The following is a 57671-nucleotide window of genomic DNA, read 5'->3' on the forward strand; positions in this document are numbered from 1 at the left end:
CCGCCCCCCCCCCCCCCCCGCCGCCCCCCCCCCCCCCCCGCCCGCCCACCGCCCCCCCCCCCCCCCCCCCCCCCCCCCCCCCCCCCCCCCCCCCTGCCGCCCGTCCGTCAGAGGGCGGCGACCTCGTAGGTGTGCCCGGCCGCGCGCAGCCGCTCGACCAGCACGTCGCCGAGCGCCGTCGCGGGCGTGAGCGACCCGGCGCGGTCGGGCAGCCGGTCGCCGTCGAGGGCGAGGCCGAGGGCCACCTGCCCGAACATCACCGACGTCGCCGCGTACCCGGGATCCCCCTTCCCGGCCGCGGTGGCGCGGTAGCGCCGCCCGCTCTCGGTGTCGGCGTCGACGACCATGCGGAACCAGCCCTTCTCCCGCTCGGACTCCGACGGGCCGGTGCCCGGCTCGGGCAGCACGCGGTCGACCAGCGCCCGCGTGGGCGGGAAGGTCAGTGCGCCCACGGCGGCGGCCAGGCCGGTGGTGACGCCCGCGGCGGTGAACGCGCCGGTGATGCCGCGGCCGGCGCTCATCGACTCCCCGTAGCGCAGGCCCCGCCCGTAGGCCCACTCCTGCAGCGCGTTGCTGCGCCGCACGATCCGGGTGTTGAAGGACGCCATGACGAACGGCGCGGTCCAGCGGCCGTCGGCGGCGAGGGCGGGCAGTGCGGCATCCGAGGGCTGGCGGGTGTCGGGCTCGGCGGCCCGGTCGGGGGAGAGGGCGAACGGGTCGGCGAGCAGGCGGCGGACGGCCCGGTCGCGGGCCGCGTCCTCGATCATCCCGCGCATCGTGGCGACCGTGCCGCCGCTGGCCCCGCCCCGGAGGCTGGCCACCAGGCGGACGTCGGTGAGCCCGCCCGCGCCGTCCGCCCGCGCCCGCTCGGCCAGGAGCAGCACCGACAGGTCCGAGGGGATGGAGTCGTAACCGGCCGCGTGCACCAGGCGGGCGCCGGTCTCGCGGGCGACGGCGTCGCAGCGGTCGATGGCCTCGCGGACGAACAGCACCTCGCCGGTGAGGTCGGCGTAGTGCGTCCCGGCGCGGGCGCACGCCTCGACCACCGGCAGCCCGTAGCGCCGGTAGGGACCGACGGTGGTCACCAGCACCCGGGTGCCCTCCGCGAGCCGGGTCAGCGAGGCGGGGTCCCCGGTGTCGGCCTCCAGCAGCGGCCACGAGCGGCCGGCAGCGGGCAGGTCGGCGGCGGCCGCGGCCAGCTTCTCCCGCGAGCGGCCGGCCAGCGCCACCCGCAGGTCGGGCGGGGCGGCCTCGGCCAGGTAGCGGGCGACCAGCCGGCCGACGAAGCCGGTGGCACCGAAGAGGACGACGTCGTGCTCACGCTGGGGTCCGGTCACCGCCCGATCCTGCCCCGGGAGGGTCCGGGCCCGCCCGTCAGCCCCGGGTCCCGCGCCGCCGCCGCGGCGGACGGTCGGCCCGCGAGAGCCGGTTGCGTGCGCGTCCGGGCAGGTCGACGGCGACCGGGGCCTCCCACCCGCGCCACACCGACAGCACCCGCAGCCCCGAGACCAGGGCGATGACGACCAGCGCGACGGGGATCGGGTCGAGGCCCAGCGGCCCGGCGAGCACGGTCAGCGCCGTGGCGCCGATGAGCGCGGCGACGGCGTTGTAGGGGCCCGGCTGCACGATGTCGGCGCGCTGGCCGAGCAGGACGTCGCGGATCACGGCCCCGCCGACGGCGGTGAGGGTGCCGATGAACACCACCGAGGCGCTGGGCAGGCCGGCGAGCTGGGCCTTCTGCGCGCCGATCACGGTGAACAGGCCGAGGGTGAGCGCGTCGAGCACCACGAGCAGCGCGGTCAGCCGAGACAGCCAGCCGGAGAACCAGAAGGTGACCATCGCGGTGATCGCCACGGCCGGCAGGTAGGTCCGGTTGGTCAGCGCCACCGGCGGGCCGGCGGCCAGCAGCACGTCACGGATGAGCCCGCCGCCGAGGCCGCCGCTGACCGCCAGCAGCAGCACCCCGGAGACGGCGAAGCCCTCCCGCGCGGCGAGCAGCCCGCCGGTGAGCGCGCCGACGACGATCGCCGCGAGGTCGATCGCGACCGGGACGCGCAGGGTCTCGACCGCCGCCGCGAGGGTGCTCACGGCTGCCCATCCTCCCGCCGGGGGGACGGCGTCCGGGGCAGGTGTACCACCCGGACGGGGGAGGACCGGTCCTGTGGCGGAGGTCACCCCTCAACCCGCGGACGATCACGTCCGATACGAGCGGCATGCGTCGGTCCTCGTCCCCCGGGGTGGCCGGCACCCGGCTGTTCGCCGTGTACGCCGCGGCCAGCCTGGTGCCGGTCGTACTGCTGGGCGGTGGTCTCGCGGCGGGCATCCGGCAGGACGCCGTCGACCGCGCGCTGGAGTACGGCCACGCTCAGGCGGCCGTGGTCGAGGAGATGGCGATCGCGCCGGCGCTGCGCGGCCAGGACCTCGCCACCGGGGTGACCGGTGCCGAGCTCGAGCGGCTGCGGGCGGCCACCGACCTGGCCGTCTTCCGCGGCTCGATCCTGCGGCTGCGGCTGCGCGACTTCTCCGGCGCGGTGGTCTTCGCCGACGACGGCGCCACCGGCCCCGAGGCCGCGCTGCCCGACTACCCCGCCGGTGAGGACGTCGTCCAGGCCGCCGACCCCGCGTTCGCCACGGCCGCGACGGGGGGCACCGACGTCGCCCTCCTCGACGACGACGGACTGGCCGTCGGGCGGATGATCCGCGTCCTGCAGCCCATCGTGGCCGACACCTCGGGCCGCTCGGTCGGGGTCCTCGAGCTGCTGCTGCCCTACGACACCGTCGCCGCCGAGGTCGAGGCGGCGACCACCCGCACCTACTGGCGCCTGGGCGCCGGCCTGGGCGCGCTCTACCTCGTGCTCGCCGGGATCTCCTGGTCGACCACCCGCCGGCTGCGCCGCCAGGCCGCGCAGGCCGCGCACGACGCCCTGCACGACCCCCTGACCGGGCTGGCCAACCGGGAGCTGTTCGCCCGCCGGGTGGCCGCCGAGCTCGGGCGCGGCACGCCGGGCGCCGTCGTCCTCGTCGACCTCGACCGGTTCAAGGAGGTCAACGACACCCTCGGCCACCACGCCGGCGACCAGCTGCTGGTCGAGGTGGGCCGCCGGCTGACCGCCACCGTGCGCGCGGAGGACACCGTGGCCCGTCTCGGCGGCGACGAGTTCGGCCTGCTGCTGCCCGGGATGGACCGCGCCGCCGACGCCCGCGAGCTGGTCCAGCGGGTGAGCGACGCGCTGTCGGTCGAGACCGTCGTCGAGGGCGTCCCGCTCGCCGTCGAGGCCAGCTGCGGCATCGCCATGCACCCGGCCGACGCCACCGACGTCGAGACGCTGCTGACCTGCGCCGACGCCGCCATGTACCAGGGCAAGCGCGGCGCCACCGGCGTCGTCGTCTTCGACCCCCGCGCCACCGCCCCCTCGCCGTACTCGCCGGTCCTGCAGCACGACGTGCGCCGGGCCCTGGAGGACGGCGACCTGCGGCTGCACTACCAGCCGCAGGTGGACCTGGCCTCCGGCCGCACCGCCGGCGTCGAGGCGCTGCTGCGCTGGCAGCACCCCGAGCGCGGGCTGATCGGGCCCGGCGGCTTCCTGCCGGCGCTCGAACAGTCCGGCGTCATGGGCGCGCTCACCGAGTGGGTGCTGCGGCAGGCGCTGGCCGACTGCGCCGCCTGGAGCGCCGCCGGCGAGGACTGGACGGTGTCGGTCAACGTCTCGGTGCGCAACCTGGAGACGCCCGGCTTCGCCGCCACCGTGGCCCGGCTCGCCGCCGAGGCCGGTGTGCCGCCGGCCCGGTTGCACCTCGAGGTCACCGAGACCGCGCTGCCCGCCGACCTCGCCACCGCCTCGGCCTGCCTGGCCGAGCTGGCCGCGCACGGCTTCGGCGCCGCCCTGGACGACTTCGGTGTCGGTTTCGCCAGCCTGTCGCACCTGCGCTCCCTGGCGCTGACCGAGGTCAAGGTCGACCGGGCCTTCGTCACCGGCGTGGACGTCTCGGCCGAGGACGCCGCCGTCGTGCGGTCGCTGGTCGAGCTCGCGCACGGCCTGGGGCTGTCGGTCTGCGCCGAGGGCGTGGAGACGCCCGAGGTCGCGGCCTGGCTGCGGGCGGTCGGCTGCGACCGCGCCCAGGGCTGGTTGTTCTCCCGGCCGCGCCCGTGGCCGGAACTCACCTGCGCGGCCGCAGGGGTGTCCGCGCCCTCTGTGGAGGTCCTCGCGTGACCCGCACCCACCGTGCCCTCATCGGCACCGCCGTCCTCGCCGTCGCCCTGGTCACCGCGGGCTGCGGGACCTCCGGGGACCCGGCCGCACCCGCGTCCGACGCGGCGCCGGCCGTGACCGTGGACGAGCGGCTGCACGCCGCGCTGCCCGAGGACGTCCGCGACAGCGGCGTCCTGACCGTGGCCAACGACCCGTCCTACCCGCCGGCCTCGTCCTTCGGCCCCGACGGGCGCACCATCGTCGGCTTCGAGCCCGACCTCGGCGCCGCGCTCGGCGACCTGCTCGGGGTGGAGGTGCAGTTCGAGGCCTCTTCCTTCGACACCCTGCTCGACGACCTCGCCGCCGACCGGTTCGACCTGGTGATGAGCGCGGTCACCGACACCGCCGAGCGCGAGCAGCAGGCCGACTTCGTCAACTACTTCCGCGCCGGCTCCTCGATCGTCGTGGCGCGGGGCAACCCGCACGGCATCCACGACCTGGCCGGGCTGTGCGGGCGCAGCGTCGCCGTCGAGGCCGGGACGGTGCAGGTCGGGCTGCTCGAGCGGGCGCAGGCGGCGTGCGTGGGGCGGATCGACGTCCACGAGCTGCCCACCAACGACGACGCGCTGCTCGAGCTGCGCACCGGCCGCGCCGACGCCGTCGTCGCCGACTACCCGCCGGCGGTCTTCGTGACCACCGACCCGCGGACCCAGAACAGCTTCCAGCTGGTCTCCGACACCCAGTACGAGCCTGGGCTCTACGGCATCGCCGTCGCCCCCGACCGCCCGGAGCTGCGCGACGTGGTGACGCAGGCGCTGCAGCGGCTCGTCGACGACGGCGTCTACCAGCAGCTGCTCGACCGGTGGGAGGTCGGCCACGGCGCCGTCGACGCGGTGACCGTCAACGGCGGCCTGCCCCCGGTGGACTGACCGGGCCGCCGTGCCCCGACGCCGTCCCGGCGGTCAGCGGATCCGCCGCCCGGCCGCCCACACCGCCGTGACGGACCGGTCCGCCGCCAGGGCGACGACGTCCGCCGCGTACCCGGGCGCGAGCCGGCCGAGCCGGTGCCCGAGGCCCAGCGCCCGCGCCGGGGTGGCGGTCAGCGCGGTGACCGCGGCCACCGGGTCGACGCCGGCGGCGAGCGCGGCCCGCAGCGCGGCGTCCTGGGTGAGAGTGGACCCGGCGAGCGTGTCGGTGCCGGTGAGGACCGCCCGGTCGCCGCGCACGGTGACCGCCCGCCCGCCGATGCGGTGCTCGCCGTCGCCGCTGCCCGCCGCGGCCGTCGCGTCGGTGACCAGCGCGACCCGCCCCGGCGCGCCGGCCACCAGCAGCGCGGCGACGACGGGGTGCACGTGCACACCGTCGAACACCAGCTCGAGCGTGACCCGGGGGTCGGCGAGCGCCGCGCCGACCGGGCCCGGGTGGCGGTGGTGCAGGCCGGGCATCGCGTTGAGCGCGTGCGTGAGCAGCCGGGCACCGGCGTCGAAGGCCGCCGCGGTGAGCGCGGCGTCGGCCTCGGTGTGCCCCACCGCGACGACGACACCCGCGGCGGTGAACGCGCGCACGGCCTCGAGCGCGCCGGGCAGCTCGGGCGCGATGGTGACCTGCCGCAGCGTGCCCCGGGCGGCGGCCAGCAGCCGGGCGACGTCGCCGGGGGTGGGGGCCCGCAGGTGGCGCGGGTCGTGGGCGCCGCAGCGGGTGGCCGCGAGGAACGGGCCCTCGAGGTGCGCGCCCAGGACCGTCGGCTCCTCCTGCGCGAGGTCGGCGATGCCCGCCAGCGACCCGGCCAGCTCCTCGACCGGCGCGGCGACCAGGCTGACCACCGACCGGGTGGTGCCCGCGGCCCGGTGCACGGCCAGCGCCCGGCGGACCGCACCGGGGCCGTCGTCGAAGGAGTGACCGCCGCCGCCGTGGACGTGCAGGTCGACGAAGCCCGGCACCAGTTCCGCGCCGGCGAGGTCGACGGTCTCGTCGGCGTGCGGACGGGGTCCGGTGCCGGTGGCCGCGACGGTGTCGCCGTCGAGGAGCACCCAGCCGCCCTCGACCGGCCCGCCGGCGTCGAGCAGCCGGTCGCCGGCCAGCAGCGTGCGCACGGACGGGGATCTCCCCGCCCGGGAGGTCGAGGGAACGTAACGATCGGGTTCTCGTTCGGCGCGGACACGGCGACAGGGCCAGGGTCGGGGGCGGACGACACCGCCGAACCCCGGAGGTCAGCGTGCGCACGACACCCCTCCTGCCCCTCGCCGCCGCGGCGGCCCTGGTCCTCACCTCCTGCGGAGGCGGGGAGAGCGTCGACACCGGCGGTGGCGGCGGAGCCGACGAGAACGTGCTGGTCGCCGCGGTCAGCGCCCAGCCCGACCAGTTCGACCCGCACGCCACCAACGCCTACGCGAGCTTCCAGGTGCTGGAGAACGTCTACGACACCCTCGTCGTCCCGAGCGCCGAGGACCTCACCATGCAGCCGAGCCTGGCCGAGTCGTGGACCACCAGCCCCGACGGCCTGGCCTGGACGTTCACCCTCCGCGAGGGCGTCACCTTCCACGACGGCAGCGAGTTCGACTCCGCCGACGTCGTCTACAGCTACCGGCGGATCATCGACGAGGAACTGGCCAACGCCTACCGGTTCGCCACCGTCACCGACGTCGCCGCGCCCGACCCGCGCACCGTGGTCCTCACGCTCAGCCGGCCCACGCCCAACCTGCTGGAGCTCATCGGCTCGTTCAAGGGCATGGCGATCGTCCCGGAGAACGCCGCCGACGACCTCGACCTGCAGACCGAGGCCAACGGCACCGGGCCGTTCCGGCTGGAGAGCTCCGACGCCAACGCCACCGTGCTCACCGCCTTCGAGGAGCACTGGGCCGGTGCGCCCACCGTCGACGGGGTCGAGTTCCGCTACGTCGCCGAGCCCAGCGCGGCCCTCACCGCGCTGCGCAACGGCGAGGTGCAGTGGACCGACAACGTCCCGCCGCAGAACATCGAGTCTCTGCAGGGCGAGGAGGACGTCGAGCTCGGCTCGGTCACCAGCGTCGAGTACTACTACCTGTCGATGAACTACGCCGTCCCGCCGTTCGACAACCGGGACGTGCGCCGGGCGATCGCCACCGCGATCGACCGCGAGGAGGTCACCCAGGCCGCCCGCTTCGGCGCCGCGCAGGCCAACCAGACGGCGATCCCCGAGGGCAGCCCGTGGTTCCTGGACTACGCGCCGTTCACCCCCGACCAGGAGGCCGCCCGGCAGCTGCTCGCGCAGGCCGGCGTGCAGACGCCGCTGACGATGGGGCTGATGGTCACCGACGAGATCCCCGAGACGGTGGCCGCCGCCCAGGTCATCGCCAGCCAGCTGCAGCCGATCGGCGTCGAGGTGGAGATCCAGGAGGAGGACCTCGCCACCTGGCTCGACCGGCAGGACCAGGGCGACTTCGACGCCTTCCTGCTCAGCTGGATCGGCAACATCGACCCGGCGGACTTCTACGAGAACCAGCACCTGTCCACCGGCGGCAGCAACTACCAGGGCTACAACAACCCGCAGGTCGACGCCCTGCTGACCCGGGCGGCCACCGAGCCGGACCAGGCCACCCGCAAGGGCCTCTACGACGAGGCCGCGCGGATCGTCGTCGACGACGTCAGCTACCTGTACCTGTACAACCCCGACGAGGTGCAGGCCTGGTCGGCCGGGCTGACCGGGTACCAGGTTCGGCCCGACGCGGCGATCAACTTCGAGACGGTGCAGCTGCCCTGACCGGGTTCCTGCTCCGGCGCGCCGGCCAGGCCGTGGTGGTCCTGGCCGGCGTCAGCGTCCTGGTCTTCTCGCTGATCCACCTCGTCCGGGGCGACCCGATCCGCCTGGCGCTGGGCACCCGGTACTCCCAGGAGACCTACGACGCCCTGCGGGAGCGCAGCGGCCTGGACCTGCCCCTCGTCGAGCAGTACCTCACCTGGGCCGGGCGGGCGGTGACCGGTGACCTCGGGGTGAGCTTCCGCAGCGGGGAGACGGTCACCTCACTGATCGCCGAGCGGCTGCCGGCGACGCTGACCCTGGCCTTCGCCGCGCTGCTGGTGGCGCTGGTCATCGCCGTGCCGCTGGGCGTGCTCTCCGCGCTGCACCCGCGGTCGCTGGTCGACCGGCTGGCCACCGTCGTCAGCCAGATCGGCATCTCGGTGCCCGACTTCTGGCTGTCGATCATGCTGATCCTGGTCTTCGCCGGGACGCTGGGCTGGTTCCCCTCGGGCGGCTACGTCCCGCTCACCGAGGACCCGCTGGGCTGGCTGCAGCGCCTGGTGCTGCCCGCGGTGGCCACCGGCGTCGTCTCCGGGTCGGTCATCACCCGGTTCGTCCGGTCCAGCGTGCTCGAGGCGCTGGGCTCCGACCACGTGCGCACCGCGCGGGCCAAGGGCGTGCCCGCCCGGCAGGTGCTCACCTGGCACGTGCTGCGCAACGCCCTGCTGCCGCTGGTGACCGTCACCGGCGTCCAGCTGGCCTACCTGCTGTCGGGGGTGGTCGTCGTGGAGATCGTCTTCTCCTGGCCGGGCCTGGGCCAGCTGGCCTACCAGGCGGTGCGCGACCGCGACTTCCCGGTGCTGCAGGGCGCGGTGCTGCTGTTCGCCCTCGTCTTCCTGGTCGTCAACCTGCTGGTCGACCTGCTCTACGGCCGCATCGACCCGAGGATCACCCGCCGATGACCGCACTGCCCACGCCGGGTGCCACCCCGGCGCAGCCCCCGCCGTCCGGGCCGCTGCCGACGAGCACCCCGCCGCGCCCGCGGTGGCGGGAGACCCTCGGCCTGCTCGCGCGCAACCCGACCGCCGCCGTCTCCGCCGTCGTGCTGGTGGTCATCGTGCTCGTCGCGGTCTTCGACGAGACCCTGGCGCCCGACGGGCCCAACGACCAGGACCCCTCGCGGCAGCTGCAGCCGCCGAGCTGGGAGCACCCGTTCGGCACCGACGAGTTCGGCCGCGACGTGTTCAGCCGGGTGGTCCTCGGCGCCGGGACGTCGCTGCGGGTCGGCTTCCTGTCCGTGGCGTTCGCCCTCGTCGTCGGCACGGTCATCGGGCTGCTGGCCGGCTACCACGGCCGGTGGGTCGACGACACGCTCATGCGGATCATGGACGTGCTGTTCGCCTTCCCCGCCGTGCTGCTGGCCATCGCGATCGTGGCGATCCGCGGCGCGGGGCCGGCCAACGCCATCCTGGCCATCGGCATCGTCTACGTGCCGATCTTCGCCAGGGTCACCCGCGCCAGCGTGCTCGGCGTGCGCGAGGAGGTCTACGTGCGGGCCTCGCGGTCGGTGGGCGCGTCGGACTGGCGGCTGGTCACCCGGCACGTGCTGCCCAACGCCGCGCCGCCGATCATCGTGCAGACCTCGGTCAGCCTGGCCTTCGCCGTCCTCGCCGAGGCCGCGCTGTCCTTCCTCGGCCTGGGCCCGCGCCGGCCGGAACCGTCGTGGGGGCTGATGCTCGCCGACGGCCGCGACTTCATCGACCAGGCCTGGTGGTACACGGTGTTCCCCGGCCTGGCCATCGTCGTCACCGTGCTGTGCTTCAACCTGCTCGGCGACGGGCTGCGCGACGTCCTCGACCCGCGCCAGCGCACGCTCATGGCCGGGGGCGGCCGGTGAGCGCGGCCGCGGACACCGCCGTCGAGCCGGTCCTGGCGGTGGAGGACCTGCGCGTGGACCTGCGCACCCCGCGCGGGACGGCGCACGTGGTCAACGGGCTCTCCTACACGGTCGGCCCGGGGGAGACCGTCGCCGTCGTCGGGGAGTCCGGCAGCGGCAAGAGCGTCTCGGTGCTCGCGCTGGTCGGCCTGCTGCCGGCGGGGACGGCCACGGTGACCGGCCGGGCGCTGCTGCGGGGCGAGGACCTGCTGACCATGCCGCCCGAGCGGCTGCGGCAGGTGCGCGGCCCCGGCGTCGGCATGGTGTTCCAGGACCCGATGACCTCGCTCAACCCGGTGCTCACCGTGGGCCGGCAGCTCACCGAGGGCCTGCGCGCCCACGGGCCGGTGTCCCGGGCCGCGGCGCGCGCCCGGGCGGTGGAGCTGCTCGCCGAGGTGGGGCTGCCCGACCCCGGCCGGGCGGTGGACCGCTTCCCGCACGAGCTCTCCGGCGGCATGCGGCAGCGGGTGGTGATCGCGATCGCGCTGGCCAACGCGCCGGCGCTGCTGGTCGCCGACGAGGCCACCACCGCGCTCGACGTCACCGTGCAGGCGCAGATCCTCGAGCTGGTCGAGCGGCTGCAGGCCGAGCACGGCACCGGCGTCGTCTGGATCACCCACGACCTCGGCGTCGTCGCCGGGATCGCCGACCGGGTGCTGGTCGTCTACGGCGGGCGCTGCGTGGAGGACGGCACGGCCGACGACGTCCTCGAGCGGCCGGTGCACCCCTACACCCGCGGCCTGCTCGGCGCGCTGCCCGACCTGGCCGCGGCCGGCGACGGCGACCTGGCCACCATCGCCGGCACCCCGCCCCCGCCCACCGACCTGCCCGCCGGGTGCGTGTTCTGGCCGCGCTGCCCGGTGCGCGGCGACGCCCGCTGCGAGACCGAGCAGCCGCCCCTCACCCCGGTGACGAGCCTTCATCGCGACAGAGGCCCGCGTGGCCTGCCGCACCGGGCGGCGACGTGGTGCGCGGAGGGGGAGGCGTCGTGACGTCGACGGGCGAGCGCGAGGTGCTGGTCTCCGCCCGCGGGCTGGAGGTCCACTTCCCACTGCGCTCGGGCGGGCCGCTGCGCCGCGCCGCCGGCGCGGTCCGCGCGGTGGACGGCGTCGACCTCGACGTGTACCGCGGCGAGACGCTGGGGCTGGTGGGCGAGTCCGGGTGCGGCAAGTCCACGCTCGGCAACGCGCTGCTGCGGCTGGTGCAGCCGACCGGCGGCACGGTGACCTTCGACGGCGCCGACGTCACCGCGATGTCGCGCCGGCAGCTGCGCGACCTGCGCCGGCGCGCCGGGATGGTGTTCCAGGACCCGTTCGCCTCGCTGGACCCGCGGCGCACCGTGGCGCAGACGGTCGGCGAGCCGCTGGAGGTCCACGGCCTGCACCCGGGGCGGGCGGCGCGCGCGGCCCGGGTCCGCGAGCTGCTCGAGCTCGTCGGCCTCGACCCCGCCGTCGCCGCCCGCTACCCGCACGAGTTCTCCGGCGGGCAGCGGCAGCGGGTCGGCATCGCCCGGGCGCTGGCCGGGGAGCCGGACTTCCTGGTCTGCGACGAGGCGATCGCGTCCCTCGACGTCAGCGTGCAGGCGCAGGTGCTCAACCTGCTGCGCCGGCTGCAGCGGCGGCTGGGGCTGACGCTGCTGTTCATCTCCCACGACCTGGCGGCGGTGCGGCACGTGTCCGACCGGATCGCGGTCATGTACCTGGGCCGGGTGGTCGAGGTCGGGCCCGCCGCCGCCGTCGCCGCGGAGCCGCAGATGCCCTACACGCGGGCGCTGCTGTCGGCGGTGCCGGTGCCGCACCCGGAGCTCGAGCGCTCCCGGCGGCGGATCGTGCTGCGCGGCGACGTCCCCTCGCCGGCGCGGGTGCCCAGCGGCTGCCGGTTCCGCACCCGCTGCCCCGACGTGTTCGGGCCCTGTCCCGACGTCGACCCGGCGCTGCAGCCGGCCGGCGCCGCGCCCGGCCACCTGGCGGCCTGCCACCTGCACGGCGTCACCGGGACGCCGGTGCAGCGGGAGCGGCCCGGCGCGCCGGTCGACGCCGGCGACCCCGCCCGCTGACCAGCGGCACCGCACCGGCTCGTTTCGTCGTGCGGCCGTCCGGCTAACGGGCGCCGGGGAGGCGGCGTACACGGCGCCGCTGCGAGCGGGGAGCGCGTGATGGCGTCGAGCAGGACCGACCGGGGTGCCGTCACCACCGGTCTCTACGGCAGCAGGATCGGCCCGCGGGTGGGGCGCCCGGCGCTCACCGAGTTCGTCGGGACGGCGATCCTGGTGTTCGTCGGGACCAGCGTGGTGGTGGCCGGGCCCGCCACCGGCAACGGCGTCTACGACCTCCTCGCGGTGGTGCTCGCCTTCGGTCTGACGCTCACCGCGCTCGCCGCGGCCCTCGGGCACGTCTCGGGCTGCCACCTCAACCCCGCGGTCACGCTGGGGCTGGCCGTGACCCGGCGCTTCCCCTGGTCGGCCGCCGGCGCCTACGTCGCCGCCCAGCTCGCCGGCGGGCTCGCCGGCGCAGCGCTGACCTGGGCGCTGTACGGCCAGGCGGCGCGGGACGAGGCGCGCCTGGGCGCCACCACGCCACAGGAGTTCGTCTCCACCGGCCAGGCGTTCCTCGCCGAGGTCCTGGTGACCTTCGTGCTGGTGCTCGTCGTGGTGTCGGTCGCCACCGACGCCCGCGCCGAGAACGCCATCGCGCCGGTGGCCGTGGGCCTCGCCCTGGCCGCCGGCATCTTCGTCGCCGGGCCGCTCACCGGCGGCGCGGTCAACCCGGCGCGCGCCTTCGGACCCGGCGTCCTGGCGGGACAGCTGTCGTCGCTGTGGGTGTACCTCGTGGCCCCCGTCGTCGGCGGCGTCCTCGCGGCCCTCGTGTACGACCGCCTGCTCTCCACGGGCGAGCCGCCGGAGGCCTGACCGCAGCGCGGCCCCGGGCCGGTCAGCCGCGGCCGCTGCGGGTGGGCCGCCGGCCCTGCCGGGAGCCCGACCGCGGGACCCGACGCCCGCCGCGCCCGGTGTCCCGGCCGCCGGCGCGGGGGTGCCCGTCCCGGGCCCGTCCGCGCGGTGCGCTGCACGGGCGGCAGGTGGAGAACCAGGGGGCGATCGCGGTGCCGCACTCGACGCACGCGCTCGACCGGCTCACCGCGATGGCGTCGGGCAGCAGCTCGCTGATCGCCTCGGCGCACTCCTCCTCGACCCAGGCGGCGTCGTCGCTGCTCAGCCCGGCCACGCCGGGGAACTGCCGCAGCAGCGTCTGGGCGTCGCGCGCGGCCGCGGCGGCCTGCTCGAAGTCCTCGACACCGCCGCCGACCGGGACGTCGGGCAGCACGAGCTCCGGCCGGACCGGCAGCCCGACGGCGTGCCGCAGCGCCGCCCGGGCCAGCACCAGCCAGCGGGTGCGCCGCGGCGGGTCGTAGTCGATCGGGAGGCTCACCAGCCGCCAGACGGTGCGCAGGTCGCCGGCCGCGCCGAGCGGGCCGCGCAGCATCGGCAGCAGCGCCTGCACCCGCAGCACGAGGGAGCTGACGTCGTCGGGGGTCATGGCCTGGTCGCGGGTGGCCGCGCGGGCCCAGGCCTGCCAGCGGACGAGGGCCTCGGGCAGGTCGACGGCCTCGAAGGCACCGAGGTCCTCGAGCTCGGGGCGCAGCCGCGGCCGGCGCCCGGGCAGGTCGCTGGGCCGGTCACCCCGGGCGACCTCGGCGCCGACGGCCACCAGCGCCGCCGACGGCCGCAGCTTCGGCACGCCGGTCAGCACGCCCACGGTCCCGTGCCCGGTCAGGCCGTAGCGGCCGGCCCGCCCGGCGATCTGCGCGGCCTCCCAGCTGCGCAGCGGCCGCAGCTCGATGCCGTCGAACTTCGTCGTCTCGGCGAACAGCACGGTGCTGGCCGGGACGTTGATGCCGTGCCCGATGACGTCGGTGGTGACCAGGACGTCGAGCTCCCCGGTGGTGAACCGCTCGATGACCTCGCGCCGGGTGGCCGGGGGCAGCGCGCCGTAGAGGACGCCCACCTTCCCCGGCCGGTGCCGGTCCAGTTCCGCGGCGACGGCGTAGACGGTCTTGCGGGAGAAGGCGACGACGAGGGTCTGCGGGCGGACGCCGGTGGTGCGGACCGGCGCGCGCAGCACGTCGAGCCGGGACAGCCGCTGGTGGTGGACGACGTCGACGGACCCGGCGTCGGCGACCAGCGGTGCCAGCAGCGGGTGGGCCTCGGCCGCCGCGATCAGGTGCATCTCGCGGTACTCGCCGGTCAGCAGCAGCCGCGCCCAGTGGTGGCCGCGGTCGGGGTCGGCGACCCAGTGCGACTCGTCGAGGACGAGGAGCTCCCCGCGCATCGGGGCCTTCTCCACCGTGCAGCAGACGACCGGCGCGGAGGGGTCGATCTCCTCCTCACCGGTGGACAGGCCGACGGTGCCCTCGGGCAGCACCGCCGCGAGCTTGGCGTAGGCCTCGTGGGCGAGCTGGCGCAGCGGCGCGGCGTAGACCCCGGAGCCGGTGGCGGCCAGCGCCTGCAGCGACTCGTAGGTCTTGCCGGAGTTGGTCGGGCCGAGGTGGAAGACGACCCGCTGGGGCGGCGTCGCGCGGACGGGCAGCTCCGGCGCGGCGCCCTCCACCCACAGCTGCTGGGCGCGCCGCTCGGCGCGGGCCGCCTCGCGGTCGGCCTCCCGGTCGGCACGGCGGTCGGCCTCCCGGTCGGCCGCGGGAGCGACGGCGGGGAGCTCGTCGGCGGGGCGCCGCCTCCGGCGGCGGACGGTGGACGTCGGGGGAGCGGTGTCGGGCAGGGGAGGTCCTCGGGTCGGTCGTGCAGGGGTGCGCGGCCGCCGCGTCTCTCGCGGGGCGACTCCGGGTCAACACCGGACCGGCCGCGGACATGCCCGGGCGGGCTCAGTCGTCGCCCTCCCGGTCCTTGTCCCTGTCCTTGTCCTTGTCCTTGTCGTCCCCGTTGCCGTTCCCGTTGCCCTGGTCGCCCTCGTCGCCGTTGCCGCCGCCCTCGTCCTCCTGCTCCGCCGGTGCCGGCACCGGGGCAGGGGCGGGGGCCGGAGGAGGGGCGACGGCGTGGGTGAGGGTCACCGACTGGCCGGGCAGCAGCTCGCCGACCGGGTCGACGGCGATGACCTGCCCGTCCGCGACGTCGCTCGTGGTCAGCGGGCGCCGCTGCACCTGCAGGCCGAGGGTGACCAGCTCGGCCTCCACGTCGGCGACCGGGCGGCCGACCAGCGCGGCCGGGTCGAGCCGGACCGTGCTCGGCGGGGCCGGGGCGCTCGTGGTCGTGGGCGCGGCCGTGGCGCGGTCGGGCGTGGAGGCTGCGTCCCCGTCCCCTCCGCCCAGCAGGCCCGAGACGCCGAGCACGACGACGAGCGCCGCGACGGCCGCGCCGGCGAGGGCGGCCCACGTCCTGCGCCGGCGCGCAGGGTCCTCCGTTCCCTCCGCGACGGTGGTGTCCCCGGTGCGGTCCGCCGGGAGCAGGGGAGGCGCGGCCGGGCCGGTCGCCGTCGATGCCCCGGTCAGGGGGAGCACCGCCGTGGCGTGGCGGTCCACGTCGGCGCGGGGTGCGGCCGGGGCCAGTGCGTCGACGGCGTCGCGCACGGCGGCACCGTCGGCGAGACGGGCCGCGGGGTCCCTGGCCATCATCCGCGCCACCAGGTCACGGACGCCGGCGGGCACGTCGGGCGGCAGGGGCGGGGCCTGGTCGCGGATCTTCAGCAGCGCGATCTGCACCGGTGACTCGCCCTCGAACGGCAGCCGCCCGGCCAGGCACTGGTAGGCCACGACCCCGAGGGCGTAGACGTCGCTGGCCGGGGTGGCGGGCACGCCGTCGGCCTGCTCCGGGGACAGGTAGTGCGCGGTCCCGAGCACCTGGCCGGTCTGCGTCAGCCGCTCGCTCGCCGCCGACCAGGCGATGCCGAAGTCGGTGATCTTCACGCCGCCGTCGGCGGTCACGAGCACGTTGCCCGGCTTGACGTCGCGGTGCACGACGCCGGCCTCGTGGGCGGCGGCCAGCGCCGTCGCCGTCTGGCGGACGATCCGCAGTGTCCGGTCGACCCCGAGCCGTCCCTCCTGCGCGAGCAGGTCCGACAGCGCGGTGCCGCGGACGAGCTCCATGACCAAGTAGGGCAGCGGTCCGCGGCTGGTGTCGGCCTCGCCGTAGTCGTGGACCGCGGCGATGTGCGGGTCGTTGAGCAGCGCGGCGTGCTGCGCCTCGGAGCGGAACCGGTTCAGGAACGCGGGGTCGCCGCTGTACTCGGGACGCAGCGTCTTCACGGCGACCGACCGCTGCAGCAGCGTGTCCTGGGCCCGCCACACGACCCCCATGCCGCCTGCGGCGATGACCGACCCGAGCCGGTACCGGACGTCCAGGAGGTCTCCTGGCGAGGTCATCGGAACCGCTCCGCATCTGGTCGACCGTCGGGGGGCGCTCGTGCCGTCGCCCTCCCCGGCGGTGTCGACCACCGGGGAGGGCGACGGCACCTCGGGCTCACCGGCCCCGGCCGCGCCGCGCGGGACGCGACGCGGCCCGTCCGCGCGGGACGGGCCGGTTGGCGTCAGTCTACCGCCGGAGGACGGGTTCCCCGGCCGGAGCCGAGGGCGTGGCGCGCGCGGGGGACGGCGCCCACCGAGCCGGGCCCGGCCGTCAGCGACCGAGGACCGACGGAGGGAGCCGGTGGTGCGGCGCGACCTCCGCGAGCAGCTCGCGGACGCGGGTGTCGAGGTCGGCGACGATGCCCCGCACGGTCTCGAGGTCCTGGCCCTTCGGGTCGTCGACCGGCCAGTCCTCGATCCGGGTACCGGGGACGACGGGGCAGGACTCCCCACAGCCGAGGGTGACCACCACGTCGGCGCCCTCGACGAGGTCGTAGCTGAGCGTGGTCGGCGTGTGGTCCCTCACCGGCAGACCCGCCTCGTCGAGTACCGCGGCGACCACCGGGTTCACGGCCGAGGCCGGCTCGGAGCCCGCGCTGCGGACCTCGACGGCGTCACCGGCGTAGTGCCGGGCCAGCGTGGCCGAGGCCACGGAACGGCCGCTGTTGTGGATGCAGGCGAACAGGATGGACGGCTTGTCGGTCACGGGACCTCCGGAGCGGATGAGGGGTCGGCGGGTCGGTGTGAGGGCCGGCGGCCGGCGCTGGTGTCCACCGGGCGGTGGCCCGCGCCGGACGGTGGTGCGATGGGGTCCTCGTGCGGGACGACGGCGTCGGCGGCGACGTCGGCGACCGTCGGGTGGAGCAGCGCCACCACGGCCACACCGGCGGCCCCGCCGACGAGCTGTGCGAGCACGAACGCGGGCACCGAGGAGGGGGCGATGCCGGCGAAGGTGTCCGACAGCATGCGGGCGACGTCGATCATCGGGTTGGCGAACGACGTCGAGGACGACCAGAAGTAGGCCGCGGTGATGTACGCGCCGACGGCGAACGGGGCCATGTGGGCCCGGCCGGCGCGCACCAGGCCGAAGACCAGCACGACGAGACCGGAGGTGGCCAGCGCCTCGGACAGCCACAGACCGCCACCCGAGCGCTCGGTCGTGGCGATGGTGACCGCGGGCAGGTCGAACATCAGGTTCGCGGCGACCGCGCCGAGCGCTCCGCCGGCCAGCTGTGCCGGCAGGTACACGGCGACCTGCCGGGTGGTGACGCCGCCGAAGGCCCGGTCGGCCAGGGTGACCACCGGGTTGAAGTGGCCGCCGGACACCGGACCGAAGGCCAGGATGAGCGCGACCAGCCCGGCGCCGGTGACCAGCGCGTTCTCCAGCAGCTGCAGGCCGGTGTCGTCCGGGGAGAGCCGGGAGGCGGCGATGCCCGACCCGATGACGACGGTGACCAGTCCGGCCGAGCCGAGGAACTCCGCGACCGCCTGGCGGGTCAGCAGGCTCAGTCGCACGGCCGCTTCACCGCCACCGCCAGCCGGGCGCGGGAGGCCAGCTGCGCGTAGTGCGCCGACACGGCCTCCAGCACCTCCGGACGCAACCGGTAGTAGGTGAACCGCCCGGCCGGCTCGGCCGTCACGACGCCCAGGTCCCGCAGCACCCGCAGGTGGTTGCTGACGTTCGAGCCGGTCGCGCCGGTCTCCTCGACCAGGTGGCAGACGCACAGCTGTTCGCCGGCGAGCAGGTGGACGATCCGCGCCCGCATGGGGTCGCCCAGTGCGCGCAGCAACTCGTCAGCCACCGGTGATGTCAGCACAGGCTGATGAGACGGGCTCCGGATCGGCGGGTCAAGGGAACAACCGGTGAACTCGCGGGTGCCTCAGCGCGGCGCCAGCACCGCGCGCAGGGACTCCAGCGCGGCCGGGTTCACCGCGTACCAGACGTTGCGGCCGCGCTTCTCGCTGACCAGGACGCCGGCGGAGACCAGCCTGCCGAGGTGGTGCGAGACGGTGGGCTGGCTGCGACCGACCGGGTCGACCAGGTCGCAGGCGCACACGGCCTCCCCGGCGGTGGCCAGCAGCGACACCAGGCGCAACCGGACCGGGTCGGCCAGTGCGGCGAACTGCCGGGCCAGGGTCTGCGCGCCGTCCTCGGTCAGGACCTCGGCGGCGAGCGGCGCGCAGCACGCGACCGCCTCGGGCCGGCCGAGCGCCTGCACCTCGATCGCGGTCATCGGCCTCTCCTCGGTCCCGCGGGATGCCCCCGACGTATTGACAGACGTCGATGATACGCGGACCCTCTCACATCGACGGTGATCGATACATCAGCGCCGACCGAACCGCCGGCAGGACGCTCTGCCGGCCCGTGGAGGAGCCGCACCATGACCAGTCGCACGCGCACCAGCCCCCTCACGACCGGCCCCACCGGCGGGCCCGCCGGCACGGACCTGCCGGTCGTCGTCATCGGTGCCGGCCCGGTCGGCCTGGCCGCGGCCGCCCACCTCGGGAAGCGGGGTCTGCGGCCGCTGGTGTTCGAGGCCGGCGACGCCGTCGGCGCCGCGGTGCGCGCGTGGGGGCACGTGCGCACGTTCACGCCCTGGCCGTTCGTCGTCGACGCCGTCGCCGAGGAGTTGCTGGCCCCCACCGGCTGGTCCCGCCCCACCGGCGACACCCCACCGACCGGATCGGAGCTCGTGACCGCCTATCTCGAGCCGCTCGCCGCCGTCCTCGGCCCCGACGTGGTGCACACCGGCACGCGCGTCCTGGCCGTCTCGCGGGACGGGCTCGACAAGGCCCGCAGCGTGGGCCGCGACACCCGCCCGTTCCTCGTCCGCGTGCGAGACGCCTCGGGACGGACCAGGGACGTCCGCGCCCGCGCGGTCGTCGACGCCTCGGGCACGTGGGGCCGGCCCAACCCGCTGGGCGGCTCCGGGCTGCTCGCGGTGGGCGAGGCCGAGGCCGCCGCGGCGGGACTGCTCGTCGGACCGCTGCCCGACGTGCTGGGCGCCGACCGGGCCCGGTTCGCCGGTCGGCGCACGCTGGTCGTCGGCGCGGGGCACTCCGCGGCGAACACCCTGCTGGCCCTGGCGCGGCTGGCGGCCGAGGAGCCGGGCACCGAGATCGTCTGGGCGATCCGGGGCACCGACGCCCGCCGGCTCTACGGCGGTGGCGAGGCCGACCAGCTGGCCGCCCGTGGCCGGCTCGGGTCCGACCTGCGGTCCCTGGTCGCCTCCGGCGCCGTCACCCAGGTCACCGGGTTCTCCACCACCCGGCTGGAGCCGGCCGCCGACGGGCGGTCGGTGACCGTGGTCGGCACCACCGCCGAGGGCGAGCGGCGGATCGAGGACGTGCACGCCGTCGCGGCGGCCACCGGCTTCCGCCCGGACCTCGGCCTGCTGAGCGAGGTCCGCCTCGACCTCGACCCCGGGCTGGAGGCGCCCGTGCGGCTGGCCCCGCTGGTCGATCCCGCCTTCCACAGCTGCGGGACCGTCCCGCCACACGGTCACCGCGAGCTCGCCCACGAGGGCGAGCCGGGGCTCTACGTCGTCGGGACGAAGAGCTACGGCCGGGCGCCGACGTTCCTGATCACCACCGGCAACGAGCAGGTCCGGTCCATCGCCGCCCACCTGTCCGGCGACGAGGCGGCCGCCGCCGAGGTGCAGCTGGTGCTGCCCGAGACCGGTGTGTGCTCGGTCCAGCGGGGGCCGTCCCGGCTCGCCGAGCCGGTGGACGCCGCCCACGCGGCGTGGGCCGGCGGTGGGCCGCGGCTGGGGTTCGCGACCGGCGTCGGGGGTGGCCGGAGCGCGGACACCGCCGCCTGCTGCGGCTGAGCAGCGGCGGTGGGCGACGTCGTCGCGGCCCCCCGCCGGGGAGCCGGGTGGCGGTTCCACGGCTGGCGGATCGTCGCCACCCTGGCCGTGACCGAGACCCTGTCGTGGGCGGTCCTCTACTACGCGTTCGCGGTGTTCCAGCTGCCCATGCGCGCCGAGCTCGGCTTCTCCGCGGCGGAGACCTCCGGCGCCTTCTCCCTCGCCGTGCTGCTCACCGGCGTCGCCGCCGTGCCCATCGCGCGGTGGCTGGACCGGCACGGCGCCCGTGGGTTGATGACGGTGGGCTCCGCGGCCGCGGTCCTGCTCGTGCTGGCCTGGTCCCGGGTGCACACCCTGACCGGCCTGTACCTGGTCTTCGCCGGCATCGGCGTGGTGTCGGCCGCGGTGCTCTACGAGCCCGCGTTCGCCGTCGTGGTCCGCTGGTTCACCGTCGACCGGGGCCGCGCCCTGCTCGCCATCACCCTCGTCGCCGGGTTCGCCTCCACCGTCTCGCTGCCCGCCAGCACGGCGTTGATCGCCGCGCTGGGCTGGCGGGACGCGCTGGTCGTGCTCGCCGGGGTGCTGGCGGTGGCCACGGTGGTCCCGCACGCGCTGGTGCTGCGCCGTGACCCCGCCGACCTCGGGCTGCTCCCCGACGGCGCACCCGGCCCTCCGCCGGCCCCCGTCCGCGCCGGGCCGGAGCCCGCACCCCGGCGCACCCTGGCGGCCACCGCCCGCGCCGCGCTGGCCGACGTCCGCTTCCGCCGGCTGACGCTCGCCTTCGCGGCGAACACCTTCGCCGTCGTCGTCGTGGCGGTGCACCTGGTGCCGTACCTGACCGAGCGGGGACACTCGGCCGCCTTCGCCGCGACCGCCACCGGCGCGCTCGGCGCGCTCTCGGTCACCGGCCGGCTCCTGGTCACCGGCGCCAGCCGCCGCTGGCCGGTCGCGACGGTGACCGCCGTCGCCTTCGGCCTCCAGTCCGTGGCGGTCCTGCTGCTCCTCGTCGCCGGTGCGAGCACCGCCGGGGCGGCCGGCTCCGTCGTGCTGTTCGGGCTCGGCTTCGGTGTCGGCACGATCGCCCGCCCACGGATGCTCGCCGACGCCTACGGCACCCGGGACTACGCCACCCTCGCTGCGCTGCTCGGCGTGGCGCTGACCGCGGCCAAGACGGCCGGGCCGGTGACCGCCGGGGTGCTGCGCACGGCGACCGGCGGCTATGCGACCGCGCTGGTCACCGTCGCCGCCGTCGCGGCGCTCGCTGCGGTCGCGGTGGCCGCCGCCGGCTCGGCTCCCGGACCGTCCACCGGGCCGGACGCCCCCGGCGGCCAGATGGTCGTCCGGTGACCGGCGCGGGTAGCGTCGGCGCACCGAACTCCCGTCGCGCGGGGCTCTGCGCCGGTGGTGGGCTCGGAGGAGGGCTCGCCTAGCGGCCGATGGCGGCGGTCTTGAAAACCGCTATGGGGTCACACCCATCGTGGGTTCGAATCCCACGCCCTCCGCACCGATCTGGCCATCCGTCCGGGTGCCGGGTGTCTCCAGGTCCCCGTTCCACCCACGCGGCTGGAGCGGCGCAGGGACAGGGGAGTCGGTCGCTCAGCAGGCGACCGCAGGCCGCGCGCCGTTGCCGAACTCCAGCCGGACGCCGCTGCCGCGCGTGATGAGCAGGGCGGCTCCGTCCTCCCGGCTCCAGCCGGACGGCAGGAGCAGGTACTGACCGCCGGACTGCACCACCATGCGCAGACCGTCGTACCGCCAGCGGTAGGCGGCGTCGGCGTCCTGGCACGGGGTCTCGGTCACCCCGGGGGCCGTCAGGCTGAGGCTCTTCTCGCTGTACAGCGTGACGGCGTAGAGGCCGGGCGGAGCGGCGCCGAGCTGCCGGCCGCGGCTCTCCCCGACGCCGACGGCGTACGTACCGACCGCCCAGAACAGCCCGATGCTCACCAGGACGAACACGGCCGCCCACTCCGTCATCGTCGCGGCGGGTCCGGGGAACCACGGTCCCCGCTTCCCCGCGGCCCCGGCCAGCAAGGAGCGGACGAGGTGAGCCGCGTAGGCGAGGAGCAGCGCGCCGATCGACAGCCCGAGGCCACGGGCCTCCGGGAAGGTGGTGAAGACCGCGCCGTTCCGGACGGTGTCGGTGACGGCGAGCCCGACCAGCACCAGCCCGGTGACCGCGCAGAGCGGGGCGAGCACCGAGAGGAGCCGGCTGCGCACCCCGTCCGGCACCGTGCCGACCAGCAGCTGGTGTGCCCACAGCGCGACGACGGTGGCGCCGGCGACCACCACCAGCGGCGGGATCATCCCGTCGGCGCTGCGCACCAGGTAGTCCTGGGCCGACAGGTCGAGCACCGTGTACTGCACGCCGAGGTACCGGAAGAGACCGGTGGCGTGCATCCGGCCGAAGTAGAGCAGCAGCGCCGTCAGCAACGTCGTGGGGGCGACCACCGTGCTGAACACGCTCAGCACCTTCGGCAGGCCCGTGGCCAGGTCCGTCGTCGGTTCCGCGTCCGCCCCCGGGGGTCCCGGCCGGCGTGTGCGGATCCGACGGGGACGGGTGCCGGCCCCTCGCTCGGGACGCCGGACGCCGTCGCCGCTGCCCTCCGGAGAGCCGGCCGAGCGGCGGCGCGGCGCGGTCCCCTGCCTCGATGGGCGGCTCATCCCACCGCCTTCCGCGCGGGTGCGGGTGCTCCGCTGGTCAGGATCCGGATGCCTGGGTGCCGTCGCACTCCGCCGGCGCGCCCGTCTCGTCGACCCCCGGATCGACCACCGCCACGAGGATGACGGCCTCGCCGGGAGGGCTGCTCTCGACGAGGGCGCTCAGCGCCCCCTCTCCCGGTGGCGGGGTCGTCGCCACCGCACACCACCCGCCGTTCGCCCCCGGCGCGGACCCCGCGGTGTCGATCTGCACGTCGACACAGTCCGGGTACTCGCCGCACTCGGCGAGCTGTGCCTCCCTGAACTGGTCGAAGGTGAAGAAGGCGCCCAGCCGGTCGATGATGTCCGCGTCCGGCGGGGCTCCGCCTGGGCGGGGAGCGGCGCTCGAGCCGGTACCGGGTTCGCCCCCGGGCCGCGCGGTGCCGGGGTCGGGCTGGGGCGCGGTGGTGCCGGGGTCGGGCTGGGGTGCCGGGGCGTCGGTGCCGGGGGCCGGCTGGGGTGCCGGGGCGTCGGTGCCGGGGGCCGGCTGGGGTGCCGGGGCGTCGGTGCCGGGGTCGGGTTGCGGTGCCGGCTCATCGGTGCCCGGGTCGGGTTGCGGTGCGGGGTCGTCGGTGCCCGGGTCGGGTTGCGGTGCCGGCGCATCGGTGCCCGGGTCGGGTTGCGGTGCCGGGTCGTCGGTGCTGGGGTCGTCGTCGCCGCTCGGTCCGTTGCCGTCTCCGCCGTCGGCCGGCCCGGTGCCGGGCGGGTCGCCGGCAGGGGCTCCCGGGCCCGGGTCGACGGGGGACCCGTTCCCGTCGCCGGCCGGGTCGCCGTCGCCGTCGCCCGTGTCGTCCTGACCCGGCGGCGTGGGGGCTGCGTCCGCCTGCGGAGCGCTCACCGACGCGTCGGCCGAGCTGCTCGCGGGATCGGTGCCGCCGCACGACGAGAGGACGGTGCTCAGGACGACCACCGAGACCACGACTGCACCCCGCCTGGCGGACATGGTGACCTCCCTAGCCCTGGGACCTCCCTGGGGGACAGAGGCGATGGGCCGTGGTCCCGATACACCGGGGAGCCGTCGTGCACGGTGTCCGGGGAGGCCGGACGGCACCTCGTCCAGGTCGGACGGCCGTCTTCCGCCCCCTTCGGGTGGGTCGGCTCAGGGCAACCCCCCGTTGCCGCCGATGCAGCGGGTGTGGCCGTTCCCCCGGGACTGAGAGCGCGGCAGCCGGGGGCGGCTGCGCGGTCCCTCGTGCTCATGCTCGGCGTCTCCGCCGCCGTCCTCGCCGTGGTCAGCACCTTCGGCACCAACGCGGCGACGGCGTTCACCGTGGGCGCCTCCTGGGCGGGGGTCACCCTCCTCGTGGTCCTGGCCCTCGTCGTCGGGTCCACCGACGCCGAGCGGCTCGACCGCGGCGGGGTCCTGGTCGGGGCCGGGGTCGCCGGCGCACTCCTGGTCTGCGGCCTCAACCTGCTCACCCAGGACTCCTCGGCCGGCGCCCAGGCGTTCCTCGCATTCCCCGTGCTCTGGGCGGCGTCGCACCTGCGCCGCACCGCGGTCGCCCTCGTGACGGCGACCGCCGTGGCCGCCAACGCCGTCGTCGTCCCGATGCTGGTCTCCCTCGAGGTCGGCGTCAGCGACGTCCTCATCACCGGGGTCGTGCTCACCGTCGTCGCGTCGATGCTCGAGCGCTCCTGCGCGGTGCAGGAGCGGCTGGTCCGGGCGCTCGAGCAGCAGGCCACCGTGGACACCCTCACCGGCCTGGTCAACCGCCGCGTCCTCGACGACGCCCTGACCGTGGCCCTGGCCGGCTCCGGGACCGACGGCACGGCCCTGCTGCTGCTCGACGTCGACTCCTTCAAGCAGATCAACGACGAGCACGGCCACCCCGTCGGCGACGACGCGCTGGTGCACCTCGCCGGCATCGTCCGGGGGCAGATCCGCGCCGGCGACGCCGTGCTGTCCCGCCTCGGCGGCGACGAGCTCGCCGTGCTCCTGCCCGGCTGCAGCTCCGAGGTCGCAGTGGCCCGCGCCGAGTCGGTGCTCGAGTCGGTCCTGTCCACCCCGCTCACGCTGCCCGACGGCAGCCTGCTGGCGATGTCGGTGAGCGTCGGGGTGGCGCACTCCCGCGGCGCGCTGGGCCGGCGCGAGTTCTACGCCGCCGCCGACCGGGCCCTCTACCGCGCCAAGCGCGGCGGCCGCGGCCGGGTCGAGGTCGCCACGGCCTGACGGACCGGCCAATATCGCGATAAAGGCACCTCGTCGGCAGAGGCACCTGGTCAGCGGAGGTGGCGGGCCGCGGCGGTGAGCGTGCGGGCGGTGAGCCGGCCGTCGGCGAGCCCGAGCGCCACCACGTCGTCGAACACCCGCTGGTCGGCCGCGGCCGCGCGGAAGGCGGCGTCCATCACCACCGGCCAGCGGCTGATCCAGGACGCCGCCGACGCCGACCGGTGGTGGGCGCCCAGCCGGCGGCGCAGCGCCCGCCGGTGCGCCGCTCCCGCGCCCGCCCCGGCCGCCGCCGCGCGCCCGGCCAGCGCCCCGGACAGGACGGCGTAGAAGATCCCCTCCCCGGTCATCGGGTTGACCAGCGACGCGGCGTCCCCGGTGAGCAGCACCCGCCCGTCGGGCTGGCGCGGCCGCCCGGTCGACAGCGGCAGCCGGTGCGCCCGCAGCCTCTCCGGCTCGACCCCCGGCAGCAGCCGGTGCAGCCCCTCCACCAGCGCCGCGCGGGTGGCCCCGCCGGACACCAGCTCCCCGTAGCCCACGTTGGCCCGCCCGTCGCCCAGCGGGAACGACCAGGCGTAGGCCGGCCAGCGCTGCTCGGTGGTCACCAGCACCTGGGTGCCGGCCTGCCCGAGCGGTTCCGGCGCGTACCCGCGCAGCGCCACCGCCATCCGGTCGTCGCGGTTGCGCCGCAGGCCCAGGGCCCGCCGCACCACCGACTCCGCGCCGTCGGCACCGACGAGCACCCCGGCGGTGAGCACCCCGTCGACGACGACCCCGCCGGGTGTCGGCGCCACCGCGCGGACCGCGTGCCGGCGGAACACCGCGCCCCGGTCGAGCGCGGCGGCCAGCAGGCGGGCGTCGAACACCTCGCGCGGCACCACCGACGACGGCCGGGCGGTCGCCCGCTCGACCGCGGCCCCGCCCGGTGAGCGCAGCGCCAGCCGGGGTGCGGGTGCGTATCCGGCGGTCAGCGCGGCGGCGTCGACGCCCAGCCCGGCCAGCACGTCCAGCGCCTCGGGGGCGATGCCGTCGCCGCAGACCTTGTCGCGGGGGAAGTCCGCCCGGTCGAGGACGAGCACCGACGCGCCGGTGTCCAGGGCGGACAGGGCGGCCGCCGCCCCCGCCGGGCCGCCCCCGACCACGACGACGTCCCAGCGCTCCACGACGGCGACGCTAGGCAGCGCGGCGGGCGGCGGCCAGCCGGGCGGCGGCCGCCGGTTCCGGTCCTGGTCCGTCCCGACCGTCCGGCGGAGGATGGCGGCACCGGCGTCCCGAGGAGGCCCCGTGTCCGCACGCGACGAGCCGACCGTGCTGCTGACCCTGCTCGCCGACCAGCGCACCGCCCTCCGCAACGCCCTCCACGGGCTGACCGAGGAGCAGGCCCGGGCCACGCCCAGCGCCAGCGCGCTGTCGCTGTCGGCGCTCGTCAAGCACGTGACGCAGGGGGAGCGGGCCACCGTCGCCGGCCGGATCGGGCGCCGTCCGCACGGGATGGCGGCCGACACGCAGGCGGGGTGGATGGCGGGGTTCACCGTCGCCGCCGACGAGACCGTCGACGTGCTGCTCGACCGCTGGGCCGCGGTGGCGCGGGAGACCGAGGAGGTCGTGCGCGCCGAGCGCGACCTCGACCGCCGGGTCGAGGTCCGCGCGGACGTCGCGCGGTGGCTGCCGCCGCGCACCGTGGTCACCGTCCGCTGGCTGCTGCTGCACCAGGTCCAGGAGCAGGCGCGGCACGCCGGGCACGCCGACGTCATCCGCGAGTCGATCGACGGCAAGGGCGCCTGGCAGCTGGAGGCCGAGGCGCAGGGCATCGCGGCGCCGAGCTGGGACTGACCGGGGGCGGAGGTCCGGCCGGTGCGGTGGAATGGGGGCGTGGTGACCAGCGGGCTGACCCCCACCGACGGCTGGACCACCTGCTCCCTCGGCCACCGTCACTGGGGCCGCGCCGGCGCGGCGGGCCTGCTGGTCCACCGCGACGGCGCCACCGGCCCGGAGCTGCTGCTCCAGCACCGCGCGCTGTGGTCGCACCACGGCGGCACCTGGGGGACGCCCGGCGGCGCGCTGCACCTGGGCGAGACCCCCGAGCAGGGCGCGCTGCGGGAGGTCGAGGAGGAGCTCGGGCTGCCCGCGCGCGACCTGGTGCTCGGCGCCCGGTCGGTCGACGACCACGGCGGCTGGGCCTACACGACGGTGCTCGCCCGCCCGGTGGGCGACCTCGACCCGTCCCGGCTGCGACTCGACGGCGAGAGCACCGGCGTGGCCTGGGTGGCGCTGGCCGCCCTGCACCAGGTGACGCTGCACCCCGGTCTCGCCGGCTCTCTGGACCGGCTGCGGCCGCTGCTCCTCGACGGGACGGCCGCCTAACCCCTCTCGACGGTCACCGTCAGCGCCCGGTGGTCACCCACCGGCAGCGCCCGGGCGACGGCGTCCCGGCCGGTCGCGGCACGGCCCAGCGCCAGCAGGTGGTCGAGCTGCAGTCGCGGCGCGTGCACCGGGAAGCTCGGCTCCCGCACCAGCCGGGTCGCCCCCAGCAGCCGCGCCGGGACGTTCCCGGGCAGGTTGAGGTCGCCGGCCAGCACGACCGGGCCGGGAAGCGCCGCCGCCCACCGGCGCAGCCGCCGCAGCTGGCGGACGGCGGTCGGCGGCGAGAAGGACAGGTGGGTGGCCACCACGGTCATCCCGTCCAGGCAGGCGGCGACGGCGACGCGCGGCTCGTCCGGGATCCACCACGTCCGCAGCCGGCCGGTGCCCGGGTCGGGTGCCCGCAGCGGCAGCCGCGCCCGCCCGGCGCCCAGTCCCAGCACCGCCCAGCGGCGCACCGGGCGGCGGGACAGCAGGGCGATGCCGTAGGACGGCGTGGCGACGGCGTCCCCGGGCCCGCGCAGGCCCGCCGGGTCGGCCGGGGTCCAGGTGCCGCGGAACGGGCTCGGCGTGCCGGTGAGGGTGGCCGCCGCCCGCCAGTCGACCGCGTGCAGCGCCGCGGCGAGCGCCGCCGCCTGGTCGGTGTCCCCCGAGCGGGGCTGGCAGGCGTCGACCTCCTGCACGGCGAGCACGTCGACGGGGAGGTCGGCGACGGCGGCGCCGAGGCGCGGCGCCGTCAGCACGCGGCCGTCGGGACCGCGGCCGGAGGCGAGGTTGAGGGTGCCCACACGCAGGGCCTCGCCGTCGGGCACGCGTCCGACGCTAGCCGCGCGGCGGCCGCCGCGCCCGGCCGGGCGGGACTCGATACCTTCTCCGGGTGAGCGCCCGCGACGACGTCTCGGAGATCTTCGACAGCGGGGCGTGGCGGCCGGTCGACGGCTTCGACTTCGCCGACCTCACCTACCACCGGGCCGTCGACGCCGGCGTCGTCCGGATCGCCTTCGACCGGCCCGAGGTGCGCAACGCGTTCCGGCCGCAGACGGTCGACGAGCTGATCACCGCGCTCGAGCACGCCCGGCTGTCCACCGACGTCGGCTGCGTGCTGCTCACCGGCAACGGGCCCAGCCCCCGGGACGGCGGCTGGGCGTTCTGCTCGGGCGGTGACCAGCGGGTGCGCGGCCGGCACGGCTACGAGCACGAATTCGGGCGCACCAGCGGCCGGCTGCACGTGCTCGAGGCCCAGCGGCTCATCCGGTTCATGCCCAAGGTCGTCGTCTGCGTCGTCCCCGGCTGGGCGGCCGGCGGCGGGCACAGCCTGCACGTGGTCTCCGACCTGACGCTGGCCAGCGCCGAGCACGCGCGGTTCAAGCAGACCGACGCCGACGTCGGCAGCTTCGACGGCGGCTTCGGCTCGGCCTACCTCGCCCGCCAGGTGGGCCAGAAGTTCGCCCGCGAGGTGTTCTTCCTCGGCGAGGAGTACTCGGCGGAGGACGCGCACCGCATGGGCATGGTCAACCGGGTCGTGCCGCACGCCGAGCTCGAGGCGACCGCGCTGGACTGGGGGCGGCGGATCGTGGCCAAGAGCCCGACCGCGCAGCGGATGCTCAAGTACTCGTTCAACCTGGTCGACGACGGGCTGGTCGGCCAGCAGCTCTTCGCCGGGGAGACGACCCGGCTCGCCTACGCGGCCGAGGAGGCCGTCGAGGGCCGCGACGCCTTCCTGGAGAAGCGCGACCCCGACTTCTCCCGGTTCCCCTGGCACGTCTGACCCAGTCGAGGAGGACCAGTGATCGTCGAGGTGGTGGGAGGCGCCGACGAGCGTCCCGAGGTGCGGGTCGTCGACGTCGACGACCTCGGCCGGCTGCACCTGGCGCTGGGCCAGGTCACCGACGAGGAGGCCGACCAGGCGCTGCGGGACGCGGGCCTCGGCCGACTGGAGGACGCCGAGACCGGCTCCCTCGACGCCGCGGCGCTCCGCGCCGCCGCCGAGTCGCAGGCCGACGCCGCGGACTGGGCGCAGCGCTGGGACCGGATGGTCGAGCAGGCCCGCGACCGGGGCTGGGTCAGCGAGGACGGCGCGACGCTGCAGGTCCACGTCGAGAGCGCCGCCGGGGCCTGAATCGGGCCGTGACCTGTGTGTTCGGCCGTCACCGCCGCGGTCCCCGGAATTCGGTCGTTGTGGTCACTCCATCCATTCGTCAGTATGAGGCTGTGCACAACCTGATGACGTGCGAACGGATCCGCTCGTGAGCGGCACGCCCGGGCGCCCGCTGAGCGCTGAGCTGTCCGAGCAGCTGGTCGCGGTCGCCGTCGACATCCTCGCCGAGGAGGGCTGGGGCCGGCTCAACAGCGACCGGGTCGCGGCCCGGGCACGCGCGGGCAAGGCCGGCATCTACCGGCGCTGGCCCTCGATGTCCGCGCTGGCCCGCTCGGCGGTCAGTCGCTTCCGCCTGGTCACCCCGCCCGACGACGAGGGCTCGCCCCGCGCCGACCTGGTCGCGCTGGTCGCCTCCTGGCGCCGCCCGCTCTCCCGCGAGGAGCGGGCCGTGGCCAGCCTCGTCGGCGCCGCCCGCCACGACGAGGACCTGCGGGCCGGCCTCGACGCCGCCCTCGTCCACCCGCTCACCGCGGCGGTCGAGGTCATGGGCGCGCGCTGGGCGGAGCGAGGTGACGAGGTGCCCGACGAGCGGCTGGCCCTGCTGCGCTCGGTGCTCGAGGCCTTCTGGTGGCAGCGACTCACCGTCGCCGGCGACGGCGCCATGGTGGCCGAGCACGTCGAGCAGGTGGTCGACGAGGTGCTGATGCCGATCGTGGCGCCGGCCGTGGAGCCCGTCGCCCGCTGATCCGCGGCCCGCGACCCCGGCGCCGCGCCCTCAGACGGCGCGCAGGACGCCGGGGTCCTCGTCGTCCCGGAGGACGCCGGGCCTGACGCCGAGGTCGGCACCGGCGTCGTCCTGCAGGCGGGCGAGCAGCCGGTCGGTGAGCGCGCGGGTCCGCGCGGCCAGCGCCGGGACGTCCTCGGGGGCGGGCAGCCGGTCGCGCAGGGCGGTGACCAGCGTCCGCGTGGTCGCCAGCCACGTGGCGGCCACCAGCGCGGCGGTCAGCCGGGGGTCGGCGGGCGCGGGCCGTTCGGCGTCCGGGCCGGTCCACGCCTCCTCCAGGGCGACACGCAGCAGCCGCTCGGCCTCGTGGTGCAGCTCCCGCTCGGCCGCCTGCAGCGTCGTCGACCGGTCGAGCGCGCCGACGGTGCACCGCCCCTCGGGCGTGCCCAGGCGCTCGACGAAGCGGCCCATCGCGTCGGTGAGGTGCTCGCGCAGCGCGGTCAGTGGCGGCACGCCGGGCGCGCGGCCCCGCACGGCCTCCGCCGGGCCGGGGACCCACGGCGACCGGCCCGACCAGAACAGCTCCTCCTTGGTCGCGAAGTGGTTGAACACCGTCTGCACCGCCACGTCGGCGGCGGAGGCGACGTCGGCGATGGTCACCGCGTCGAAGCCGCGTTCGTGGAACAGGCGCTGCGCGTTGTCCCGGACGTGGGCGTGCGTCCGGGCCTTCTTCTGGGCCCGGCGGGACTGCTCACTCACGGTCGGCAGGCTAACAACGCGGTGGCGCACGAGCGTGGGATGCGGAACGAGATCAGCCGGAGACGGGGCCGTGGTTCCCCGGGCCCGGACCGGGGCAGTTCCGCGGCATGACGCTGAAGGCGGGCCTGGTCGGGGCCGGTGGGGTGGGGGCGCGGCACGGGCGCACGCTGGCGGGACTCGACGGCGTGGAGCTGGTGGGGGTGGCCGACGCGGTCCCGTCCGCGGGGGCCGCGCTCGCCGCGGAGCTGGACGTGCCCGCCCTCGGCATCGACGAGCTGCTGCGATCCGGCGCGGACGCGGTCTGGCTGTGCGTGCCGCCCTTCGCGCACGGGGAGCTCGAGCTCGCGGTGGTCCGCGCCGGACTGCCGCTGTTCGTGGAGAAGCCGCTGGGTGCCGGGCTCGCCGTCGCCGAGGAGGTGGCCGCCGCCGTCGCCGCGGCCGGCGTACCGACGGCGACCGGCTACCACTGGCGGCACCTGGACACCGTCGCCGCGGCCCGCGCGCTCTGCGCGGCGCACCCGCCGCGGCTGGTCTCGGTGACCTGGCTGGACAAGGTGCCGCCGCCGGCGTGGTGGCGGCGGGCCGACCGGTCGGGCGGGCAGGTGGTCGAGCAGGCCACCCACGTGCTCGACCTGGCCCGCGTGCTCGCCGGCGAGGTGACCGAGGTCGAGGCGGTGACGGCGCCCTCGTCGGACCCGTCGCGGGACGTCGACGACGCCACCGCGGCGCTGCTGCGCTTCGCCTCCGGCGCCGTGGGCACGCTGACCGCCGCGTGCGCCCAGCCGGCGAAGACCCACGCCGGGCTCGAGCTGTCCTGCGCCGGCGTGGCGGTGGAGCTCACCGAGACGTCGCTGACCGTGACGACGGCGGAGGGCGCCGAGCACCGCGAGCCGTCGGTGGACGCCCGCACCGCCGTCGACCGGGCCTTCGTGGACCTGCTGGTCTCCGGCACCCGGGCCGAGGGCCTGGTCGACTACGCCGAGGCGCTGCGCACCCACCGGGTGGCCGTGGCGGTCGCCGAGTCGGCCAGGACCGGGTCGCGGGTGCGGCTCGACGCCTGAGCGGCGCGCCGCACCACCTCGGCGTAGAGCCGCTCGTAGGCCGCGGCCATCACCGCGGGGGCGAAGCGGCGGCGGCCCTCGGCGGCGCAGACCTCCGGGTCGAGGGTGCCGACCCGGCGCAGGGCCGCGGCCAGACCCGCCTCGTCGTCGGCGAGGAAGCCGGTGCGGCCGTCGTCGACGAGGGCGGGCAGGCAGCCGCGGGCCGTGGCGACCACCGGCGTGCCGGCGGCCAGCGCCTCGCACACCGCCGTCGCGCCCGGCTCGTCCCAGCGCACCGGCGACAGCAGCGCCCGCGCGCGCCGGAGCAGGCCGGCCTTCTCCGCGCCGGCCACGCTGCCCACCCAGCGGGCGCGGTCGCCGTCGAGCAGGGGGTCGACGTGCTCGCGGAACCACACGACGTCGGGATGGCCCGCCCCGGGGTGCCCGGGGGTGGCCAGCGCGGCGTCGAGGGCGGCCCGGTCGGCGAAGGGGCCCACCGGCCCGGCGAGGACCACCGGGACGCCCGCGGCGGCGCCGGCCCGCAGCGCGGTGTCGGTGCCCTTGAGCTCGCAGATGCGGGCCAGGACGAGGACGGCGTCGTCCCGCTGGTCGCGGGGCAGCGGCGGCGGCCCGTCCACCGGCACCGACAGCGGCACCGCGCCCAGCGTCTGGCGGCGCATCCGCTCGGGTCCGCGGGCCACCTGGCTGTCGGACACGCCGGCGAAGAAGACCCGGCCGCGGCCGTCGAAGCGCTCGTAGAAGTCGGCATTGCGGCGCACGTCCCAGTGCAGCGTGTGCAGCACCGGCGGCACGGCCGCTCCGAGCGCGCCGAGCAGCGCCGGGCCCACCACCTCCAGGTGGGTGTGCACCACGTCGAAGGGCTCGGCGGCGCTCATGAGGGCCTCGGCCACGACCAGCGCGTGGGCGTGTGCGGTGCCGACCACCTGCGCGTAGGGCGAGCCCAGCCGGTCGAACCGCCCGGTGGGGAACGCGCTGACCAGCTCGTCGACGGGCAGCGGGGAGTCACCCGACGCCGCGAGGACCACGGTGTGCCCGCGGGCGCGCAGCTCCGTGGTGAGCGTGGCGACGACGTTCTCCAGCCCGCCGTAGCCCTCGGGCGGCACCGGCAGCCACGGGCCGGCGTCCATCAGCACCCTCACGGCCGGCGTCCCCCGTGCCCGCCGGCGGCCGCGCGTACGGTGCGCATCGGTGGCCGCTCGGTGACCGCGACGTCCCAGCTCACCGCCTCGACGCCGTCCGCAGTGCGCAGGAACTGCAGCAGCTCCGAGGCCGGGCTCCCGGCGCCGGGCCGGCGGGCCATCGCGGTCTGCAGGATCTGCCCGGCCATGCGGCCCAGCGCCGCGTCGGACTGGTGGCCGTGGTGACGGGTGCCGAGGTCCACCTGGGCCAGCGCGTCGACCCCGGCCAGCCCCGCGAGGTCGACCAGCAGGCCGAACTCGACGCCGTAGCCGGAGACGAACGGCACCCGCTCGAGCAGCCCGCGGCGCCCGGCGTACTCCCCGGACAGCGGCTGGACGAAGCCGGAGAGCTCCGGCCACCAGGCGTTGAGCAGTGGCCGGGCGAGCAGCTCGGTGACCCGTCCGCCGCCGGAGGGGACGATGCCCTCGGTGGTGGACAGCGGCCGGTCGTAGAGCGCCTTGACGTACCCGATGGCCGGGTCGGTGAGCAGCGGGCCGAGCAGGCCGACGACGAACTGCGGGTCGAAGCCGACCAGGTCGGCGTCGACGAAGACGACCAGGTCCCCGTCGGTGGCGTGCAGTCCCTTCCACAGCGCCTCGCCCTTGCCCGGGACCCGGCCGTGGGCGGCCAGCACCGTGGTGGTGTCGACGACCCGGGCCCCGGCGGCCGCGGCGACGGCGGCGGTGCGGTCGGCCGATCCGCTGTCGACGACGACCACCTCGTCGACCAGCGGCGCGTCCCGGACGAGCGCCTCGCGGATGGCGCCGACGATCGCCCCGACGGTGGGCTCCTCGTCCAGTGCGGGGAGGACGACGCTGACGGTGGTGCCCTGTTCCCGCTTGGCGTCGGCCAGCTCGGCCGCGGTCCAGCTGGACGCGGTGTACGTGCGCCGGCGCAGCCAGCGGTGGACCTCAGGCCGCATGGGCGTTCTCCCCACGGTCGGGTGCCGGTTCCCTCGCCGGCACGGGACCCCCGTCGCGACAGGATGCCGTAGACCCCGCCCGGGGGCACCCCCGGTCGCCGTCCGCCGGTCGGGGCGGTCCCCGCAGGTGGGAGCGCCGCGGGTCACCGGCCGACCCGGGCGGGGTCTCAGACCACCCCGGCGCGGCCGGCCCCGTACTCGGGCACGGTGACCATCGGCGGCCGCTCGTCGACCGTCACCGGCGTGCTCACCGGCACGAAGCCGGCGCCCTCGCTGCGGAACTGGGTGAGCAGCCCGCCGGCGCCCGCGGACCCGGTCGCGGTGCGGGACAGCACCGCCGACACGACCTGCCCGGCCATCCGGCCCAGCGCCTCCTGGTCCTGCGAGGTGTGCCGGCGCACCCCCAGGTCCACCTGCGCGAGCCCGCCCAGGCCCACCAGCCCGAGCAGGTCGACCAGCAGGCCGACCTCCACGCCGTAGCCGGAGACGAAGGGCACCTGCTCGAGCAGCTCCCGGCGGCCGGCGTACTCCCCGCCCAGCGGCTGCACCACGCCGGCCAGCTCCGGCCACAGCGCGTTGAGCAGCGGCCGGGCGGTGAGCTCGGTGACCCGGCCCCCGCCGGCGGGCGTCGAGCGGCCGTCGAGCTCCAGCGGCCGCGTGTAGCAGCCCTTGACGTAGCCGACCTGGGGGTCGGTCAGCAGAGGGGTCAGCAGCCCGGGCACGTAGTGCGACACGTCGCCGAGCAGGTCGGCGTCGAGGAAGACGAGCAGGTCGCCGCTGGTGGCCGCCAGCGACTTCCACAGCGCCTCGCCCTTGCCCGGCCGGGCGCCGTGGGCGGGCAGGACGTCGGCGGCGGCCACGACCTCGGCGCCGGCCGCGCGGGCCACCTGCGCCGTGCGGTCGGTGGAGTCGGAGTCGACGACGAGCACCTCGTCGACCAGGGGCAGCGCCCGCACCCAGCGGTCGACCAGGTCGGTGACCAGCCCGCCGACGGTGGCCTCCTCGTCGCGTGCGGGCAGCACCACGCTGACCCGGTGCCCGCCGCGGCGCTTGGCCAGCAGCAGCCCACCGGCGTCGACGTCGGCGAGGGAGCGGACGGTGGAGGTGCGGCCGGAGAACCAGGCACGGGCGTCGGGTCGCATCGGCCCACTGTCGTGGAGCCCCCGGCGCGGTCGCCACGGGGGGCGCGCGTGTTCACGCACCCGTCGCCCGGCGTTCGGCGGCCGGTGGCTCAGGTGCGGCTGCGGTCGCCCTCGCGCAGCGCCGTGGGGCTCAGCGGGCCGACGGGCGCACCGGCGCCGTCGGGCTCGGGGTGGCCCAGCTCGGTGAGCCAGCCGCGCAGCACGCGGTGCAGGTGCTCGGCGCCGACGATCTCGCCGGGGGCCGACAGCCGCCGCGGGTGGGCGAGGAACCCGTGCTGCTGCGGGCCGCCGAGCCCCCCGTGCGAGCCCACGTGCGGCTCGAACGGCGAGGCCTCGTCGGTGTCGGGGTCGTAGCGGCTGTTGACCACCACGTCGGGGCAGTGCGGGAACCCCGAGACCCGCGCCACCAGCGCCGGCGCGTGCCCGCCGTAGGGCAGCAGGGGGTCCTCGCCGATCACCACGCCGGTGTCGAGCCGGTGCAGGCCGTCGCGGCCGAGCACGACCGGCCCGTGCTCGGTGGAGTGCACCAGCAGGAACCCGACGCCGGCGTGGTCGACCAGCGCGGGCAGCAGGTCCGGCCAGTGCCGCTCGATCTCCTCCAGCGGCACCCGGCCGGGCAGGTCGGCCAAGGAGATCCCCGCGGTGTGGCCGGAGACGACGACCACCACGCCGGGTGCCACCCGCGCGACCTGCCCCGGCCGGCCCGACGGTGTCCGGTGCCGGTGCTCGGTGGCCCCGGCGCTCTCCACCCGGTCGCGCAGCCGCCGGGCGATGAACCCCGGTCCCGACGCCGCCTCGGCGAGCGCGGAGGCGACCTGCCAGCCCTCGGCGGCGCGGCGGCTGTCCCGCGGCTCGGTCCCGCGGTGCCCGGGCGCGGGGGACCCGCCGCAGTGCCGGCCGACGAACGCCTCGATGGTCTCCCCGAACCGCTGCGCGAAGGCCTCGCCCTGGGTCTGGCCGTGGTCGGACAGCAGCACCAGGTGGTAGTCGCGGGGCGCGAGCTGGCCGGCGCGGGCCAGCCGGCCGATCTGCTGGTCGATGCTGCGCAGCACCTCCAGGGTGTCGAAGCGCTCGACGCCGCTGTGGTGGGCGACCTCGTCGTAGCCCAGGAAGTCGGCGTACACCACCGGCCGCCCGGCCAGCACGTCCTCCAGGATCGCTGCCACCACGATGTCGCGGGCGATGACCGTCGTGCCCGGCCGGGCCAGCGGGTAGACGCCTCCCCGGCTCACCCGCGGGCGGACGTCGGCGCGCCGCTGCCGGGCCGCGGCGGCGAGCTCCCGGTAGACGTCGACGAGCGAGACGCCCAGCGTGCGGACGGCGTTGACCGGGTTGGCGAAGTAGGCGTAGTAGCCCGCGCCCACCCGCTCCCGGCGCCGTCCGGCCCGTCGTGTGGTGACCAGCGGCAGCGAGCTCATGGTCAGGCTCACGTACGGCGCGTCGCCGCTGAACAGGTTGCCGCGGCTGGCGCCACCGCCGGCCAACAGCCCGCGGCCGTCGGAGTGCTGCCGCTCCACCTCCGCGGCGTCGGCCGGGTGCGACACCTGGACGACGTGGTCGCGGTCCTTCTCGTAGTACCGGAAGCCGACGATGTCGTGGTTGGAGCCGTGCAGGATGCCGCAGACCGCGGCGCCGGTCTGCGAGCTCCAGTCGGTGTGCCAGCCGGTCAGGGCGTGGCTGCCCGAGCGCAGCCAGGCGGCCAGGGTGGGCATCGACCCGTCGCGGACGGCGCGGCGGACGGTGTCGACGCCCAGGCCGTCGATCTGCAGGAACAGCACACCGGGCGGGAGCGGGGCGGCGGCCCCGGCCCCGGCGGCGCGGCGGCGGGCGCGGCGGAAGAAGAGCTCGTCCTCGTCGATCGCCAGCGCGCTGTTGACCACCGCCGTCACCGCGGCCATCGCCACGACGACGAGCACGGCGGTGCGCAGGTCGGCCACCCGGACCCCGGGGATGGCGAAGGAGACCGCCAGCACCGCCGCGCCCAGCAGCAGGAAGCTGCCCAGCCCCAGGGTGAACAGCGCCAGCGGCAGCGCCACCCGCATGACCAGCGGCCAGACCACCCCGGCGAGCACGCCGAGCAGCAGCGCGGCCAGCGGCGGCTGCCACCAGCTGCGCATCTCGAAGCCCTCGAGCCAGCGGTCGAGGGCGACGAGGGCGAGGGTGGTGAGCAGCCAGGTCAGCAGCACGCGGGCCGGCGCCCGGCCGCGGCCGAGCATGCGTCCGCCGGCGCCCGGGCCGCGGGCGGCCGCGCGGCTCACGGTGCGGGGCCGCAGGGGGTGGCGGAGGCGGGGGCCTCGTCCCCGGCGGGACCGTCGCCGGCCGGGGCGCCGGGCCCGTCGGCCGTGTGCCTGCGCCGGCGCGACTGGGCGACGTTGAGCACGGCGCCCACCAGCAGCACGAGCAGCGTGGCCACCAGCGTGGCGAGCAGCGGGTTGTCGAAGACACCGCCGCTGGCCACGCCGATGAGCGCGTAGGCGACCGCCCACAGCGTCGCGGCCAGCAGCGACGCCGGCAGCAGCCGCCGCCACGGGTACATCAGCGCCCCGGCGGCGAGCAGGACCGGGATGCGCCCGGCCGGCAGCAGCCGCCCGACGACGATGATCTGCCAGCCGTGCCGGCGGAACTGCCCGCGCACCTCCTCGATGCGGTCGGCGTGCTGGCCGCGCGCCACCCACCGCACCGCGGCAGGCCCGCCCCAGCGGCACACCGCGAAGGTGGCGACGTCGCCGGTCCAGGCGCCGAGCGTGGCCAGCAGGAGCACCAGCGCGATGTCCAGCTGCCCGGTGCTGACGGCGAGCGCGGCCGCGGCGCCGACGACGGCCCCGGTGGGGACGACCGGCACGACCGAGCCGAGCAGGACGCCGCCGAAGACGACGGGGTAGCCCAGGGACGAGCCGTCGGTCCAGCTCGCCGCGACCGTCCCGGCGGCGCTCACGGCGTCTCCGCGGCGGTGGGCAGGACGACCGGGTGCCCCGGTTCGGTGAGCGCGACCGTGGTCTCCAGGCCACGGGCGGCGACCGCGGCGGCGAACCGGCGCGGCGGCTCGACCAGCAGCCGCCGGTAGCGGCGGGACAAACCGGGCAGCGTCGTCGCGCCGGGGACGGCCAGGGTGCCCCAGTGCACGGGGACGGCGACCCGCGGGCGCACCCGGGCCACCGCCTCGGCGGCCCTGTGCGGATCGAGGTGGCCGGGGCCGAGGGTCGGGCCCCAGCCCCACACCGGCACCAGCGCGACGTCGACGCCGCGCCCGCCGACGTCCGCCATGCCCGGGAACAGGTCGGTGTCGCCGAGGGCGTAGACGGTCTGCCCGTCGCCCTCGACGAGGTGACCGACCGCCCGCGTGTCGGGCCCGTGCGTCAGCCGCGGGCCCCAGCGGTGGCCGCTGTGCCGCGCGGGGACGGCGGTGACCCGCAGCCCGTCGTGGGTCAGGGACTCGCCCGGGGCCAGCTCGTCGACCCACCGCAGGCCCCGCGACCGCAGCCACGCGCCGGCGCCCCGCGGCACCACGACGCGGACCCCCTCGCCGAGCAGCCGCAGCGACGGCAGGTGCAGGTGGTCGGCGTGCAGGTGGCTGACCAGCACGAGGTCCACCCCGGACCAGGCCGACCCGGGCGGCGGTGCGGCCACCCGCCGCAGCGGGCCGACGGCGCGGGTGAGCAGCGGATCGGTGAGCACCGTGCTGCCGGCCAGGTCCACGCGGACCGTCGAGTGACCGAGGTAGTGCAGCACCGGGTCGCCCACGGGGCCAGTATCGACCCAGGCGGCGACGGAACCGCAGCGTTTTCACCCCGCCGGAACCGGACGGTCCCGATCGCGGCGCGCCGTTCCGGGTGCGGCCGGGACGGATGCGTTCCACCATGATCGCCATGACCTCATCGGGGCACGGCCCTGGGGTACCGACGACGACGGCGGACACGTCCGGCGAGCTGCGCCGCATGGCGCTGCACCTGGAGACCGCCGCGGTCCTGGAGCTGCGCGCCCAGCGGGCCACCGACCCCCGGCAGGTGGCCGTGCTGCGGCGCCGCGCCGAGCAGCGCCGCCAGGAGGCCGCCCGGCTCCGCGAGCGGCTGGCCGCCTGCGGGATGGCGCTCCCCACACCGGGGTGTCGACGGATCGTCGCCCGCGGTGTCCCGCCCACCTGACTCCCATACGGGCGGGGTCGCTGCACGGCCCGTGGCGCTCAGCTGGGTGTGACCACCACCCCGTTCGTCCTGGCAGCGGCGCTGGCCACCTGCTGCCCCACCGGTTGAGCGGTGATCTCCGCGGCGACGTCCCGCACCTTGCGGCGGTGACGCTGCGCCAGGTCGTTGAGGCGGTCGTAGGCCTGTCCCTCGTCGATGCCACGCTCGTGCATGAGGAAACCCTTGGCCCGTTCGATCACCGCACGTGACGCCAGGGCCTCCCGCAGCTGTGCCACCTCCCGTCGCAGAGCGGCGACCTCCTCGTCGCGAGCGGCATCCGCCTCCTGCTCCAGCAGCCGGGTGACCTCTCTCCGGACCTCGTCCAGCATCCGCTGCATCGGAGGGACCCCCTCCTCGAGTGCCCGGAGCAGGTTCTCGGTACGGCGCAGCCCCTCGTGCCGGCTGGTCCGGTCCTGCCTGTTCGCCAACTCTTCTCCCCGCATGGCGCGTACTGTCGCGTAGCCACGCCACGTGGGACCAGACCTCCGGGCACGCCCCCGGCGACTCGCGCCACGGGAACGTGCTCCATGCCTCTCCGTGCCCCTGGAGTCACTCAGACGGCCCGACGGATGTGGTGCAAGGGGCATGGCGACGCCCCTTACGCAGCAGGGTCCGGGCTGCTAGCTTTCCCGCCGCGCGGACCCCCAGACCTCGGACCGGTCCACGACGAACGACACTCCAGACGTGAGCGGGGGCGCAGAGGGGCGCACCGTTCGCCGAGGGGCCACGCCGTGCTCCCGACCACCCGGCCCGGGTAGTGCCGTCAGGCAGTGCTCCCGCGTCCCGGCCGCGGTCGGTGTCCCCGTCCTGCCCTCCGGCAACTCTGCCTGAGTGCCTCCACGACGTGGTCGACGGCGTCCCCTGGAGGCGCCGTGCCTCTCTTCCCATCCCGCGGGTCGCTGGCCGGTCCGCGGATCCGCCAGCATCGACGGAGGTCCACCATGTGCGGGATCGTCGCCTGTCGTCGCCCCCGGAGCGCGTCCGCCTACCTGGCGGACGGTCTCCGACGGCTCGAGTACCGCGGCTACGACTCAGCCGGCGTCGCACTGACCGGCATCGGTCAGGACGACATCCGGGTCATCCGGACGGTCGGCCGGGTGGCGACCCTGGGCCGGCTGCTCCAGACCGAGCGCCCACCGTCGGACCTGGGGACCGGCATCGGGCACACCCGCTGGGCGACGCACGGCGGCGTCTCCGAGGTGAACGCCCATCCGCACACCGACTGCACCGGCGCAGTGGCAGTGGTGCACAACGGCATCATCGACAACGCCCAGGGCCTGCGAGAGGAACTCGAGGCCCGTGGTCACGTGTTCTCCTCCGGTGTCGACAGCGAGGTCGTGGCGCACCTGGTCGAAGAGGGCATGGCGGACAGCGGGGCGTTGCCGGAGGCCGTGGTTGCCGCCGTCCGGTCCCTGCGGGGGACGTGGGCCCTCGCGGTGGTCGCCGGCCGGTCGGACGAGGTGGTGCTGGCCTCCCATCGGTCCCCGCTGGTCGTCGGCTCCGGGACCGAGGGCCACGTCGCCGCAAGCGATGCGACCGCGCTGGTCGGAACGGTCTCGTCGGTGAGCGTCCTGTGTGACGGCGACGTCGTCGTCCTGGGCGAGGAGGTCACCTGGCTGGACGCGGAGGCGCGGGTGCAGCCCGCCCGCCCGTCGGTCCGTCTCGAGTGGACCGCCGAGGACGTCGAGCGCGGCGCCTACGACGACTTCATGGAGAAGGAGATCGCGGAGCAACCGTCGGTGGTGTCCCACCTGCTCGAGCGAGTGCTGCCCGGTGTCGCCGACGGCGCCCTGTGGCACGACCTGGGCCTGCCCGCTCCCGGCCTGCTCCGCTTCGTCGCCTGCGGGTCCTCGCTCCACGCGGCCCAGGTGACGGCTCGCACCTTCGGTGCGCTGTCGGGCTGTCCTACCGAGATCGTCATCGCGTCGGAGTTCGACGAGGTGGTGACCCGTCCCGGTCCGCGGACCCTACACGTGGCGATCTCCCAGTCCGGAGAGACCACCGACGTTCTGCACGCCCTCGAGGGCGTCCGGGGCCCGGTCCTGGCCATCACCAATCGGCCCGGCTCCACGCTGGCTCGCCGCAGCACCGCGGTCCTCGAGACCTGCTCGGGTCCCGAGATCGGCGTCGCGGCGACCAAGACCTTCACCTCCCAGGTGGTCGCAGGTGTGGCGTTGGCGCTCTCCCACGCCGCGGCCACCCGGGCGATGCCCCAGGCGCAGGTCGCCCGGCTGGGGCTGCGGCTCGGACAGCTCCCCGGACGGCTGGCAGCCGCACATAGCACTGCCTTCCCCGTGGCGACGGCCCTCGCCGAGGAACTTGCGGACGCGCGGTCGTTCTTCTTCGTTTCCCGGGGCGCCGGTCTCCCCTACGCCGCCGAGGGAGCGCTGAAGCTCAAGGAGATCACCTACCGCAACGCCGAGGCGCTGCCGGCCGGCGAGTTCAAGCACGGCCCCATCGCGCTGATCGAGGAAGGCACCCCCGTGCTCCTGATCGAGAGCGGGGACGTCGACCGGCTGGCGGGTGCGGCCGCCGAGCTCGCGTCCCGCGGGGCCCGGATCATCCGGATCGGCAGTGGCGGCACGGACACCTTCCCGGTGCTGCCGTCCGGCCCGGCCCCCGTCTGGGGTCCCCTGGAGGCGGTCCTCGCCCTCCAGCACCTCGCTCGCTGCATCGCGGTCGTCCTCGGGCGGGACGCGGACAAGCCGCGCAACCTCGCCAAGTCGGTGACCGTCCTCTGACCGTGAGGACTGCGGGTCGGTCCGGGACTCCTGCCGTGGCCACCTGGGCGGACGTGCGGCGCCTGGCCCTCGCGCTGCCCGGCACCTCCGAGGGCACCGCGCGGGGCTCCCCGGCCTGGAAGGTCCGCGACCGGACGTTCGTGTGGGAGCGGCCGCTGCGCCGCGCCGACCTCGAGCACCTCGGCGACACCGCACCCGTGGGCCCGGTGCTCGGCGCCGCGGTCGCCGACGAGGGCGTCAAGCACGCGCTGGTCGCCGACGACCCCGCCGTCTACCTGACGACGCCGCACTTCGACGGCTACGCGGCGGTCCTCGTCCGGCTCGACGCCATCGACGTCGGCGAGCTCGCCGAGCTGGTCACCGAGGCGTGGCTGGCCAAGGCGCCGCGCCGGCTGGCCCGCGAGCACCTCGCCGGCGGGTGTCCCGACCCCGGAGGGCACGCCTCCTCCGTGCCCTTCCGCCGCAGTGCACGGAGGAGCGGACGATCCCGTCCGGCACCGGCCGGTCCGTAGAACGCGCCGGATCCGGCGCGTGGTGGCACAGTCGACGCCGTGAAGACCTGGCTCGACGCCTGGCCGGTGTTCCGGCAGCTGACCGGCCCCGATCCGCTCGGCCGCGGCCTGTCCGCGCGGAGCAGGGCGACGGAGAGCGTGGTGAGCCGCACGGCCACCGCCGACCGCGTCGTCCAGAGCGTCTGCCCGTACTGCTCGGTGGGCTGCGCGCAGCGGGTGTACGTCAAGGACGAGCAGGTCGTCCAGATCGAGGGCGACCCCGACTCGCCGGTCAACCGCGGCCGCCTGTGCCCGAAGGGCAGCGCCAGCAAGTCGCTGGTCACCAGCCCGACCCGGGTCACGAAGGTCCGCTACCGCCGTCCGTACGGGACGGAGTGGGAGGACCTCGACCTCGACACGGCGATGGAGATGATCGCCGACCGCGTCCTCGCCGCCCGCCGGGAGTACTGGCAGGACGAGTGCGACGGCAAGCGGGTCAACCGCACCATGGGGATAGCGAGCCTCGGAGGGGCAGCCCTCGACAACGAGGAGAACTACCTCATGAAGAAGCTCTACAGCGCCCTGGGCGCGATCCAGATCGAGAACCAGGCCCGCATATAGCACTCCGCCACGGTGCCCGGTCTGGGTGCCTCGTTCGGTCGTGGCGGTGCCACGAACCCCCAGCAGGACCTGGTGAACTCCGACTGCATCGTCATCGAGGGTTCGAACATGGCCGAGTGCCACCCGGTCGCCTTCCAGTGGGTGACCGAGGCCAAGGCCCGCGGCGCGAAGGTCATCCACGTCGACCCGCGCTTCACCCGCACCAGCGCGATCGCGGACCTGCACGTGCCGCTGCGCGCCGGCAGCGACATCGTCTTCCTCGGCGCGCTGGTCAACCACGTGCTGAGCAACGACCTGTTCTTCCGCGACTACGTCGTCGCCTACACCAACGCGGCGTCGATCATCCGCGAGGACTTCCAGGACACCGAGGACCTCGACGGCCTGTTCTCCGGGTGGGACCCCGACGCGAAGCAGTACGACCAGGCGAGCTGGCAGTACGAGTACGAGGAGTCCCCCGGCGACGGCGTCGCCGAGGACGACCCCGCCGGCGCGGCCGAGCAGGAGCGGCTGTCCCAGCAGGAGTCGGTCAAGGAGGCCGACCAGGCCCAGGCCGCCGGGTCCGGCGGCCCGCCGCTGCGCGGCCGGGCCAAGCGGGACGAGACCCTGCAGCACCCGCGCTGCGTCTTCCAGGTCCTCAAGCGGCACTTCGCCCGGTACACGCCGGAGATGGTCGCCGAGGTCTGCGGCGTCGAGCCGGAGGCCTTCCTGAAGGTCGCCGAGTGGATCACCGCCAACAGCGGCCGGGAGCGGACGACGGCCTTCGTCTACTCCGTGGGCTGGACCCAGCACACGGTGGGCGCGCAGTACATCCGGACGGCGTCGATCCTGCAGGCGCTGCTGGGCAACATGGGGCGCCCGGGCGGCGGGATCCTGGCGCTGCGCGGGCACGCGAGCATCCAGGGGTCCACCGACATCCCGACGCTGTACAACCTGCTGCCCGGCTACCTGCCGATGCCGCACGCCGTCCAGCACCAGTCGCTCGACGACTACTGCGCCGACGCGGCCGGCACCGGCGGCTTCTGGGGCAACAAGCGCGCCTACATGGTCAGCCTGCTCAAGGCCTGGTGGGGCGACGCGGCGCAGCCGGAGAACGACTTCTGCTTCGACCACGTCCCCAAGATCACCGGCGACCACAGCAGCTACCGGACCGTGGCCGACATGGTCGAGGGCAAGGTCGCCGGCTACTTCCTCGCCGGGGAGAACCCCACGGTCGGGCACGCCAACGGCCGGATGCAGCGGTTCGGGCTGGCCAACCTCGAGTGGCTCGTCGTCCGCGACCTGCAGATGATCGAGTCGGCGAGCTTCTGGCAGACCGCGCCCGAGATCGAGACCGGCGAGCTGGTCACCGAGGAGATCCCGACCGAGGTCTTCTTCATGCCCGCGGCCTCGCACGTGGAGAAGGACGGCACCTTCACCCAGACCCAGCGGATGCTGCAGTGGCGGTTCAAGGCGATCGAGCCGCCGGGTGACTGCCGCAGCGACCTGTGGTTCTACTACCACCTCGGCCGGATCCTGCGGGAGCGGCTGAAGGACTCCACCGACCCCCGTGACCGGCCGCTGCTGGACCTGACCTGGGACTACCCGCTGCACGGGGAGACCCAGGACCCCAGCGCCGACGCCGTGCTGCGCGAGATCAACGGCGTGGGCCCCGACGGCCGGGCGCTGTCGGGCTACCTGGAGCTGGAGGACGACGGGTCGACGACGTCGGGCTGCTGGATCTACTCCGGCGTCTACGCCGACGAGGTCAACCAGGCGGCGCGCAAGCGGCCTGGCCGCGAGCAGGGCCAGGTGGCCTCGGAGTGGGGCTGGTCCTGGCCCTACAACCGCCGCGTCCTCTACAACCGCGCCTCCGCCGACCCCGACGGCAAGCCGTGGAGCGAGCGCAAGAAGTACGTGTGGTGGGACGCCGAGGCCGGCCGCTGGACGAGCACCGGCGACGCCGTCGACTTCGAGGCCACCAAGCCGCCGGACTACGTGCCCCCGCCGGGGGCCAAGGCGCAGGCGGCGCTGTCGGGTCAGGACCCGTTCGTCATGCAGAGCGACGGCAAGGCGTGGCTGTTCGCGCCGAAGGGCGTCGTCGACGGGCCGCTGCCGACGCACTACGAGCCGGCGGAGTCCCCGGTGGAGAACGTCCTCTACCCGGTGCAGGGCAACCCGACGACGGAGCACATCCAGGCGCCGTACAACCGGGAGGCCCCCTCGACGGGCGACGTGTTCCCGTACTCGGTGACCACCTACCGGCTCACCGAGCACCACACGGCCGGCGCCATGAGTCGCACGCTGCCCTACCTGTCGGAGCTGCAGCCGGAGTTCTTCGTCGAGGTGTCGCCGGAGCTGGCCGCCGAGCGGGGGCTGGAGAACGGCGGCTGGGCCACGGTCATCAGCCCGCGGGCGGCCATCGAGGCCCGGGTGCTGGTCACCGAGCGGATCCGCCCGCTGCGCACCCGCGGCGGCAAGGTGGTGCACCAGATCGGCGCGCCCTACCACTGGGGCGAGGTCGGCATCTCCACCGGCGACTCGGCCAACGACCTGCTCCCGGTGGTGATGGACCCCAACACCCACATCCAGGAGAGCAAGGCCTCGACGGTGGACATCCGTCCCGGTCGGCGGCCGCGGGGACCGGAGCTCACCGAGCTCCTCGAGGAGTACCGGAGCCGGGCGGGCATCGCCTCGGGCCGGATGCCGGTCGGCGGCCGCGTGGCCGTGGAGGGGACCTGATGACGACGGTGAGCTCGGCGAGCCCGGCCTTCACGGGCAAGGACCCGCAGAACCGGCTGTTCGGGCCGCTGCCCGACGTGCAGGGCGAGGCGGGGTACGACACCGACCACCCGGCGCGGGTCGGCTTCTTCACCGACACCTCGGTGTGCATCGGCTGCAAGGCCTGCGAGGTGGCGTGCAAGGAGTGGAACACGCTGCCGATGGACGACTCCTACGGCGTCCGCGACACCCTCGGCCTGTCCGGCATGTCCTACGACAACACCGGCCAGCTCGGCGCCAACACCTGGCGGCACGTGGCCTTCATCGAGCAGGTGCGCACCGTCGACCTGCCGATGCCGACCGTCGGGCCGCCCCCGGCCGCCGCGGCCGGCCGCCGCGACGGGATCGTCGACGCGCCGGACGAGGCCGAGCCCGGCGACAGCGTGGTCACCGCCCAGACCAGCGTGCTCAACGCCGAGGCCCTGAGCGAGTACGACCCGCAGACCTCGCAGTCCGGCGACCGGGAGGTCCGCTGGCTGATGGCGTCGGACGTCTGCAAGCACTGCACGCACGCCGGCTGCCTCGACGTCTGTCCGACCGGTGCGCTGTTCCGCACCGAGTTCGGCACGGTCGTCGTGCAAGGCGACATCTGCAACGGCTGCGGCTACTGCGTGCCCTCCTGCCCGTACGGGGTGATCAACCAGCGCAAGGGCGACGGCCGGGTCTTCAAGTGCACGATGTGCTACGACCGGCTGACCGACGGCCTGCAGCCGGCCTGCGCGACCGCCTGCCCAACGCAGTCGATCCAGTTCGGCAACCTCGACGAGCTGCAGGCCCGCGCCGACGCCCGGCTGGAGACGCTCAAGCGGCAGGGCGTGGAGTCCGCCCGGCTCTACGGGCGGGACGAGGACGACGGCGTCGGCGGCAACGGCGCGTTCTTCCTCCTCCTCGACGAGCCCGAGGTCTACGGCCTGCCGCCGGACCCGGTCGTGACCACCCGCGACCTGCCCGCGATGTGGCGGTCGGCGGCCGCGGCCGCGGCGATGATGGTCGGGGTCGCACTGTCGGCCGTCCTCGGCTCGCGGCGGCGGTGACCGGCGTGACCGAGGGCCTCACGACGCCGGGCGCCGGGTGGCGGCGGGCCGGCGGGTCCGACGTCGCCGGAGACGGTGTGCGCGCGTACGGCACCGGCCGGCGCAAGGGCGGTCGCCGAGGCGGCCGGAAGGGGCGCGGCGGCGAGGTCCCGATGGTGGAGGAGGCCGAGTTCACCTCCTACTACGGCCGCCCCATCATCAAGCCGCCGGTGTGGAAGAGCCCCGACGTGCCGCTGTACCTCTTCCTCGGGGGCGCCGCGGGCTCGTCTGCCATCCTCGGCGCGCTCGCCGACCTGAGCGGCCGGCCGGCGCTGACCCGGGTCTCCCGGCTGACCGCCGGCGGCGGGTCGATCCTGTCGGTGGTCTTCCTCGTCCACGACCTCGGGCGGCCCGAGCGGTTCCTGCACATGCTGCGGGTCATCAAGCCGACCTCGCCGCTGTCGATCGGCTCCTACATCCTGGCGCCGTTCAGCGCGGCGGCCGGGGCCACGGCCGCGGTGGAGCTGCTCGGCTGGTTCCCCCGGCTCAAGCGGTTCGGTGGCGCGGTGGCCGCGCTCTTCGGCGGGCCGCTGGCCACCTACACCGGGGTGCTGCTGGCCAACACCGCGGTGCCGTCGTGGCACGCGCCGCACCGGGAACTGCCGTTCGTGTTCGGCGGGTCGGCGATGGCCGCGGGCGGCGGCGTCACGATGGTGTTCACCCCCGTGGCCGAGGCCGGCCCGTCGCGGAAGATGGCCGTGACCGGGGCGGCCATCGAGCTCGCCGTGGTGCACCGGGTGGAGAACGGCCACGGCGTCGTCAGCGAGCCCTTCCACACCGGGCGGGCCGGGACGCTGCTGCGGGCGGCCAAGGCCTGCACCGCCGCTGGGGCGGGGCTGACCGTCGTCGCCGGGCGCTCGCGGCCCGGCGCGGTCGTCTCCGGGCTGCTGCTGGCGGCCGGGTCGCTGCTCACCCGCTTCGGCGTCTTCGAGGCCGGCATGGCGAGTGCGAAGGACCCGAAGTACACCGTCGTCCCGCAGCGCGAGCGGATCGCCGCCCGGGCGGCGCAGAACGGACACGCCTCAACCGTCTCCCGCTGACGCTCGAGCTCTGCACACACGTGTGTGCAGAGCACGACTACGCGCGGAGGTGGTCGGCGAAGGTCCGCGGCGGGCGGCCCAACAGCGCGGCGAGCACCCGCGGGCTGCCGGTGAACCCGTGCGCCCGGTACTCGACGAACATCGCCCGCAGGCAGCGCCGCGCGTAGCTGCCGTCGTCGTCCGGCGGGTCGGCGTCGACGGCGGTCACCTCGCGCCCCAGGTGCGTGGTGAGCAGCGCGGCGACGTCGGGCGCGGTGAGCTCCTCGGGGCCGGCCGTCTCGAACGTGCCGCTGTCGAGGCCGTCCTCGGTGAGCAGCACGGCGGCGGCCTCGGCGACGTCGCGCAGGTCGACGAACGACTGCGCCCGCTCCAGTCCCCACGGGCTGCGCAGCTGCCCCGAGCGCGCGGCGGCGGTGACGGCGGCGTCGAGGTTGTCGGCGTAGGCGCACGGCTGCAGCACCCGCCAGCGCGCACCGGTGCCCGCGACGGCGCCGTCGAGCGCCTCCTCGACCCGGTCCTTGGCGGCGTGGTGCGGCATCGACCGCGCCTGCGGGCGCAGCACCGAGTGGTACACCAGCCGGCCGACCCCGGCGCGGGCGGCGGCGCGCAGCACCGCCGGGGCGGCGTCCTGCTCGCGCGGGTCGAAGTTCGGCCACACCAGGTACAGCGCATCGGCGCCGGCCAGCGCGGGGGAGACGTCACCGGCCAGGTCCCCGACCACGACCTCCGCGCCGAGCGCGTCGAGCTCCGGCCGGGGGCCGGGCGTGGCGACGACGGCGCGCACTCGTTCCCCCCGGTCGCGCAGGGCGCGCACGACCGCGGTGCCGGTGGGGCCGCCCGCGGCGGTCACGACGATCACCGGGCCGACCCCGCCGGGCGCGGCCGGTCCTGCGGGTGCAGCCGGACCGCGACCAGGGCGACGTCGTCGTCGGGCCGGCCGTCGACCATGCGCTCGACGAGCAGGTCGCACAGCTCCGGCAGCGGGCGGTCGGACAGCCCGGCCAGCGTCTCGACGAGCCGGGCCTGACCGGCGTCGAGGTCCTCGTCGCGCCGCTCGACCAGGCCGTCGGTGTAGAGCAGGACCGTGGCGCCCCGGTCGAGGCGGACCACCGACTCCCGCCGTCCGCGGGCGGGGTCGACCCCGAGGAGCATGTCCGCGCGGTCCCCGGCGAGGACGGTGACCGCGCCGTCGGGGCCGAGCACCACCGGCGGCGGGTGCCCGGCGTTGGACCAGCGCAGCCGGGTGGTCCCGTCGCCGACCTCCTCGGGGGTCTGCTCCAGCCGCGCGACGGCGGCGGTGGCCAGCGTCGGCAGCCGCAGCAGGGCCATGGACCGGTCGAGGCCGCACAGGACGTCGGCCGGCCCGGCGCCGGTGCCGATCGCGATGCCGCGCAGCAGGCTGCGCAGCTGCCCCATCGTGGCGGCGGCCGCGGTGTCGTGACCGGCGACGTCGCCGATGACCAGCACCGTCGCCCCGCCGGGGGTGAGGAAGGCGTCGTACCAGTCGCCGCCGACCGCGGCCGCCTCGGCGGCCGGGAGGTAGCGGACGACGATCTCGGCGTGGTCGGGCTCCGGGGGCGCGGTGAGCATGGAGCGCTGCAGCTCCAGGGCGAGCTGCCGCTGGGTGCCGTAGAGGCGCGCGTTGTCCAGCGCCATGCCCAGCCGGTCGGCGACGTCGCGCAGCGTCGCGACCTCCTGGTCGGTCGGGACCCGGTCGCCGGTGTAGAGCAGGGAGACCAGGCCCAGCGGGCGGTCCCGGCCGCGCAGCGGGAGGGCCAGGGCGGCGCTGGGCCGCAGGGCGGTCAGGAGCTCGCGGGGTTCGCCGGCGGGCGTGGTGGCCACCGCCTCGTGGCCGGGGAGGTGCAGCACCTCTCCCCGGGAGATGGTGCGGGTCACCGCCGGGAGGGAGGTCAGCGAGGACAGCCGTGACCGGGCGTAGCGCTCGAGCAGGTCGCGCTGCTCCTCGTCGGCGTGCCAGGTGCTCACCGACCGGCCGTGCCCGTGCTCGTCGAGGACGCTGACGATGCAGGCGTCGGCCAGTACCGGGACCACCAGCCGCGGCACCTGCCCGGTGGCGACCTCGGCGTCGAGGGACCCGGCCAGTTCGGTGCTGACCCGGGCCACCGTCGTCACGCGCTCCGCGGCGCGGCGGAGCTCCTCCTGGGCCCGGACCCGCTCGGTGACCTCGAGGAAGTAGACTGACAGCCCCTCGGCCGTCGGCCAGGTGCGCACCTCGTACCAGCCGTCGAGCGGTGCGGGGTAGTAGGCGTCGAAGGTCACCGGCTCCCCGGTGGCGGCCGCGCGGCGGTAGGCCTGCTCGAACGCCGAGCCGCGGGCCGCCGGGAAGGCCTCCCAGATCACCTGGCCGACCAGCTCGTCCCGGGAGCGGCCGAGCATGCGCTCGGCCTCGGCGTTGACGTGCGCGAAGCGCCAGTCGGGGGTCAGCGCGTAGAAGCCGGCCGGCATCGCCTCGAGGACACGGGCCACGCCGAGCTGGTCGGTGACGTCGGAGGCCGCGCCCAGCAGCCGGGTGGCGACGCCCGTCGCGTCGCCCAGCGCGCGGCCACGGGCGGAGATCCACCGGGTGCTGCCGCCGGGGAGCCGGACCCGGTAGAGCGCGTCGAAGCCACCGCAGGTGTCGATGGCGCGCTGGACGGCCGCGGCGACGTCGTCCCGGTCGTCGGGGTGGACCCGGGCGGTGAAGGTGTCGACGGCGCGTCCGGTGCGGGTGCCGTCGTCCCCGAACACCCCGGCCAGCCGCTGGTCGCGCTCCAGCACCCCGCTGACGAGGTCCCAGTCGAAGGTGCCGATGCCGGCGGCCTCCATGGCGAGTTCGGCGCGCAGCGCCGTCGCGATCTCGTCGACGTGCCGCTGCGCCTGCCGCGTGTCCGCACCGAGCGGATCCGGCCCTGCTGAGTCCTCCACTGCGCCTTCCTGCTCCGCCTGTCCGGGGGTGCCCGCCCGGTGGTTGGAGACGCGCTCGACGAGTTTGTCTATCCCACGGGTCCGTCGTGCGCAACAGATCGGGTTGACGTCACCATCCGGGGACACAGCGTGATTGTTGATCGTGTCCCCGGTAGCGTCGACGGGCAGCGCGGGGGCCGGGACGACGGCTGGGGGACACGTGCCGTGGTGGGGATGGGCGCTCCTGGCGTGGGCCGCCCTCGCACTGTCGCTGGGCCTCGTCCTCGGCAGGATGATCCGGACGGCGGAACGCCGGGAGCGTGGCGACGACGGCTCCGACGCGGACGAGGAGGAGGACGGTCCCCTCGTCGAGGGGCCGGATCTGGCGCGGTGGTGACCTCCGGCCCGATCGCCGCACGATGCCGGGGCCCGGCTCGGATCACCTGGCCGGGTAGGTCTGCGCGGCGTCCCCGCGTGACGCGGCTACCGTGCTGCTGGTGTCTCGCTGGACCTGTGCCGTCGTCGTGGGCGTGGTGCTGTCCGGCTTCACCTTCCTGCTCCTCACCGGCGAGTATGTGAGCGAGGGCCCCATCCTGGTGCGAGTGGTGCCGGATCACGGCCTGCACCTGGGGGACGTGTTCGTCCTCGCCGGGTGGGCGGTGGCGATGGCGCTGCTGGTGGTCCTGGTGCGGACGCACAGGCGACCGGCCGGCGACGGGAGCCCGCCTCGGAACGCTGCACGCGACCCGTCGGGCGTCAGTCCAGAAGTCCCGCCTGGGCCTTGGCGGTGAGCGCCGTGCGCACGGCGGCGTCGACGATGGTGGCGAACGTCGGATCGGCCTCCGCGCGGGCGAGGACGGCGTCGACCATCTCCGGGTAGACGTCCTCGGTCACGGTGAGCACGAGGGTGCCGCCGGCCTCGAGGAAGCGGACTGCCCGGTCGCCCGGTGGGACGTCCTGGAAGGCGGCGGCCGCGCCGACGTCGTCGGTGATGACCACGCCGTCGAAGCCGAGGAAGCCGCGCAGCAGCGTGGTGATCACCTGCCGCGAGAAGGTGGCCGGCGCGTTCGGGTCCAACTGCGGGTAGGTGGCCGACGACACCATGACGAACGGGTCGGCCTCGGCGCGGGCGAGCTCGCCGAAGGCCGCCACCTGTTCGCTGTCGGCGGTGGTGACGGGGTCGCTGACACCGGCGGCCTCGTCGGTGTTCCGGTCGACAAGGCCCAGGCCGGGGAAGTGCTTGACGGTGGCGGTGACGTCGTGGGCAGCCAGTCCGTCGACGACGGCCTGCACGTCGGGGACGGCCTCCGCGGCCGTGGCGGCGTACTGCCGCCCGAAGGCGCCGATCGGGTCGTTGGCGGCCTCGGTGCCGGCCGGGACGACATCGGCGACCGGCGCGAGGTCGAGGTTGACCCCGGCCGCCGCCAGCGAGGCGCCGAGGCGGTCGGCCAGCGCGGCCAGCTCCTCGGGAGGCAGCCGCCCCTGGTCGATGGCCGGTGGCAGCCGCTCGAAGCCGGGGCCCTTCAGCGCCTGCACCGCGCCGCCCTCCTGGTCGACGGCGATCCACGGCCGGGGGCCGGGAGCCGACTCCACCCAGCGGCCGGTGACGGCAGCGAGATCGACGGCCGGTGCCTGCGAGCGGCCGGCGAGGAAGAGCCCGCCCACTCCGTCGGACACCAGCGCGTCGCCAGGGGAGAGGTCGTCGAGCTCCACGCCGACGACGAAGAGCTGGGCGACCTCGGCGCGGCGGTCGAGGTCGGCGAGCGCGGCGTCGACCTGCGCCTCCACCGGGTCGGCCGACGTCGGCGCTGCGGTGCTGCGGGGTGCGGTGCTGCTGTGCGCCGCCGCGCTGCTGGTGGGCCCGGCACCGGACTCCGGCGACCCGGAGCAGGAGGTCAGGCTCAGGCCGAGGAGCGCGCTGAGGAGGGCCCGGCGGATCCGAGCGGCGGCAGGGGATCGCATCGAACTCCCGAGGTGTGGACGGCAGTCCCCAGTGTGCCCAGGCTGACGCCATCCCGGTGTGACACGGACCGGTCTGCGAGCCGTGTCGGCGTACTGCCTCGGGTGCAGCGCTACACGCGGTCCAGCGGAGCCGCGCCCTCGCGACCGCGCAGGTGGAGCCAGCCCTCCCACGCGGACCTGACCATGTCAGCGACCTCCCACTGTGCACGCCACCCGAGGGCGTCCTCGATCGTGTCTGCCGACGCGACCACCCGCGGCGGGTCACCCGGACGGCGGGGCTCCACCAGGGGCTCGGCCCAGCTCTCCTCGGTCGTGCCGGTCACCGAACGGATCAGGCTGATCATCTCGCGAACGGAGACCCCCTCCCCCCGGCCGATGTTGGCGGTGAGCGCGCCCACCCGGCCCTCCTCGAGGCCACGGGCGGCAGCCACGTGTGCGGAGGCGATGTCAGCGACGTGCACGAAGTCCCTGATGCACGTTCCGTCGGGCGTCTCGTAGTCGTCGCCGAAGATCCGGGGCGGGACCCGCTGGGTCAGCCGCTCGAAGACCATGGGTACGAGGTTGGAGACGCCTCTGTCGGTCAGCGCTCGGTCGGCTGTGCCGGCCACGTTGAAGTAGCGCAGGTTCGCGAACCGAAGGCCGCTCGCCGCGGCGACGTCGGTCACCATCCGCTCACCGATCAGCTTCGTCGTCCCATAGGGGTTGATCGGCTGGCAGGGCGTCTCCTCCCGCACCAGGTCCACGTCCGGGCTCCCGTAGACGGCCGCACTCGACGAGAACACGAAGGCGCCGACCCCCACGTCCGTCGCGGCCTCCAGCAGCACCCGCAGGCCCTCGACGTTCTGGTGGTAGTAGAAGAGCGGACGGCGCACCGACTCCTCGACCTGCTTCTTGGCGGCGACGTGCACGATGCCACGGACGTCGCGCTGGCGCAGGATCCGCGTGACCAGGCCGCCGTCGAGGACGGAGCCCTCGAAGAACGGCACGTCGGGGAGCCGGGAGGCATCGCCGGTCGAGAGGTCGTCCAGGACCACGACCTGCATGCCGGCATCCAGCATCGCCCGGGTGATGTGCGAGCCGATGTATCCGGCACCTCCGGTGACCAGCCACGTCATGCCCGCAGCGTAGCCATGCAGACCCCTCGGCCGAGGCGATCCGTGTGCGACAGTCTGCCGCCCGTTCGTCGACCGATCGAGCGCCACGCGCGACGGCGGGTCTACCCGGTGCCCCGCCGTTCGGGCGTGCCGGGGAGACGGGTGCGCGGGAGCTCGAGCAGACCGTGGGAGACGGCGAGGAGGACCGCCTCGAGGCGCGAGCGCACCCCCAGTTTGTTCAGCACTGCCTGCACGTGGGACCGCACCGTCGCGACGCCGACGCCCATCGCTGTCGCCATCTCCTCCGTGGAGGAGCCCTGGACGAGTCGCTCGAGCACCTCCGACTCCCGCCGGGTGAGGAACTGTGCGGCCAGCTGGACCTGGTCCAGATCGGCACGCGAGGGGCGCAGGGTCGTCCGCAACAGCTCCCTGTCGGTGTAGAACGCGCCCTTGGCCACCATGCGCACCGCCTCGAGGACGACGCTGAACGGCTCGGCCTTGCTCACCACTCCTTCGGCGCCAGCTGCGACGGCCTCGGCGAGCACGCGGCCGTCGACGGCACCGCTGAGCAGCACGACTCTCACACCCGGAGAGCCGGCGGTCAGTGCGCGGATGCCCGCGAGCCCGTCTGGACCCTGGGAGAAGTGCAGGTCCATGATCACCACGTCGGGTTCGGTCGCCCGGGCCGCGGCCAGGGCCTCGGGCACACTGCGGGCGACGCCGACGACCTCCTCCCCGCGGGCCTCCAGCGCCACTGCGAGTGCGTCGATGAAGACGGCGTGGTCGTCGCACAGCAGGAGACGGCTCACGGCTCCACGGCTCCGGGCGGCAACGTGAGTGCGGCGCAGCAACCGCCCCAGGGTGAACGACCGAGCACGAGCCAGCCGCCGGCCGGGAGGACGAGAGAGCGGACGACATCGAGGCCGGTGCCACCGTGTCGGTGGAAGCCGGCCCGACCGGGACCCGGGCCGTCGTCGTGGATCTCGACCCGCACTCGTCGCTGGCCGTGGAGGCCTGGGGTGCCCGTGACAGCCGGGCCGGTGTACCCCGCCTGCAGGAGGATCCTGCCGTTCGAGGAGGTGGCGGCCAGCGCATTCCAGAGCAGGTTGCGCACCGCTCGCATCAGAGCCGTTCTCGGCATCGCCACGTGCAGCGCCGCCGTGGACTGCACGGTGATGCGCCGGCTGTTCGGCGTGTGCGCGGCGGCGGCGGTCCGCAGAACGGCGTCGACGTCGCAGACGTGCCCAGCCGCTGCCGGCCGGTTCCAACGGGACCCCGAACCGGGGGAGTGCCCGTTGGCTGCCGGCGCGGGGTGCGGCTCGGGAAGCGCGTCGACCAGGTCGAAAGCGGCGCCGACTTCGCTCCCCGCGGCCTCGAGGAGCTCCCGGACCCGGCGTGCTCCCAGCGAGGGGTCGGCGGCCGCGTGGATCAGCGTGCGCAGTGTCGACAACTCGTGACGGAGGTCATGGCACACGCCCGTCGTGACGCCCCGTGACCCCGTTGACCGCTTGTCCGATTCTTGAACAGTCATCCGGTGACCATGATGACCGTTTCCGGCGGTGTTGCCCAGAGGACGCCGCACGAAGAGAGAGCGGCGCGGACCTGCGGGTCGTACGACCACTCGGCCACGACGAGCGCCGCCGGGCCCAGGCCCGCGTGCAGGCCGGCGGTCAGCGCGGTGACGAGTGCAGCGCCCTCGGGGCGCAGCACCTCCTGCTGGGTCGTGGGGGAGAGTTCGACGAGGCCGATGTGCCACCGGACGAGCGCAGGGACCTCGATGCGCCCCGACCATGCGCTCACCGCCAGCCGGACCTCGGACTCGGACAGGCGGTGCAGCACGGCGCGCTCCGCGACCAGGATCTCCGCCAACCGGGCCTCGGGGACCTGGAGGACGACCTGCTCCGGTCGTGCGCGGGCCAGTTCGGCGGCTGCCTCGCTCAAGTCCGGCCCCAGGCCGCTGCTCGGCTGGAGGCGGATCACCAGCGTCGAGGCCGAGCCGTCCGTCGCCAGGCCGCGCGCCTGCCGGAGCACCCACTGGTCGAGCGCGGCGGCCAGCCCGGGAGCGGTGACACGGACCGGTGACAGTACGTCCTCGTCGACGGTCCCCACCTCGAGGAGGACCGTCTTCGACGGGGTGACGGTGGCGGGCCGGTCCACCCCTCCGGCGTCTGGCTGTGGATCGGGCGCGAGCGCCTCGATCGCCCTGCGTCCCAGGACGAAGCGTCCGGAGCGCAGTGCCCGCTGGATCTGCTGCCGGCTGCCCGTGCCGTTGACGGTGCCGTCAGGGCGTCCGGCCGGCGTGGTGTCCGGTTGCCAGGGGTCGAGCACGGTGACGCCGCCGTCGAGGGCCACCCGGGCCGCAGTCCGGTGGAGGGAGGCGAGGACGGCGTCGGGGTCGGCGCCGGGATCGGTGATCTCCTGCACCGTGACGGCGACGAGTGGGCCGCCCTCAGGACCGGCGGCACCGCTGCGGCGCAGGGCCGCGAGGGCTCGGCGGGCCATGGCGATCTCACCGCCGTCGGTGGGGTCCTCGACCAGCACGGCGAGCCAGCCCGGTGCGAGGACGACCACGGTGTCGGTCTCCCGGGCCACCTGTCGGACCCGGTCGGCCAGGTCGGCCGTCTGCAGTCCGGGCGGCGGCTGCGGACCCTCGAGCCCGTTCTGCAGGACCGAGACCAGGGCCAGCGCCACACGCGACGGGCGCCGACGCAGGCGCGACAGCGCCGTCCCCAGACGATCGACCAGGTGCCCGCGTCCGTCGCCGATCCTGTCCGGCCCCGGGAGTGCAGCGGAACTGGTGACCTGGGCGTGCAGGACGACGCGCCGGGCCCTCCGACGACGCATGCGGGGAGACAGCCGGCTCATCCTGCGGTCCGGGGCCACCAGTAGGTGGAACCAGATCGGGTCGGCATGGTCGCCTCGCAGGGCGCTGACCTGCACGCTGGCGCTCTGGCCGCGCAGGTCGATCAGGTCGCGCACGGTCGCGGTCACCCGGGCGCCGTCGCTCCCGGTGAGGACGTCGTCCAGCGGGACTCGGGTGTCGTCGCCCGGTTCCAGCCCGAGCAGCGCGGCCATGGCTCCGTTGACCCACTCGAGCAGGAGCGAGCCGTCCACTCCGGCGACGGCGAGCGCCACCGGGCCGCCGGTGCTCAGGGCGAGGTCGCGGAGCGCCCCGTTCCCTGCCTTCACCTCAGCAGTGTCGCAGCCCAGGACCGAGGTCGACGTCCTTGAGGATCGTCGACATGCCGAGCGAGGATGCCAGGACGCACTGCTCTCGCGGAGGGGCGGTGTACTCGACGTGCAGCACCGCCTTGCCGAGTGCCAAGAACGGACGGTAGGCCTCGCACTCGTCGTAGACGAGGCACTCCTCGTTGACGGCGAAGTCGAACACCGGTGCCAGGTCGGTGACCTGCTCGACGTCGTTCTTCAGCGCCACCGACATCCCCCGGTCATGGGCCAGCCCGGCCACCGCGGTGTTGAAGGCCAGCTGGTCCTGGGCGGTGAGCGGGAAACCGGTGTCGTTGGTGTACCCGTCGACGTTGTCGGCCTCGACGGCGTCGAAGCCCTTGGCTCGGCAGGCGTCGAACCGGGCGGCCAGGATGGGCAGGAGGACGTCGGTGCGCCGGATGTCGAGCCAGCGCTCCCCGGGCCAGTCGTCCAGCGGCCGCCCGAGGACCTCCTCGGGGTAGGCCC

General features: G+C 75.8%; 52 protein-coding genes, 1 tRNA gene and 1 pseudogene (1 of these 54 running past the window's edge). 25 read left to right on the plus strand and 29 right to left on the minus strand.

Translation table 11 applies throughout. The features are described from left to right. Positions 1-107 precede the first annotated feature (107 nt). Positions 108-1337 (minus strand): saccharopine dehydrogenase family protein, encoded by a 1230-nt coding sequence (locus ACI79O_RS16375; RefSeq protein ID WP_456914662.1) that lies wholly within the window; start codon positions 1335-1337, stop codon positions 108-110. Between the two features lie 37 nt (positions 1338-1374). After that, positions 1375-2088 (minus strand): trimeric intracellular cation channel family protein, encoded by a 714-nt coding sequence (locus ACI79O_RS16380; RefSeq protein WP_456890953.1) that lies wholly within the window; start codon positions 2086-2088, stop codon positions 1375-1377. Between the two features lie 125 nt (positions 2089-2213). Between ACI79O_RS16380 and ACI79O_RS16385 the strand changes: the two genes are divergently transcribed. Further along, on the plus strand, positions 2214-4211 hold the full coding sequence (locus ACI79O_RS16385; RefSeq protein ID WP_456914663.1) for a putative bifunctional diguanylate cyclase/phosphodiesterase: 1998 nt from the start codon (positions 2214-2216) through the stop codon (positions 4209-4211). Beyond that, complete coding sequence (locus ACI79O_RS16390) at positions 4208-5119, plus strand: ABC transporter substrate-binding protein (RefSeq protein ID WP_456890957.1); 912 nt, start codon at positions 4208-4210, stop codon at positions 5117-5119. The genes ACI79O_RS16385 and ACI79O_RS16390 overlap by 4 nt, the downstream gene beginning before the upstream one ends. A 33-nt stretch (positions 5120-5152) precedes the next feature. Here ACI79O_RS16390 and nagA read toward each other — a convergent pair whose 3' ends face one another. Then, a complete protein-coding gene (nagA, locus tag ACI79O_RS16395) occupies positions 5153-6283 on the minus strand; it encodes an N-acetylglucosamine-6-phosphate deacetylase (RefSeq protein WP_456890959.1) in 1131 nt (376 codons plus the stop codon). Between the two features lie 122 nt (positions 6284-6405). On the opposite strand from nagA, the gene ACI79O_RS16400 reads away from it, so the two are divergent. The 6 genes from ACI79O_RS16400 (at position 6406) to ACI79O_RS16425 (ending at position 12752) form a co-directional block, all read left to right on the plus strand. After that, positions 6406-7929, plus strand: a complete 1524-nt coding sequence (locus ACI79O_RS16400; RefSeq protein WP_456890961.1) for an ABC transporter substrate-binding protein — start codon at positions 6406-6408, stop codon at positions 7927-7929. An 8-nt stretch (positions 7930-7937) separates the two neighbouring features. Next, positions 7938-8870, plus strand: coding sequence for an ABC transporter permease (locus ACI79O_RS16405; RefSeq protein WP_456876252.1), 933 nt, complete (start codon positions 7938-7940; stop codon positions 8868-8870). Next, the gene (locus ACI79O_RS16410; protein WP_456890963.1) at positions 8867-9805 is read left to right on the plus strand and encodes an ABC transporter permease; all 939 of its coding nucleotides are present in this window, start codon (positions 8867-8869) and stop codon (positions 9803-9805) included. The genes ACI79O_RS16405 and ACI79O_RS16410 overlap by 4 nt, the downstream gene beginning before the upstream one ends. Further along, complete coding sequence (locus ACI79O_RS16415; protein WP_456890965.1) at positions 9802-10836, plus strand: ABC transporter ATP-binding protein; 1035 nt, start codon at positions 9802-9804, stop codon at positions 10834-10836. Before ACI79O_RS16410 ends, ACI79O_RS16415 begins: the two co-directional genes overlap by 4 nt. After that, the gene (locus ACI79O_RS16420) at positions 10833-11900 is read left to right on the plus strand and encodes an ABC transporter ATP-binding protein (protein WP_456890967.1); all 1068 of its coding nucleotides are present in this window, start codon (positions 10833-10835) and stop codon (positions 11898-11900) included. Before ACI79O_RS16415 ends, ACI79O_RS16420 begins: the two co-directional genes overlap by 4 nt. Before the next feature lie 99 nt (positions 11901-11999). Next, positions 12000-12752 (plus strand): MIP/aquaporin family protein, encoded by a 753-nt coding sequence (locus ACI79O_RS16425; protein WP_456914664.1) that lies wholly within the window; start codon positions 12000-12002, stop codon positions 12750-12752. A gap of 22 nt (positions 12753-12774) precedes the next feature. On the opposite strand, the gene ACI79O_RS16430 is transcribed toward ACI79O_RS16425, so the two are convergent. From ACI79O_RS16430 to ACI79O_RS16455, 6 genes are all read right to left on the minus strand, one after another. After that, positions 12775-14448, minus strand: a complete 1674-nt coding sequence (locus ACI79O_RS16430) for a helicase-related protein (RefSeq protein ID WP_456914665.1) — start codon at positions 14446-14448, stop codon at positions 12775-12777. 271 nt (positions 14449-14719) lie between these two features. Then, a complete protein-coding gene (locus ACI79O_RS16435; RefSeq protein WP_456914666.1) occupies positions 14720-16213 on the minus strand; it encodes a protein kinase domain-containing protein in 1494 nt (497 codons plus the stop codon). 253 nt (positions 16214-16466) lie between these two features. Further along, positions 16467-16901 (minus strand): arsenate-mycothiol transferase ArsC, encoded by a 435-nt coding sequence (locus ACI79O_RS16440; RefSeq protein ID WP_456890975.1) that lies wholly within the window; start codon positions 16899-16901, stop codon positions 16467-16469. Continuing rightward, the gene (locus ACI79O_RS16445) at positions 16898-17710 is read right to left on the minus strand and encodes an aquaporin (protein ID WP_456914667.1); all 813 of its coding nucleotides are present in this window, start codon (positions 17708-17710) and stop codon (positions 16898-16900) included. Before ACI79O_RS16445 ends, ACI79O_RS16440 begins: the two co-directional genes overlap by 4 nt. Continuing rightward, positions 17701-17997 carry an ArsR/SmtB family transcription factor gene (locus tag ACI79O_RS16450; RefSeq protein ID WP_456890979.1) on the minus strand — a complete coding sequence of 99 codons (297 nt, stop codon included), beginning with the start codon at positions 17995-17997 and terminating at the stop codon, positions 17701-17703. Before ACI79O_RS16450 ends, ACI79O_RS16445 begins: the two co-directional genes overlap by 10 nt. A 78-nt stretch (positions 17998-18075) precedes the next feature. Next, positions 18076-18429 (minus strand): metalloregulator ArsR/SmtB family transcription factor, encoded by a 354-nt coding sequence (locus ACI79O_RS16455; protein WP_456890981.1) that lies wholly within the window; start codon positions 18427-18429, stop codon positions 18076-18078. A gap of 147 nt (positions 18430-18576) precedes the next feature. Here ACI79O_RS16455 and ACI79O_RS16460 point away from each other — a divergent pair, with 147 nt between their 5' ends. The 3 genes from ACI79O_RS16460 (at position 18577) to ACI79O_RS16470 (ending at position 21506) form a co-directional block, all read left to right on the plus strand. Beyond that, on the plus strand, positions 18577-20025 hold the full coding sequence (locus ACI79O_RS16460) for an FAD-dependent oxidoreductase (RefSeq protein ID WP_456914668.1): 1449 nt from the start codon (positions 18577-18579) through the stop codon (positions 20023-20025). Between the two features lie 9 nt (positions 20026-20034). Beyond that, positions 20035-21351, plus strand: coding sequence for an MFS transporter (locus ACI79O_RS16465; protein ID WP_456914669.1), 1317 nt, complete (start codon positions 20035-20037; stop codon positions 21349-21351). 68 nt (positions 21352-21419) lie between these two features. After that, positions 21420-21506 (plus strand) — tRNA-Ser (locus tag ACI79O_RS16470). A gap of 94 nt (positions 21507-21600) precedes the next feature. Here the strand turns inward: ACI79O_RS16470 and ACI79O_RS16475 are convergent. Next, entirely contained in the window at positions 21601-22464 is an 864-nt protein-coding gene (locus ACI79O_RS16475) for a hypothetical protein (protein WP_456914670.1), read from the minus strand. A 238-nt stretch (positions 22465-22702) separates the two neighbouring features. Further along, the gene (locus ACI79O_RS16480) at positions 22703-23644 is read right to left on the minus strand and encodes a hypothetical protein (protein WP_456914671.1); all 942 of its coding nucleotides are present in this window, start codon (positions 23642-23644) and stop codon (positions 22703-22705) included. Between the two features lie 255 nt (positions 23645-23899). Between ACI79O_RS16480 and ACI79O_RS16485 the strand changes: the two genes are divergently transcribed. Continuing rightward, positions 23900-24871, plus strand: a complete 972-nt coding sequence (locus tag ACI79O_RS16485; RefSeq protein ID WP_456914672.1) for a GGDEF domain-containing protein — start codon at positions 23900-23902, stop codon at positions 24869-24871. Between the two features lie 50 nt (positions 24872-24921). Here the strand turns inward: ACI79O_RS16485 and ACI79O_RS16490 are convergent, their stop codons facing one another. After that, on the minus strand, positions 24922-26031 hold the full coding sequence (locus ACI79O_RS16490; RefSeq protein ID WP_456914673.1) for an NAD(P)/FAD-dependent oxidoreductase: 1110 nt from the start codon (positions 26029-26031) through the stop codon (positions 24922-24924). Positions 26032-26152: 121 nt separating this feature from the next. Between ACI79O_RS16490 and ACI79O_RS16495 the strand changes: the two genes are divergently transcribed. Then, entirely contained in the window at positions 26153-26701 is a 549-nt protein-coding gene (locus tag ACI79O_RS16495) for a mycothiol transferase (protein WP_456890997.1), read from the plus strand. Positions 26702-26722: 21 nt separating this feature from the next. Continuing rightward, positions 26723-27232, plus strand: coding sequence for an NUDIX domain-containing protein (locus ACI79O_RS16500; RefSeq protein ID WP_456891000.1), 510 nt, complete (start codon positions 26723-26725; stop codon positions 27230-27232). Here ACI79O_RS16500 and ACI79O_RS16505 read toward each other — a convergent pair. Then, positions 27229-28041, minus strand: a complete 813-nt coding sequence (locus tag ACI79O_RS16505) for an endonuclease/exonuclease/phosphatase family protein (protein ID WP_456914674.1) — start codon at positions 28039-28041, stop codon at positions 27229-27231. The genes ACI79O_RS16500 and ACI79O_RS16505 overlap by 4 nt on opposite strands. Positions 28042-28106: 65 nt before the next feature. Between ACI79O_RS16505 and ACI79O_RS16510 the strand changes: the two genes are divergently transcribed. From ACI79O_RS16510 to ACI79O_RS16520, 3 genes are all read left to right on the plus strand, one after another. Next, a complete protein-coding gene (locus ACI79O_RS16510) occupies positions 28107-28997 on the plus strand; it encodes a 1,4-dihydroxy-2-naphthoyl-CoA synthase (protein WP_456914675.1) in 891 nt (296 codons plus the stop codon). Between the two features lie 18 nt (positions 28998-29015). Further along, positions 29016-29348, plus strand: a complete 333-nt coding sequence (locus ACI79O_RS16515; protein ID WP_456891005.1) for a hypothetical protein — start codon at positions 29016-29018, stop codon at positions 29346-29348. Positions 29349-29475: 127 nt separating this feature from the next. Further along, entirely contained in the window at positions 29476-30072 is a 597-nt protein-coding gene (locus ACI79O_RS16520) for a TetR-like C-terminal domain-containing protein (protein WP_456876446.1), read from the plus strand. A 30-nt stretch (positions 30073-30102) separates the two neighbouring features. Here ACI79O_RS16520 and ACI79O_RS16525 read toward each other — a convergent pair whose 3' ends face one another. Then, positions 30103-30810, minus strand: coding sequence for a TetR/AcrR family transcriptional regulator (locus ACI79O_RS16525; protein WP_456914676.1), 708 nt, complete (start codon positions 30808-30810; stop codon positions 30103-30105). 107 nt (positions 30811-30917) lie between these two features. Between ACI79O_RS16525 and ACI79O_RS16530 the strand changes: the two genes are divergently transcribed. Next, positions 30918-31871, plus strand: coding sequence for a Gfo/Idh/MocA family protein (locus tag ACI79O_RS16530; RefSeq protein ID WP_456891009.1), 954 nt, complete (start codon positions 30918-30920; stop codon positions 31869-31871). Here the strand turns inward: ACI79O_RS16530 and ACI79O_RS16535 are convergent. From ACI79O_RS16535 to ACI79O_RS16560, 6 genes are all read right to left on the minus strand, one after another. Beyond that, positions 31784-33010 (minus strand): glycosyltransferase, encoded by a 1227-nt coding sequence (locus tag ACI79O_RS16535; RefSeq protein WP_456914677.1) that lies wholly within the window; start codon positions 33008-33010, stop codon positions 31784-31786. The two genes, ACI79O_RS16530 and ACI79O_RS16535, sit on opposite strands and share 88 nt — an antisense overlap. Beyond that, a complete protein-coding gene (locus ACI79O_RS16540; protein ID WP_456891013.1) occupies positions 33007-33972 on the minus strand; it encodes a glucosyl-3-phosphoglycerate synthase in 966 nt (321 codons plus the stop codon). Before ACI79O_RS16540 ends, ACI79O_RS16535 begins: the two co-directional genes overlap by 4 nt. Positions 33973-34139: 167 nt before the next feature. Next, a complete protein-coding gene (locus ACI79O_RS16545; protein WP_456891015.1) occupies positions 34140-35114 on the minus strand; it encodes a glucosyl-3-phosphoglycerate synthase in 975 nt (324 codons plus the stop codon). An 89-nt stretch (positions 35115-35203) separates the two neighbouring features. Then, on the minus strand, positions 35204-37372 hold the full coding sequence (locus ACI79O_RS16550; RefSeq protein WP_456914678.1) for a phage holin family protein: 2169 nt from the start codon (positions 37370-37372) through the stop codon (positions 35204-35206). Continuing rightward, on the minus strand, positions 37369-38049 hold the full coding sequence (locus tag ACI79O_RS16555) for a DedA family protein (protein WP_456891019.1): 681 nt from the start codon (positions 38047-38049) through the stop codon (positions 37369-37371). The genes ACI79O_RS16550 and ACI79O_RS16555 overlap by 4 nt, the downstream gene beginning before the upstream one ends. Further along, a complete protein-coding gene (locus ACI79O_RS16560; RefSeq protein ID WP_456891021.1) occupies positions 38046-38855 on the minus strand; it encodes an MBL fold metallo-hydrolase in 810 nt (269 codons plus the stop codon). Before ACI79O_RS16560 ends, ACI79O_RS16555 begins: the two co-directional genes overlap by 4 nt. 125 nt (positions 38856-38980) lie before the next feature. Here ACI79O_RS16560 and ACI79O_RS16565 point away from each other — a divergent pair, with 125 nt between their 5' ends. Further along, on the plus strand, positions 38981-39256 hold the full coding sequence (locus tag ACI79O_RS16565; protein WP_456914679.1) for a hypothetical protein: 276 nt from the start codon (positions 38981-38983) through the stop codon (positions 39254-39256). A gap of 38 nt (positions 39257-39294) precedes the next feature. Here ACI79O_RS16565 and ACI79O_RS16570 read toward each other — a convergent pair whose 3' ends face one another. Continuing rightward, on the minus strand, positions 39295-39633 hold the full coding sequence (locus ACI79O_RS16570) for an ANTAR domain-containing response regulator (protein ID WP_456891025.1): 339 nt from the start codon (positions 39631-39633) through the stop codon (positions 39295-39297). 603 nt (positions 39634-40236) lie between these two features. On the opposite strand from ACI79O_RS16570, the gene glmS reads away from it, so the two are divergent. From glmS to nrfD, 5 genes and pseudogenes are all read left to right on the plus strand, one after another. Next, positions 40237-42036 carry a glutamine--fructose-6-phosphate transaminase (isomerizing) gene (glmS, locus tag ACI79O_RS16575; protein ID WP_456914680.1) on the plus strand — a complete coding sequence of 600 codons (1800 nt, stop codon included), beginning with the start codon at positions 40237-40239 and terminating at the stop codon, positions 42034-42036. 35 nt (positions 42037-42071) lie between these two features. After that, positions 42072-42548: an MmcQ/YjbR family DNA-binding protein gene (locus tag ACI79O_RS16580; RefSeq protein WP_456914681.1), complete on the plus strand. Its 477-nt coding sequence runs from the start codon at positions 42072-42074 to the stop codon at positions 42546-42548. A gap of 39 nt (positions 42549-42587) precedes the next feature. Continuing rightward, positions 42588-45866: pseudogene (gene fdh, locus ACI79O_RS16585) on the plus strand (formate dehydrogenase). Next, entirely contained in the window at positions 45866-46939 is a 1074-nt protein-coding gene (locus tag ACI79O_RS16590; protein ID WP_456891031.1) for a 4Fe-4S dicluster domain-containing protein, read from the plus strand. The pseudogene fdh and the gene ACI79O_RS16590 overlap by 1 nt, the downstream one beginning before the upstream one ends. A 5-nt stretch (positions 46940-46944) precedes the next feature. Continuing rightward, entirely contained in the window at positions 46945-48018 is a 1074-nt protein-coding gene (gene nrfD / locus ACI79O_RS16595) for an NrfD/PsrC family molybdoenzyme membrane anchor subunit (RefSeq protein WP_456914682.1), read from the plus strand. 37 nt (positions 48019-48055) lie between these two features. Here nrfD and ACI79O_RS16600 read toward each other — a convergent pair whose 3' ends face one another. Together ACI79O_RS16600 and ACI79O_RS16605 are read right to left on the minus strand one after the other, a co-directional pair. Next, on the minus strand, positions 48056-48877 hold the full coding sequence (locus ACI79O_RS16600; protein WP_456891038.1) for an SDR family oxidoreductase: 822 nt from the start codon (positions 48875-48877) through the stop codon (positions 48056-48058). Further along, entirely contained in the window at positions 48874-50943 is a 2070-nt protein-coding gene (locus ACI79O_RS16605; RefSeq protein WP_456891041.1) for a SpoIIE family protein phosphatase, read from the minus strand. Before ACI79O_RS16605 ends, ACI79O_RS16600 begins: the two co-directional genes overlap by 4 nt. Before the next feature lie 476 nt (positions 50944-51419). Between ACI79O_RS16605 and ACI79O_RS16610 the strand changes: the two genes are divergently transcribed. Further along, on the plus strand, positions 51420-51713 hold the full coding sequence (locus ACI79O_RS16610; RefSeq protein ID WP_456891043.1) for a hypothetical protein: 294 nt from the start codon (positions 51420-51422) through the stop codon (positions 51711-51713). Here ACI79O_RS16610 and ACI79O_RS16615 read toward each other — a convergent pair. The 6 genes from ACI79O_RS16615 to ACI79O_RS16640 all read right to left on the minus strand — a co-directional run. Further along, positions 51679-52884, minus strand: a complete 1206-nt coding sequence (locus tag ACI79O_RS16615) for a glycoside hydrolase family 3 N-terminal domain-containing protein (RefSeq protein ID WP_456914683.1) — start codon at positions 52882-52884, stop codon at positions 51679-51681. The two genes, ACI79O_RS16610 and ACI79O_RS16615, sit on opposite strands and share 35 nt — an antisense overlap. Positions 52885-52994: 110 nt before the next feature. Continuing rightward, on the minus strand, positions 52995-53999 hold the full coding sequence (gene galE, locus ACI79O_RS16620) for a UDP-glucose 4-epimerase GalE (protein WP_456891047.1): 1005 nt from the start codon (positions 53997-53999) through the stop codon (positions 52995-52997). 101 nt (positions 54000-54100) lie between these two features. Beyond that, complete coding sequence (locus ACI79O_RS16625; protein WP_456891049.1) at positions 54101-54787, minus strand: response regulator transcription factor; 687 nt, start codon at positions 54785-54787, stop codon at positions 54101-54103. Beyond that, on the minus strand, positions 54784-55428 hold the full coding sequence (locus tag ACI79O_RS16630) for an ATP-binding protein (RefSeq protein WP_456914684.1): 645 nt from the start codon (positions 55426-55428) through the stop codon (positions 54784-54786). The genes ACI79O_RS16625 and ACI79O_RS16630 overlap by 4 nt, the downstream gene beginning before the upstream one ends. A gap of 77 nt (positions 55429-55505) precedes the next feature. After that, positions 55506-57167, minus strand: a complete 1662-nt coding sequence (locus tag ACI79O_RS16635) for a hypothetical protein (RefSeq protein WP_456914685.1) — start codon at positions 57165-57167, stop codon at positions 55506-55508. A 1-nt stretch (position 57168) separates the two neighbouring features. Further along, positions 57169-57671, minus strand: the final stretch of a protein-coding gene (locus ACI79O_RS16640; protein WP_456891055.1) for an endo alpha-1,4 polygalactosaminidase. It continues 553 nt past the right edge of the window; the window shows 503 of its 1056 coding nt (coding positions 554-1056); the start codon falls outside the window, past its right edge — the gene reads right to left on this strand; it ends in the stop codon at positions 57169-57171.

It is taken from the genome of Geodermatophilus sp. SYSU D00696, from assembly GCF_054050235.1.

Bases quoted from the DNA above. Each gene is read 5' to 3' on its own strand.
- ACI79O_RS16385 (WP_456914663.1), top strand. From the start codon at position 2,214: ATGCGTCGGTCCTCGTCCCCCGGGGTGGCCGGCACCCGGCTGTTCGCC.
- ACI79O_RS16410 (WP_456890963.1), top strand. From the start codon at position 8,867: ATGACCGCACTGCCCACGCCGGGTGCCACCCCGGCGCAGCCCCCGCCG.
- ACI79O_RS16425 (WP_456914664.1), top strand. From the start codon at position 12,000: ATGGCGTCGAGCAGGACCGACCGGGGTGCCGTCACCACCGGTCTCTAC.
- ACI79O_RS16435 (WP_456914666.1), bottom strand. From the start codon at position 16,213: ATGACCTCGCCAGGAGACCTCCTGGACGTCCGGTACCGGCTCGGGTCG.
- ACI79O_RS16455 (WP_456890981.1), bottom strand. From the start codon at position 18,429: ATGACCGCGATCGAGGTGCAGGCGCTCGGCCGGCCCGAGGCGGTCGCG.
- ACI79O_RS16460 (WP_456914668.1), top strand. From the start codon at position 18,577: ATGACCAGTCGCACGCGCACCAGCCCCCTCACGACCGGCCCCACCGGC.
- ACI79O_RS16480 (WP_456914671.1), bottom strand. From the start codon at position 23,644: ATGTCCGCCAGGCGGGGTGCAGTCGTGGTCTCGGTGGTCGTCCTGAGC.
- ACI79O_RS16485 (WP_456914672.1), top strand. From the start codon at position 23,900: ATGCTCGGCGTCTCCGCCGCCGTCCTCGCCGTGGTCAGCACCTTCGGC.
- ACI79O_RS16530 (WP_456891009.1), top strand. From the start codon at position 30,918: ATGACGCTGAAGGCGGGCCTGGTCGGGGCCGGTGGGGTGGGGGCGCGG.
- ACI79O_RS16540 (WP_456891013.1), bottom strand. From the start codon at position 33,972: ATGCGGCCTGAGGTCCACCGCTGGCTGCGCCGGCGCACGTACACCGCG.
- ACI79O_RS16545 (WP_456891015.1), bottom strand. From the start codon at position 35,114: ATGCGACCCGACGCCCGTGCCTGGTTCTCCGGCCGCACCTCCACCGTC.
- ACI79O_RS16565 (WP_456914679.1), top strand. From the start codon at position 38,981: ATGACCTCATCGGGGCACGGCCCTGGGGTACCGACGACGACGGCGGAC.
- ACI79O_RS16570 (WP_456891025.1), bottom strand. From the start codon at position 39,633: ATGCAGCGGATGCTGGACGAGGTCCGGAGAGAGGTCACCCGGCTGCTG.
- glmS (WP_456914680.1), top strand. From the start codon at position 40,237: ATGTGCGGGATCGTCGCCTGTCGTCGCCCCCGGAGCGCGTCCGCCTAC.
- ACI79O_RS16590 (WP_456891031.1), top strand. From the start codon at position 45,866: ATGACGACGGTGAGCTCGGCGAGCCCGGCCTTCACGGGCAAGGACCCG.
- ACI79O_RS16615 (WP_456914683.1), bottom strand. From the start codon at position 52,884: ATGCGATCCCCTGCCGCCGCTCGGATCCGCCGGGCCCTCCTCAGCGCG.
- galE (WP_456891047.1), bottom strand. From the start codon at position 53,999: ATGACGTGGCTGGTCACCGGAGGTGCCGGATACATCGGCTCGCACATC.